Annotated in this window: 38 protein-coding genes and 1 pseudogene (1 of these 39 cut by a window edge); 25 read left to right on the top strand and 14 right to left on the bottom strand. The window is 69.1% G+C overall.

The window, feature by feature from the left end; translation table 11 throughout:
- Positions 1-536 (top strand): PH domain-containing protein (locus tag E3O23_RS04530; RefSeq protein WP_241983320.1); only part of this gene is annotated, 536 nt, incomplete at its 5' end.
- Here the strand turns inward: E3O23_RS04530 and E3O23_RS04525 are convergent.
- Positions 498-1,010 carry a GtrA family protein gene (locus E3O23_RS04525; RefSeq protein ID WP_241983319.1) on the bottom strand — a complete coding sequence of 171 codons (513 nt, stop codon included), beginning with the start codon at positions 1,008-1,010 and terminating at the stop codon, positions 498-500. The two genes, E3O23_RS04530 and E3O23_RS04525, sit on opposite strands and share 39 nt — an antisense overlap.
- Positions 1,011-1,169: 159 nt before the next feature.
- On the opposite strand from E3O23_RS04525, the gene E3O23_RS04520 reads away from it, so the two are divergent.
- On the top strand, positions 1,170-2,306 hold the full coding sequence (locus E3O23_RS04520) for a 5-(carboxyamino)imidazole ribonucleotide synthase (RefSeq protein WP_134488579.1): 1,137 nt from the start codon (positions 1,170-1,172) through the stop codon (positions 2,304-2,306).
- Positions 2,307-2,319: 13 nt separating this feature from the next.
- On the opposite strand, the gene E3O23_RS04515 is transcribed toward E3O23_RS04520, so the two are convergent.
- The 3 genes from E3O23_RS04515 to E3O23_RS04505 are packed head-to-tail and all read right to left on the bottom strand — an operon-like array spanning position 2,320 to position 5,554.
- The gene (locus tag E3O23_RS04515; RefSeq protein WP_134488577.1) at positions 2,320-3,486 is read right to left on the bottom strand and encodes a glycosyltransferase; all 1,167 of its coding nucleotides are present in this window, start codon (positions 3,484-3,486) and stop codon (positions 2,320-2,322) included.
- Positions 3,483-4,592 (bottom strand): DegT/DnrJ/EryC1/StrS family aminotransferase, encoded by a 1,110-nt coding sequence (locus E3O23_RS04510; RefSeq protein ID WP_166790402.1) that lies wholly within the window; start codon positions 4,590-4,592, stop codon positions 3,483-3,485. The genes E3O23_RS04515 and E3O23_RS04510 overlap by 4 nt, the downstream gene beginning before the upstream one ends.
- Positions 4,589-5,554 carry a dTDP-glucose 4,6-dehydratase gene (locus tag E3O23_RS04505; RefSeq protein WP_134488573.1) on the bottom strand — a complete coding sequence of 322 codons (966 nt, stop codon included), beginning with the start codon at positions 5,552-5,554 and terminating at the stop codon, positions 4,589-4,591. The genes E3O23_RS04510 and E3O23_RS04505 overlap by 4 nt, the downstream gene beginning before the upstream one ends.
- A 97-nt stretch (positions 5,555-5,651) precedes the next feature.
- Between E3O23_RS04505 and E3O23_RS04500 the strand changes: the two genes are divergently transcribed.
- Genes E3O23_RS04500 through E3O23_RS04490 form a run of 3 tightly spaced genes read left to right on the top strand, consistent with a single transcriptional unit; the run spans position 5,652 to position 8,058 of the window.
- On the top strand, positions 5,652-6,119 hold the full coding sequence (locus tag E3O23_RS04500; RefSeq protein WP_241983318.1) for an acyltransferase: 468 nt from the start codon (positions 5,652-5,654) through the stop codon (positions 6,117-6,119).
- A 38-nt stretch (positions 6,120-6,157) separates the two neighbouring features.
- On the top strand, positions 6,158-6,703 hold the full coding sequence (gene purE / locus E3O23_RS04495) for a 5-(carboxyamino)imidazole ribonucleotide mutase (RefSeq protein ID WP_420897636.1): 546 nt from the start codon (positions 6,158-6,160) through the stop codon (positions 6,701-6,703).
- Complete coding sequence (locus tag E3O23_RS04490; protein WP_241983317.1) at positions 6,700-8,058, top strand: LCP family protein; 1,359 nt, start codon at positions 6,700-6,702, stop codon at positions 8,056-8,058. Before purE ends, E3O23_RS04490 begins: the two co-directional genes overlap by 4 nt.
- A 71-nt stretch (positions 8,059-8,129) precedes the next feature.
- On the opposite strand, the gene E3O23_RS04485 is transcribed toward E3O23_RS04490, so the two are convergent.
- From E3O23_RS04485 to rfbB, 4 genes are read right to left on the bottom strand one after another with little or no spacing between them, the layout of a single operon-like run.
- Positions 8,130-9,320: an acyltransferase family protein gene (locus tag E3O23_RS04485; RefSeq protein WP_134488571.1), complete on the bottom strand. Its 1,191-nt coding sequence runs from the start codon at positions 9,318-9,320 to the stop codon at positions 8,130-8,132.
- 32 nt (positions 9,321-9,352) lie between these two features.
- Positions 9,353-10,513: a glycosyltransferase family 4 protein gene (locus tag E3O23_RS04480; protein WP_134488569.1), complete on the bottom strand. Its 1,161-nt coding sequence runs from the start codon at positions 10,511-10,513 to the stop codon at positions 9,353-9,355.
- On the bottom strand, positions 10,510-11,364 hold the full coding sequence (gene rfbD / locus E3O23_RS04475; RefSeq protein WP_134488567.1) for a dTDP-4-dehydrorhamnose reductase: 855 nt from the start codon (positions 11,362-11,364) through the stop codon (positions 10,510-10,512). Before rfbD ends, E3O23_RS04480 begins: the two co-directional genes overlap by 4 nt.
- Before the next feature lie 13 nt (positions 11,365-11,377).
- The gene (rfbB, locus tag E3O23_RS04470; protein ID WP_134488565.1) at positions 11,378-12,364 is read right to left on the bottom strand and encodes a dTDP-glucose 4,6-dehydratase; all 987 of its coding nucleotides are present in this window, start codon (positions 12,362-12,364) and stop codon (positions 11,378-11,380) included.
- A 123-nt stretch (positions 12,365-12,487) separates the two neighbouring features.
- On the opposite strand from rfbB, the gene E3O23_RS04465 reads away from it, so the two are divergent.
- From E3O23_RS04465 to E3O23_RS18910, 8 genes and pseudogenes are all read left to right on the top strand, one after another.
- Positions 12,488-13,096, top strand: a complete 609-nt coding sequence (locus E3O23_RS04465; RefSeq protein WP_134488563.1) for a dTDP-4-dehydrorhamnose 3,5-epimerase family protein — start codon at positions 12,488-12,490, stop codon at positions 13,094-13,096.
- A gap of 4 nt (positions 13,097-13,100) precedes the next feature.
- Positions 13,101-13,964: a glucose-1-phosphate thymidylyltransferase RfbA gene (gene rfbA, locus E3O23_RS04460; RefSeq protein ID WP_134488561.1), complete on the top strand. Its 864-nt coding sequence runs from the start codon at positions 13,101-13,103 to the stop codon at positions 13,962-13,964.
- 169 nt (positions 13,965-14,133) lie between these two features.
- Positions 14,134-15,090 carry a glycosyltransferase gene (locus E3O23_RS04455; protein ID WP_134488559.1) on the top strand — a complete coding sequence of 319 codons (957 nt, stop codon included), beginning with the start codon at positions 14,134-14,136 and terminating at the stop codon, positions 15,088-15,090.
- Positions 15,083-15,952, top strand: a complete 870-nt coding sequence (locus E3O23_RS04450; protein WP_134488557.1) for a glycosyltransferase — start codon at positions 15,083-15,085, stop codon at positions 15,950-15,952. Before E3O23_RS04455 ends, E3O23_RS04450 begins: the two co-directional genes overlap by 8 nt.
- A gap of 148 nt (positions 15,953-16,100) precedes the next feature.
- Positions 16,101-19,280: a fibronectin type III domain-containing protein gene (locus E3O23_RS04445; protein WP_134488555.1), complete on the top strand. Its 3,180-nt coding sequence runs from the start codon at positions 16,101-16,103 to the stop codon at positions 19,278-19,280.
- A 39-nt stretch (positions 19,281-19,319) separates the two neighbouring features.
- Complete coding sequence (gene galE / locus E3O23_RS04440) at positions 19,320-20,324, top strand: UDP-glucose 4-epimerase GalE (protein WP_134488553.1); 1,005 nt, start codon at positions 19,320-19,322, stop codon at positions 20,322-20,324.
- Between the two features lie 12 nt (positions 20,325-20,336).
- Positions 20,337-22,313 carry a DUF6541 family protein gene (locus tag E3O23_RS04435; protein ID WP_134488551.1) on the top strand — a complete coding sequence of 659 codons (1,977 nt, stop codon included), beginning with the start codon at positions 20,337-20,339 and terminating at the stop codon, positions 22,311-22,313.
- A 220-nt stretch (positions 22,314-22,533) separates the two neighbouring features.
- Positions 22,534-22,938: pseudogene (locus E3O23_RS18910) on the top strand (transposase family protein); the annotation flags it as partial.
- 504 nt (positions 22,939-23,442) lie between these two features.
- On the opposite strand, the gene E3O23_RS04425 reads toward E3O23_RS18910, so the two are convergent.
- Both E3O23_RS04425 and E3O23_RS04420 read right to left on the bottom strand, forming a co-directional pair.
- Entirely contained in the window at positions 23,443-23,832 is a 390-nt protein-coding gene (locus E3O23_RS04425; protein ID WP_134488549.1) for a DUF2304 domain-containing protein, read from the bottom strand.
- Complete coding sequence (locus E3O23_RS04420) at positions 23,832-24,542, bottom strand: glycosyltransferase family 2 protein (RefSeq protein WP_134488547.1); 711 nt, start codon at positions 24,540-24,542, stop codon at positions 23,832-23,834. The genes E3O23_RS04425 and E3O23_RS04420 overlap by 1 nt, the downstream gene beginning before the upstream one ends.
- Before the next feature lie 72 nt (positions 24,543-24,614).
- Between E3O23_RS04420 and E3O23_RS04415 the strand changes: the two genes are divergently transcribed.
- The 11 genes from E3O23_RS04415 to glf all read left to right on the top strand — a co-directional run bounded on the left by E3O23_RS04415 (position 24,615) and on the right by glf (position 37,535).
- Positions 24,615-25,223 carry an acyltransferase gene (locus E3O23_RS04415; protein ID WP_241983316.1) on the top strand — a complete coding sequence of 203 codons (609 nt, stop codon included), beginning with the start codon at positions 24,615-24,617 and terminating at the stop codon, positions 25,221-25,223.
- On the top strand, positions 25,216-26,316 hold the full coding sequence (locus tag E3O23_RS04410) for a DegT/DnrJ/EryC1/StrS family aminotransferase (protein WP_134488545.1): 1,101 nt from the start codon (positions 25,216-25,218) through the stop codon (positions 26,314-26,316). Before E3O23_RS04415 ends, E3O23_RS04410 begins: the two co-directional genes overlap by 8 nt.
- On the top strand, positions 26,316-27,302 hold the full coding sequence (locus E3O23_RS04405) for a Gfo/Idh/MocA family protein (RefSeq protein ID WP_134488544.1): 987 nt from the start codon (positions 26,316-26,318) through the stop codon (positions 27,300-27,302). Before E3O23_RS04410 ends, E3O23_RS04405 begins: the two co-directional genes overlap by 1 nt.
- A 4-nt stretch (positions 27,303-27,306) precedes the next feature.
- The gene (locus E3O23_RS04400) at positions 27,307-28,482 is read left to right on the top strand and encodes a glycosyltransferase family 4 protein (protein ID WP_134488542.1); all 1,176 of its coding nucleotides are present in this window, start codon (positions 27,307-27,309) and stop codon (positions 28,480-28,482) included.
- 84 nt (positions 28,483-28,566) lie between these two features.
- The gene (locus E3O23_RS04395; RefSeq protein ID WP_134488540.1) at positions 28,567-30,348 is read left to right on the top strand and encodes an ABC transporter ATP-binding protein; all 1,782 of its coding nucleotides are present in this window, start codon (positions 28,567-28,569) and stop codon (positions 30,346-30,348) included.
- A 4-nt stretch (positions 30,349-30,352) separates the two neighbouring features.
- On the top strand, positions 30,353-31,531 hold the full coding sequence (locus E3O23_RS04390; protein ID WP_134488538.1) for a glycosyltransferase family 2 protein: 1,179 nt from the start codon (positions 30,353-30,355) through the stop codon (positions 31,529-31,531).
- Between the two features lie 5 nt (positions 31,532-31,536).
- Positions 31,537-32,712, top strand: a complete 1,176-nt coding sequence (locus tag E3O23_RS04385) for a glycosyltransferase (protein ID WP_134488536.1) — start codon at positions 31,537-31,539, stop codon at positions 32,710-32,712.
- On the top strand, positions 32,709-33,857 hold the full coding sequence (locus E3O23_RS18485) for a glycosyltransferase family protein (protein ID WP_241983315.1): 1,149 nt from the start codon (positions 32,709-32,711) through the stop codon (positions 33,855-33,857). The genes E3O23_RS04385 and E3O23_RS18485 overlap by 4 nt, the downstream gene beginning before the upstream one ends.
- A gap of 26 nt (positions 33,858-33,883) precedes the next feature.
- On the top strand, positions 33,884-34,963 hold the full coding sequence (locus tag E3O23_RS04380; protein ID WP_241983314.1) for a glycosyltransferase family A protein: 1,080 nt from the start codon (positions 33,884-33,886) through the stop codon (positions 34,961-34,963).
- Positions 34,964-35,076: 113 nt separating this feature from the next.
- Positions 35,077-36,378 (top strand): nucleotide sugar dehydrogenase, encoded by a 1,302-nt coding sequence (locus E3O23_RS04375; RefSeq protein WP_134488532.1) that lies wholly within the window; start codon positions 35,077-35,079, stop codon positions 36,376-36,378.
- On the top strand, positions 36,378-37,535 hold the full coding sequence (gene glf, locus E3O23_RS04370) for a UDP-galactopyranose mutase (RefSeq protein WP_134488530.1): 1,158 nt from the start codon (positions 36,378-36,380) through the stop codon (positions 37,533-37,535). The genes E3O23_RS04375 and glf overlap by 1 nt, the downstream gene beginning before the upstream one ends.
- Positions 37,536-37,560: 25 nt before the next feature.
- Here glf and E3O23_RS04365 read toward each other — a convergent pair whose 3' ends face one another.
- The 4 genes from E3O23_RS04365 to E3O23_RS04350 are packed head-to-tail and all read right to left on the bottom strand — an operon-like array spanning position 37,561 to position 43,413.
- A complete protein-coding gene (locus E3O23_RS04365) occupies positions 37,561-39,474 on the bottom strand; it encodes a glycosyltransferase (RefSeq protein WP_134488528.1) in 1,914 nt (637 codons plus the stop codon).
- A gap of 49 nt (positions 39,475-39,523) precedes the next feature.
- Complete coding sequence (locus E3O23_RS04360) at positions 39,524-40,786, bottom strand: lipopolysaccharide biosynthesis protein (protein ID WP_134488526.1); 1,263 nt, start codon at positions 40,784-40,786, stop codon at positions 39,524-39,526.
- A 1-nt stretch (position 40,787) separates the two neighbouring features.
- A complete protein-coding gene (locus tag E3O23_RS04355) occupies positions 40,788-42,089 on the bottom strand; it encodes an O-antigen ligase family protein (RefSeq protein ID WP_134488524.1) in 1,302 nt (433 codons plus the stop codon).
- 19 nt (positions 42,090-42,108) lie between these two features.
- On the bottom strand, positions 42,109-43,413 hold the full coding sequence (locus E3O23_RS04350; protein WP_134488522.1) for an O-antigen ligase family protein: 1,305 nt from the start codon (positions 43,411-43,413) through the stop codon (positions 42,109-42,111).
- 94 nt (positions 43,414-43,507) lie between these two features.
- Between E3O23_RS04350 and manA the strand changes: the two genes are divergently transcribed.
- Positions 43,508-44,431 carry the 5' portion of a mannose-6-phosphate isomerase, class I gene (gene manA, locus E3O23_RS04345; RefSeq protein ID WP_134488520.1) on the top strand. Its footprint extends 357 nt past the window's final position, so 924 of the gene's 1,281 nt are visible here — the first part of the coding sequence; the start codon lies at positions 43,508-43,510; its stop codon lies off the right edge, out of view.

The following is a 44,431-nucleotide window of genomic DNA, read 5'->3' as shown; positions in this document are numbered from 1 at the left end:
CCGCGCCCGCCGCGGCGGCGCCCCCGGCCGAACGCGTCGTCGCCCGCCTCCGCCCGCACGCCCGGCGCCTCGTCTGGCCGACCCTGGCGCTCTTCCTCGTCTGCGGCGCCACCGGTTACTTCTTCGGGAACCTGCGGGAAGACTGGCAGAACACCGCCTTGGTCGTTGCCGCCCTGGCCGCCATCGTGCTGGTCTGGCTCCTGCCGCTGGCCTCCTGGCTGAACCGGCGGTACACGATCACGACCCGGCGGATCATCTTTCGGCACGGGTTCTTCGTGCGCAGCCGCCAGGAGCTGCTGCACGGTCGCGGCTACGACGTGACCGTGCGCCAGACGTGGCTGCAATCCGCCTTCCGCTCCGGCGACGTGCTCGTCAACTCGGGGCTGGAGCATCCGCTGGTGCTCAAGGACGTGCCGAGCGCCGACCTGGTCCAGCAGGTGTTGCACGACCTGATGCAGGAGTCGCAGACCGTGATCGGGTCACGGCGCCAGGAGCAGTCAGCGCTCGCCGACCAGCCCCCGGGGGCGGGCCGCTAGCCGATCCGGGACCGGGGCCGCCGGCGTTGTGTCGGCGCGCCCGGGGGCGAAGACCCAGAAGCGGTAGAGCGTGAACCGGAAGACGGCGCCGAGGCCGAGGCCGATCACGTTCGACGAGATGTTGTCGGCGAGCACGCTCGTGTAGCCGAGCACGTAGTGGCTGAGCCACAGGCAGAGCAGGCCGATGCCCATGCCGACCAGGCTGACGGCGAAGAACTCCAGGCCCTCGCGGAGCGCTCGCGGCCGGCGGGACGTGCCGAAGGTCCAGTAGCGGTTGCCGATCCAGTTGGTGAGGATGGCCAGCACCGTGGACACGATCTTCGCGTACAGCGGTCCGGCATGCACGAGGTCCGGTGCGAAGACCGTGCCGCGGAGCAGATTGAAGACCGTGACGTCCACCACGAATCCGACGAGCCCGACGGCGCCGAACTTGCCGACCTGGCCGGCGAAGGCCAGGAGGCGACTTCTGCTCACCGCGTTTGTCGACATGTGTCCGTCCGGGCTGGGTATAGGAAGATGGAACCGTGAGCGAGGATAGAACTCCGAGACCCGAAGTCTATGTCGAGGTCGGGATCACAGGCTGAGAGTTGACTCAAGGCCGCATATGGGTTCGCACAGGAATTGGTGGAGATTATGGCTAGGATTGTTGGCGTCATTGGTGGTGGCCAGCTGGCCCGGATGATGATCCCCGCCGCGGTGAACCTCGGCATCGACATTCGCGTGCTCGCCGAGAACGAGGGCATGGCGGCCGGGCTCGCCGCGGTCCAGATCGGCGACTACCGGGACCGGGACGTGGTGATCGCCTTCGCCGACACCGTCGATGTCGTCACCTTCGACCACGAGCACGTGCCCCAGGAGATCCTGCGGGAGCTCGTGGCGCGCGGCGTGGCCGTGCACCCCGGGCCGGACGCCCTCCTCTACGCGCAGGACAAGCTGCTGATGCGTGAGCGGCTGACCGAGCTCGGGCTGCCGGTGCCCGACTGGGCGCGGGTGGAGAACAGCGAACAGCTCGCCGCGTTCCTGGCCGAGCACGGCGGCCGTGCGGTGCTCAAGACCGCCCGCGGCGGCTACGACGGCAAGGGCGTGCGGATGATCACCCACGAACACGAGGCCGACGACTGGTTCACGGCGCTCGCCGAAGACGCCAACGACGGCGCGCTGCTCGTCGAGGAACTCGTCGACTTCCGCCGCGAGCTCGCCCAGCTGGTGGCCCGGCGGCCGTCGGGCGAGACCAGGGCCTGGCCGGTGGTCGAGACCGTGCAGCGGGACGGCGTCTGCGCCGAGGTCATCTCCCCGGCCCCGCAGGCGCCCGGGCGGCTCATCGAGGTGGCGGCCGAGATCGGCATGGCCGTCGCGAACGGCCTCGGCGTCACGGGCGTGCTCGCCGTCGAACTGTTCGAGACGACGGATGGACGGGTGCTGATCAACGAACTGGCCATGCGCCCGCACAACAGCGGTCACTGGTCGATGGAGGGCTCGACGACGAGCCAGTTCGAGCAGCACCTCCGGGCCGTGCTCGACCTCCCGCTCGGCTCCACGGAGTCCCGCGAACCCTGGTCGGTCATGGTGAACATCCTCGGCGGCCCGGCGACGGGCTCGCTCGACGACCGCTACGAGAACGCGTTCGCGGCGCATCCGGGAGTCAAGATGCACAACTACGGCAAGGATCCGCGGCCCGGCCGCAAGGTCGGCCACGTCACCGCGAGCGGTCACGATTTGGACGAAGTCGCCTACCAGGCGCGTGCCACTGCGGCGCTCTTTCAGGACTGACGGGCCAGGCCTGTCAGAGCCGGTCGAGGATGGCCCTCATCCGCCGACCGTCCGCCGACGCTGACGCGTTCCGGAGCGCCCACTCGTAGCCGCGTAGGGCCTGCTCGCGGATCAGCTCGGGGTGCTCGAGCAGGTGACGGAGGTTGTCGTAGACCTCGTCGGCCCGAGTGACCACCCAGGCCTCGTTCGCGCCGGCATCGAGGTCTGTCTCGATGAGTTCGTCCGCGCTGGTCAGCAGCGCGCAGCACCGGGCCATGGATTCGATTCCGAGTACACCCGGCACGAAGGCGTAGAACTGGTTCAGCACGATGTGGGCCTCCGAGAGAGCCGCAACGACCTCGGTGTTGGATACGCCGGTGAGCTCGCGGTAGTCGAACTCGAATCCCGCGGCCCGCAGCCGCTCGATGGCGCTCCGCACATGCGGGGTTCCCTTGAGCAGCGGCTTCGACGGTGCATGCACGATGATCGGGCGGTCCATGTTCTCGAACTTGTCCGTCAGGCGTTTGAAGCCCTCATCGGGGTAGAAGTACAGGAACGGTTCGGTGGGACGCTCGAGGTAGGAGAGCTGGTCCATCCGGACGGAGAAGATCGCGTCGGCGAAGCGGTCGGCGACGCGGGCACGCTCCAGCCTGGCCGTCTCGTACTCCTCCTGGCCGAAGACCGGGTTCATCTCCACGAGGTGCGTGGCGATGTTGGGCGTGCCCATCTCGCGCTCGAGTTCCTTCATCAGCCGGGGGGAACGGATGTCGTTGCCGGTGAAGTAACAGACGATTTTGCCGCCGTGCTTCTTCACGAACTCGAACTCGAACTCGCGCTGGTCGACCTGGTCCTGCAGGAACCCAGCGGACCCCACGTAGATGAAGCCCCGCGCGCGGTTCAGCAGCCAGGCCAGCACCAGCGGACCGCCGAACAGCCGCCGGTATTTCGCGATGCGGCTGGATTCGCGCTGGATGGTGAGGTCGTAATCGACGCTGTAGAACGCGTGTTCCTTGTGCACCACCGAGTACGACCCTGGGATCGCTCCGGAGACATGCGACACCATGAGGGCGATCTCCTCTGTGCCGACCACCCAGGAAATGGGCCGCCGCAGCAGCGACACTGGTCTCAGCAGCCAGTAAGCCGCCGTGAGGAGACGCTTCTGGCGTTCGAAAACGAGGTTCGACGGGTTCGTCACCGTCACGACCGGACCGCGACGATGCTTTCGGCGAGCTTCTCCGCGATGAGGTCCAGGTCGGAGTCGGTCAGTTGCGGGTAGAGGGGAAGGGTCAGGGCCTGGTTGTGGGCCCTGGTCGACACGGGGAGCGCGGCATCCTCGATGCCGAAGCGGTCACGGAAGTAGGGCTGCAAGTGCATCCCGTAGGTGCCGAGCGTGGTCTCGATGTCGCGCGACTTCATTGCGCGGATGACGGCGTCGCGGTCGATGTCGTCATCGAGGAGCACGACGTAGGACTGGTACGCGTGGCGGGTTCCCTCGGGGACGACGGGGGTCCGCACGCCGTCCAGGCCCGCCAGACGCTCCGTGAGGCTGTCTGCGCGCTCGTGGCGCCCCTCGGTGATGCCGGCGAGCTTGGCCATCTGGGCGACCCCGATCGCCGCGTGCACGTCGCTCAGGCGGTAGTTGTACCCGGCGTCGATGAAGCTCATGAACAGTTCACCGCGGACGGCGCCGTGGGTGCGCAGAACCTGGATCTTGTTCCCGAGTTCCTCGTCATCGGTCATGATCATCCCGCCCTCGCCGGTGGTGATGATCTTGCGCGGGTGGAAGGAGAACACCCCGGCGGTGGCCAGCGAGCCGGCCTGGCGGCCCTTGTAGGTGCCGGCGAGCGCACAGGCGGCGTCCTCGATCACGGGCAGGCTGTGGCGGGCGGCGATCTCGTTGATCGGATCCATGTCGGCGCAGAGGCCGAAGGCGTGCACCGGCATGATCGCGGTGGTGCGTGAGGTGATCGCGGCCTCAAGCCTGCTCGGGTCGAGGTTGAAGGTGTCGATGTCGATGTCGACGAACACCGGGATCGCGCCCTGCTGGATGACGGCGTTCGCCGTCGCCGGGAAGCTGAAGTCCGGGATGATGACCTCGTCGCCCGGCTTGACGCCGACGGCGTGGAGGGCCAGGTGCAGGCCCGTCGTCGCCGAGCTCACGGCGTAGGCCCTGCTCGTGCCCACCCAGGAGCCGACCAGGTTCTCGAACTCGGCGGCCCGCGGCCCCTGGGTCAGGAAGCCTGACTCCAAGACGGCAGTGACCGCAGCGATTTCGGCGGCATCCGTGATCGGGACATTGAGCCTCACGAGAGGACCTCGACGTACCAGTCGACGGTCTTCTTCAGCGACTCGTCGCTGAGCGCGGACGGCTGGTGGCCGATGAGCGCGGTGAGCCGGGTGACATCCGCGCAGTGACGGCGCACGTCGCCGGGGCGAGCGTCGGTGTGGACCACCGGGTGGTCTTCGCGGCCGAGCAGGCCCAGGATGCGCCGCACCAGCTCGTTGACGGAGGTTTCGACGCCGGTGGCGACGTTGAGCACCTTGCCGCGGCATTCGGCCGATTCCTGGATCTGCGCCATCAGCTCGACGGTGTCGCCCACGTAGCTGAGGTCGCGCGTCTGTTCGCCGTCGCCGTAGATCTCGACCGGCTGCCCGGCGAGCACGCGGCGCACGATGATCGGCACGATTCCGGCGTAGGTGCCGGGGTTCTGACGCGGCCCGATGTTGTTGAACGGGCGGATCACGGTCGCGTCGATGTTGAACGTCTGCACGTACGACTCGATGATGTGGTCGGCGGCCGACTTGCTGGCCGCGTACGGGGTGATCGCATCGTGCGGGTGGTTCTCGTCCATCGGAACATAGCGAGCCGAACCGTAGGCCTCGGAGCTCGACACGTGGATGAGCCGATCGACCAGGCCCCGCCTGGCGATCTCGCAGAAGGTCGTGGCAATGCCGACGTTGGTCCGGATGGTCCAGTCCGGGTAGGTGAGCGATGTCGGCAGCGGAACCATGGCGAGGTCGAAGACCGTGTCGACCTTGTTCGCGGTGACGACGTCCTGCATGGCGGCCAGGTCGGATGCGTCGACCCGGATGATCTCCAGGTCCGGGCGCACAGTGAGGGCATCCGCCAGGTTGTCCAGGTTGCCGAGGAAGAAGTTGTCAACGACGGTGATCCGGCTCGGCTCGTCCCGGATGAGCCGGTCGACGAGGTGGCTGCCGATGAAACCGGCGCCGCCCGTGACCAGGATGGACTTGGACCTAACTGACATACCGAATTCCCAACGCGTAGAGTTTCACAGGATTGCACGCGGAAATCCACGTTAGCCGCACCATTCTAACAAGGTGATTTTCGGCGGCCCAGGAGATTTGGAGACCACAACTGTGACGCAGGACGGCTTTGATCACGGCATCCCCGGCAATCGCTACAACCCGCACGCGTGGGTGATCGGGGAGCCCGCCATCGACGAGGACGTGTGGATCGGGGCGTTCACTGTCATCGACGGCAGCGGCGGACTCACGATCGGCTTCGGCTGCGACGTGTCGACCGGTGTGCAGATCTATACGCACTCAACGGTCGCCCGCTGCGTCACCGATCGGGCGAGCCCCATCGAGCGCGCCGCGACGACAATCGGCCGCAACGTGCACATCGGCGCAAACGCGATCGTGCTGATGGGAACGACGATCGGCGACCATTCCATTGTGGCCGCCGGCGCCGTCGTCCGCGAGTACACGGACGCGCCGCCGTACAGTCTCATCGTGGGTGTCCCCGCCCGCGTCATCGTGGATGGCGCCCGGAAGTTCCAGGAAACCGCCGCGGGGGCCGGACCGGAGTAGGCGTGCCACTTCGGCCTTTCACAGGACGGAGACATAAGATCGTCTCCGTGCCAGAGAACCCCGTAGATGAGGCCTCCCCGTCGGAAAACGCCGCGAAGCCCTTGGTTGGGGTCGTCATGGGCTCCGACTCGGATTGGCCGGTGATGAGCGACGCGGCCCAGCTGCTGCGTGACTTCGGCGTGCCGCATGAGGTGCAGGTCGTCTCCGCGCACCGCACCCCGGAGAAGATGCTCGCCTACGGCAAGAGCGCCCACGAGCGTGGCCTGAAGGTCATCATCGCCGGCGCCGGCGGCGCCGCGCACCTGCCCGGCATGCTCGCCTCGGTCACCACCCTGCCCGTCGTGGGCGTGCCCGTGCCGCTGTCCCGGCTCGACGGCCTCGATTCGCTGCTCTCCATCGTGCAGATGCCCGCCGGTGTTCCCGTCGCGACGGTGTCGATCGGCGGCGCGCGCAACGCCGGGCTGATCGCCGTCAAGATCCTTGCCACCGCCGATGACTCCCTGCGCCTCAAGCTGGCCGGCTACGCGGAGGCGCTCGCCGAGCAGGTCGAGCAGAAGAACCGGGACCTGCAAGCCCGGCTATGAGCAGCGCCAGCAGCCCCATCCGCTACCCGGATGCCCGATCCGCACCGGTGATGACCAAACGGGCCTGGTGGCTCGTCGTGCTCAACACGCTGCTGCCCGGTTCGCCCCAGGTCCTGGCCGGCAACCGCCGGCTCGGCCGCTTCGGCCTCCGCCTGACGCTGGCCGTGCTCACGCTCGGTATCGTCGCCGGAGTCGCCTACCTGGCCTGGCCGCAGGTCGTGCTCACGGTCTTCACCAGCACCATCGGACTGTGGGTCGCAGCCCTCGCCCTCGCGCTCTGCGCGGTTGCCTGGGCGATCCTCAGCATCGACACCATCCGCCTCGCGCGCCTCGTGCGTGCCTCGCCGAAGGCCCGGCCGGTCATCGCCGGCCTCGCCGTGGTGCTGATGTTCCTCACCAGCGGCACGGCCGCGTACGGCGCCTACCTGGCCACCACAGCGAGCGGCTTCCTCTCGTCCGTGTTCTCCGCCGGGCCGTCCGAGCCGCCCGTCGACGGCCGGTACAACATCCTCCTCCTCGGCGGCGACGCCGGGCCGGGGCGCGACGGCCTCCGCCCCGACAGCATCTCCGTGGTCAGTATCGACGCCAAGACCGGCCAGGCCACGATGATCGGCCTGCCCCGCGACCTGGCGGACGTGCCCTTCCCGGCGGATTCCCCGCTCGCGGACATCTACCCGGAGGGCTACGGCGCCATCGACGGCTGCGACGTCTCCGCCTGCATGCTCAACTCGATCTACACCGAAATGGAGCTCAAGCGCCCCGAGCTCTACCCAGACGCGGCGGCCCAGGCCAGCTCGCCCGGGATCGAGGCGATGCGGGATGCCGCCCAGGGCGTCACCGGGCTGAGCATCCAGTACTACGTCCTCATCGACATGCAGGGCTTCACCGACCTCATCGACGCGCTCGGCGGCGTGGACATCAACGTCAAGGAACGCCTGCCGATCGGCGGTGACGAGCAGTTCAACGGCGTCGACGGCTGGGTCGAGCCCGGGCAGCAGCACATGAACGGGTACACCGCGCTCTGGTACGGGCGGGCCCGCCACGGCACGAGCGACTACGACCGGATGGCCCGCCAGCGGGTGCTGCAGGAGGCGATCCTCAAGCAGTTCAACCCGGCCAACGTGCTGACCAAGTTCCAGGCCGTCGCCCAGGCCGGCGCGCAGGTTGTCAAGACGGATGTCCCGCAGGGCATGCTGGGCTACTTCGTCGACCTGGCCTCGAAAACGAAGAAGCTGCCGATCAAGTCGGTCGAACTCGTGCCGGAGAACGACGTCAACCCGGAAGACCCCGACTACGACTACATCCGCTCGCTGATCGACACCGCCCTGGCGCCCCCCGCGACTCCCGCGCCCTGATTCCTCCCCGCGAAACCGCAGTTGTGCGCGCTAAAACCCCCGAATAACGTGCACAACTGCGGTTTCGCGGGTCAGGATCTGACGGGATCGGGCTCGGGGGCGAGGAGGGCGGTCCTGGCCGCCTCCTTGCGCGCGAGGCGGGCGTCCCAGCGGCTGCGCAGGAACCGTTCGCAGGGCTTCTCGACGAAGTAGTGCAGGGCCGCCGACATCACGAGGGCCAGGGTGAGCAGGCCGACGTACCAGAGGATGCTCCACCGGCTGTAGGGCTGCGGGCCGACGATCGCCAGCACGATGTAGATCCCGGTGGCGTGCACGAGGTAGAACGTGTACGACCACTCGCCGAGCTTCACGAGGGGCTTGCTGCGGAGGATCGATCGTCCGCCGCGGACGTCGCGGGAGGCGACCGTCACCACGAGCAGGGCGCAGAGCAGCAGCATCCACTCGTTGGTGCTGCTGCGCACCAGCTGGCCGACGGCCCCGCCGCCGACGACCTCCGCGGCGGCCGGGCTGAGCAGGATGGGGGGAAGCACGTACCAGGCGATGAAGAGCCCGCCGGCGAGGTACATGACCACGGGGGAGAGCCGGGTGGTCCAGCCGAGCCGCATGGCGTGCGCGGCGGTCATGCCGAGCGCGAATTCGCTCAGCCGGACGACCGGCCACGGGACGTCGGCCACGAACGATTCCGGCCAGGCCAGGCTCGCCGCCCGGTAGCCGAAGCAGAGCACCACGATGGCCAGCGCGGCGATCAGCGTCCCGCGCAGCCGGAGCATGCGCAGGAACGTGTTCAGGGCCGGGTGCAGGGCGTAGAAGAACGCCTCGAAGGTCAGCGTCCAGCCGGCCGGGTTGCCCGAGAACAGCACCACGGGATCCTTCGACCAGCCCTGGAGGAGAACGACGGACAGCAGCAGGATGCCCACGTCGACCGGCTTGACCCACCAGTCCGCCGGGTCCGGGTTGAAGCTGTAGAAGACGGGGATCGCGACGATCAACGCCACGAGGTAGGCAGGGTAGATCCGGGCGAAGCGGCGCCACCAGAACGTCGCGGGCGAGACCTTCGCGCTGGCCGACCAGGTCAGGACGAACCCGGACAGCAGGAAGAAGAACATGACCCCGTAGTTGCCGAACCGGAGGATCGGGAAGATGGGCAGCGGCGCCAGGTTGTTCATGTGGAACAGGAAGACGCCGAAAGCGGCCCACCAGCGCAGTCCGGTCAGGGAGTCCAGGCGCCGTGTGCGCGGGGCCTCGGTCGGGGGCGAATGCATAGGTTACAGGTTACCGTGAGCGCGGCGGCGGCCTACAGGTCGGCGTGCAGCTGCCAGACGCGCTCGGCCGAGTCGCGCCAGCTGAACGCCCGGGCGCGGTCGCTGCCGGCGATGCTCAGCCGGCGGGCGAGCTCGGCGTCGCCGAGCACCCGGGACACCGCGGCGGCGAGTCGTTCGGGGTAGCCGGACGCGTCCTCCCGCTCGACGACGAACCCGGCGTCTCCGGCCGCTTCGACGTTGGCGGGGGCATCCGAGTGCACGACCGGGGTGCCGAAGTGGAACGCCTGGATGATCGGCGTGGAGAAGCCCTCCTCGAGACTCGGGAAGACGAAGACCGAGGCGCGGGAGATCACGACGGCCAGCTCCTCGTCGCTCAGCCCGGTCATCGCCCGCACCCGGCCCGGCGCGAGGCCGGCCTCGTCCGCCACCGAGGCGATGTCGAGCTCACCCCAGGAATCGGGCCCGAGCACGATGAGGGGCAGATCGGGGGCGCCGGGCAGCCCGAGCGCGGTGATCAGCGCGGTGATCGCCTTGCGCGGTTCGAGCGTGCCGGCGGCGAGGATGTACTCCGCCGGGAGGCCGAGGGCCTCGGTGGCCGACACCCCGGACGACAGTGTGCCGGAGACGAGGTAGTCGGTGGGCAGCCGCAGTCCGCTCGCCACGGCGCCGCCGATGACCCGCACCCGGTCGCCGAAGTCGGCGATCTCCGACAGCTGGTCGGCGACCGCGTGGCTGGGCACGACGACCGCGTCGGCGTGCTTGCGGGCGCGCTTCAGCATCGCCTTGGTCCAGGCGACGGTCGTCGGCGTGAGCGCCTCCGGATGCGTCCAGGCGAGCACGTCGTGGATGGTCACGGCCACCTGGGTGCCGCCCGCCAGGTCGTGCCGGCGCAGCGGCGCCAGGAGGCCGGTCGCGTGGATCAGGCCGGGGCCGGGCGAGGTTGTCACGCCGAGCTGCCACGCGGCCGCCAGCTCGCGCCGGGCGAGGGTGGTCTTGTACAGGCCGGACAGTCCGGGCAGCGTCCGCTCGAGGTACTCGTACTGGTCGGGAGGCGAGGAGGACACGACGCCCTCGACGAAGCAGTCCGCCGGCGCGGTCGCGATCAGCTGCCGGGTGAGCTCCTCGGTGTAGCGGCCGATGCCGCCGGGGACCGGCGCGACCATCTGGTCGACGATTACGCGGAGGGTGATCATTTTTCTCCAAAGGTGTCTTGGCGGGCCGCGTCGGCGAGGGCGTCGGCCCAGGCGCGCATCGGGGGGAGCCCGGCGTCGGCCCAGGCGTCGTGTCCGAGCACGGAGTAGGACGGCCGGGGTGCCGGTCGAACGAAGTGTGAGCTGTCGGTGGGGGTGGCCCGGGCCGGGTCCAGGCCCGCGGCCGCGAAGACGGCCCTGGCGAAGTCGTACCAGGTCGCCTCGCCCGAGTTCGTGCCGTGGTAGATGCCCGGCGGCGCCTCGGCGTCGAGCAGGGCGACGATCTGCCGGGCCAGGTCGGCGGTCCAGGTGGGCTGGCCGCGCTGGTCGTCGACGACGCTGACGGTGTCGTGGGCGCCGGCCAGGCGCAGCATCGTCTTGGCGAAGTTCGGCCCGTGCGCGCCGTAGAGCCAGGCGGTGCGGACGATGAAGCTGCCCGCCGCGTGTTCCTCGAGCACGAACCGCTCGCCGGCGGCCTTCGTGCGTCCGTACGCCGAGATCGGGTCGAGCGGGGTGTCTTCCCGGTACGGCGCCCGGGCGCCGCCGTTGAAGACATAGTCCGTCGACACCTGCACCAGCCGCGCCGAACCGGCGGATGCCGCGGCCGCGAGGTTCCTGGCGCCGACCGCGTTCACGGCGTACGCGGCGGCTTCGTGGGCCTCGGCGTCGTCGACCTTCGTGTAGGCGGCGGCGTTGATGACCACGTCGTGCCCGGCCGCGGCGTCCCGGACGGCGGCGAGGTCGGTGACGTCGAGGTCGGCACGATTCAGCGCGGTGACCGCGCGGCCGGCGAGGGCGGCCTGCAGGTCGCGGCCGAGCATCCCGGATGCCCCGGTGATGAGGTACGAAGTCATCTGATGGCGCCGCTCAGTCCAGCGCCGCGCGGGCCTTGAGCGGTTCCCACCAGGCGCGGTTCTGCCGGTACCACTCGATGACGTCCGCGAGGCCCTGCTCGAACGGGACCTCGGGCCGGTAGCCGAGCTCGGCCTGGATCTTATTGATGTCGACGGAGTAGCGCAGGTCGTGGCCCTTGCGGTCTGGCGCCCGGTCGACGGAGGACCAGTCTTTTCCGGCGGCGTCGAGCAGCAGCTGGGTGAGTTCGCGGTTGGTCAGTTCGGTGCCGCCGCCGATGTTGTAGATCTCGCCGGCGCGGCCGCCGGCGAGCACCAGTGCGATGGCGCGGGTGTGGTCGTCGACGTGCAGCCAGTCGCGGATGTTGAGGCCCTCGCCGTAGAGGGGAACGTGGAGGTCGTCGAGCAGGTTGGTGACGAAGAGCGGGATGACTTTTTCCGGGAAGTGGTAGGGGCCGTAGTTGTTCGAGCAGCGGGTGATCGACACGTTCAGCCCGTGGGTGCGGTGGTAGCTGCGGGCGAGCAGGTCGCTGGCGGCCTTCGACGCGGAGTACGGGGAGTTGGGCTCGAGGGCGCGTTCCTCGTCCCAGGAGCCCTCCGCGATCGAGCCGTAGACCTCGTCGGTGGAGACGTGCACGAACCGCCCCACTCCATGGCGGAGGGCGGTGTCGAGCAGCCGCTGGGTGCCGAGCACGTTGGTCTCGACGAAAATCGAGGAGTCGAGCACGGACCGGTCGACGTGGGATTCGGCGGCGAAGTGCACGACGGCGTCGAGGCCGGGGAAGAGGCGCTCGAGCAGGGCGGCGTCGCGGATGTCGCCGTGCACGAAGGAATACCGGGAAGATCCGGCGACCGGGGCGAGGTTGGCCAGGTTGCCCGAGTAGGTCAGGGCGTCGAGCACGACCACATCGGCTCCCTCGAGGCCGGGGTAGGCGTCCTCGAGGGTCCGCCGGACGAAGTTGGAGCCGATGAACCCGGCTCCGCCGGTGACGAGAATCTTCACGGGGAAGGCTGCTCTCTTTCGGGAGGACGTTTTCGCCGATTCTAGCTGGCCGGTTCCGGGGCAAGCTGATGACACCAGAACGGGCCACTCCCGCCAAAGAGGCCGCAGTCATAGACTGCCCTCGTGCAGGTCCGAGAGCTGTCGATCCCCGATTCGTACGAGATCACGCCCAAACAGCACGGTGACGACCGCGGAGTATTCCTGGAGTGGTATCGCTTCGACCGGCTCGAGCAGGCGATCGGACACCGGCTCGACCTGCGCCAGGCCAACACCTCAGTCTCGAAAAAGGGCGTCGTGCGCGGCATCCACTTCGCGGATGTCCCGCGTGGGCAGGCGAAGTATGTGACGGCCATGCACGGGGCCGTGCTCGACTTCGTCATCGACATCCGCGTGGGGTCGCCCACCTTCGGCCGGTGGGACTCCGTTCTCCTCGACGACGTGGACCGCAGGGCCGTCTACCTGGCCGAGGGCCTCGGCCACTGCTTCGTGGCGCTGACCGACAACGCCACCGTGAGCTACCTCGTCAGCGATGTCTTCAACCAGTCCGCCGAGCACGGCATCAACCCGCTGGACCCGGAGATCGCTCTCGTCTTCCCGGCCGAGGCCGGTCGGCCGCTGCTCTCGCCCAAGGACACGGCCGCGCCGAGCCTGGCCGAGGCGGCCGCGAGCGGCCTGCTGCCCGGCTGGGGAGCCTCCCGTGCCCTCTACGACTCCCTCACCGAGAGGAACTAACCCCATGCGCGGCATCATTCTCGCCGGCGGTTCAGGCACGCGGCTGTGGCCGATCACCCGGGGCATTTCCAAACAGCTGATGCCGATCTACGACAAGCCGATGATCTACTACCCGCTGTCGACGCTGATGATGGCCGGCATCAACGAGATCCTGATCATCACGACGCCGGAGTACCAAGCCCAGTTCCGGGCGCTGTTCGGCGGCGGCTCCCAGCTCGGCATCCGGATCGAGTACGCGGCGCAGCCCGCGCCTGAGGGGCTCGCCCAGGCGTTCATCATCGGCGAGAAGTTCATCGGCGGCGAGACCGTCGCCCTCGTGCTGGGTGACAACATCTTCCACGGCGCGGGGCTGGGCTCGTCGCTCAGCGGCAACCGGAACCTCACTGGTGCGAAGATCTTCGCCTACCACGTCAGTAACCCCAGCGCCTATGGTGTCGTCGAATTCGACGACACCATGACCGCCCTGTCGATCGAGGAGAAGCCCGAGAACCCGAAGAGCAACTACGCGGTGCCCGGCCTGTACTTCTACGACAACTCCGTGGTCGACATCGCCAAGTCGATCACGCCGAGTGCGCGCGGCGAACTCGAGATTACCGCGGTCAATGAGCGCTACCTGGAGCAGGGGAAGCTGCACGTGCAGGTGCTCGACCGAGGGACGGCGTGGCTCGATACCGGGACCGTCGAGTCGATGATGCAGGCGTCCGAGTACGTTCGCGTCATCGAAGACCGACAGGGTTTCAAGATCGGTTGCGTCGAGGAGATCGCCTGGCGAGCCGGCTGGATCGACGACGCGCATCTACGGATGCTCGCCGAACCGCTGGTCAAGAGTGGCTACGGGCGGTACCTCACCGGCCTGCTGGACACCTGACCGTCGCCAGAGGATGGCTCGAAAACGGGCCTGGGGCTGCGTGGCTGCAGCCGCAGGCCGGGCCCCTGCCACGGCGCGGGAGCGGGCACCCAGCATTGCACGGCAAGATAGAGGGGTCCCCCGCCCCGAGTTCACCGCGAGTTCACCCCGAGTTCCTCTCCGAGAGCACATGCCTCCAGCACCCACCCACCCGCGCGTCGTCGCGGTCGTCGTCGCCTACAACCGGCGCGACCTGCTCCTCGAAGTGCTGGACGCCCTCGCCCGGCAGGACACGGCGCCGGCCAGGATCGTCGTCATCGACAACGCATCAACGGATGACTCCGCCGCCGTCGCCCTGGCCGCCGGCCCCCTCGTCGACCTCGTCGTGCTCGATCGGAACACCGGCGGCGCCGGCGGGTTCGCGGCGGGCCTCGCCCTCGCCCTCGAACGCCACAGCCCGGACTGGGTCTGGATGATGGACGACGACACGATTCCGACCACGTCGGCGCTGACCGAACTGCTCGCGGCCGTGTCGGGCACGGAGGCGGTCGTCGCCGGGTCCCGCGTGATCTGGACCGACGGCACCGACCACCCGATGAACACGCCCCGCGAAAAACCGTTCGTCTCGCGCGCGGAGCGCCGGGCCGCGGCCGACCGGGGACTCCTCGCCGTTCGCAGCACCTCCTTCGTGTCGATGCTGGTGCGCGCCGACATCGTGCGCGCGGAAGGCCTGCCCCTGGCCGACTACTTCATCTGGAACGACGACTTCGAATACTCGACCCGGCTGCTGCGTGGGCGCCGGGGGGTCTTCGTGCCCGGCAGCGTCGTCGTGCACAAGACCAAGGCGCTCGCCGCCACCGACATCGACCCCGGCCCGCGCTTCTACTACGAGGTGCGCAACAAGCTCTGGATGCAGCGCGCGTCGCGGAGCCTCAACCCGGGGGAGAAGCTCGTCTACGGGGCGTCGACGCTGCGCCGATGGCTCCGCACCTTCATCCGCTCGGCCGACCGCGCCGTGCTCAGGGACGGGCTCGCGCGCGGACTGGCCGACGGCCTGCGCACCCGGCCGCGCCCGAACGCGGTCTCCCTTGCCGGGCTGGGCGTCGTGACGGATGCCGTGCGCGCGGTCGAGGGGCCCCATGACTGACGCCCCTCTGGCCGGCGCCCCGGCGCCCGGAATCCCCTTCTCGCTCCTGCTGCCCGTCTACCGCGGCGACACGGCCGCGCATTTCGCGAAGGCGTTCACCACGAGCGTCCAGGGCCAGACGCTGCCGCCGAGCGAGGTCGTCATCGTCCAGGACGGCCCGATCGACGCGTCCCTGGCCGAGGAGATCGGCCGCGTCGTCGCCGCGAGCCCGGTGCCGGTCGTGCACCACGTCCTTGAGCGCAACGTTGGCCTCGCGAAGGCGCTGACCGAGGGCCTCGCGCTCTGCGCGCACGACATCGTCGCCCGGATGGACGCCGACGACATCTCCCTGCCCGGCAGGTTCGCGGCGCAGGTTCCGCTCATCGACGGGGGTCTCGACCTCGTCGGCACCGGAATGCTCGAGTTCCTCGACGAGGCCGGCCGGATCGTCGGCCGGAGGGTGCCGAGGACCGGACAGGCCGAGATCGAGCGGTACGCGCGCTTCCACGATCCGTTCAGCCACCCGACCGTCGTCTACCGGCGGTCGGCGGTCGCCGCGGCGGGCGGCTACCGGCCGCTGGGCATGATGGAGGACTACTGGCTGTTCGCCCGGATGATCGCCGCCGGCGCCCGGGTCGACAATATTCCCGACCCGCTGGTGATGTACCGCGTCGGCGCCGGGGCCTACGCGCGGCGCGGCGGGCGCGCCCAGTGGGACAGCGAGCTCCTGCTGCAGAAGGCGCTGCGCCGCATCCGTTTCACCAGCCGCGGCCAGTACCTGCGCAACGTCGCCGTGCGAGGCCTGTACCGCTATGTGCCGGAGCCGGTGCGTCGCATCGCCTACCGCAGATTCATCGCCCGCGGCGGCGCTCTCAGCGAATAATCAGCGTTCTCCCCGAACTGGGGGTAGACCCTAACCGCGTCTTTTTGGCCCTCGGGTGGGGCGATCCCGCCGATCTCTGTGATGCTTCATAGGATCAGTCATTGCGCGCAACCCTGCGACAATCGACCTTCGGGGGGAACCGACCATCATGCGAACCACATTGCGACGCGTCGCGGCCAAGTCGATCGGCCTCGTTGTCGCGGTGTCACTGATGGTCACCATCGGCCTCGTCGCCACGCCCGCGCAGCCCGCCGAGGCGGCCAACGGCGCCGACTTCAACCCCGGCATGATCATCAGCGACGCGATCTTCTACAACGGCCGGACCATGACCGCGGCCCAGGTGCAGACCTTCCTGAACGGGAAGGTTCCCAGCTGCTGGAGCGGCTACACCTGCCTGAAGAGCTACCGCGAGTCCACGAAGAGCCAGTCGGCCAAGAGCGAGGGCTGCGCGGCCTACACCGGGCAGGCGAGCGAAACCGCGGCCGCGATCATCTACAAGGTCGGCATGGCCTGCGGCATCAACCCCAAGGCCCTCCTCGTTCTCCTCGAGAAGGAGCAGGGCCTGGTCACCGGGACGCACCCGACCGCCAGCATCTATCGCAAGGCCACCGGCTTCGGCTGCCCCGACACCTCCGTCTGCGACTCGTTGTACTACGGGTTCTTCAACCAGGTGTACCAGGCGGCCTACATGTTCAAGAAGTACCAGGCCCGTCCCGCGTCCCGCGGCTACGTCGCCGGCCGGTACAACACCATCCTCTGGAACCCGAACTCCGCCTGCGGCAGCTCCTCGGTGTACATCCAGAACCAGGCCACCGCCGGCCTCTACATCTACACGCCGTATCGTCCGAACGCCGCGGCGCTGGCGAACATGTACGGCACCGGCAACTCCTGCTCTGCCTACGGCAACCGCAACTTCTGGCGCCTGTTCACCGACTGGTTCGGATCGACCTCCTCCTCGGCGGCAACCGTCGCATCCTACCTTGTCACGATCGGTACGCCGACCGGCGGGAATGAGTCTGCGACGGTCCGCTGGTCACCTCCTGCCTCCACGCTCTCGACGATCACCGGGTACACGGTGCGAGCATTGACCTCGTCCGGATCCGTGCTGGCCCGCACGCAGGCTGTCGCCGGCAATGTCACGTCGGCAGTCATGACCGGGCTCACCAACGAAACGCCATACAGCTTTGACGTCGCAGTGGTCACCGCGACCGACCCCGGAAGCACCGTGACCCGCTCATCCCGCTCGATAACGGTGACTCCCTCAGCGAAGACCGTGGCGGCAGCACCCGAGATCGGCACGGCAGGGGCCGCAGCAGCCTCGGCGGCGCTCGCCTGGACCGCCCCCGCCATCGCGACCGACGGCGCGCCCATCACCGGCTACCGAGTTCGGGCGCTCATCGAAGGCGGAGCTGTCGTGGCGCGGACCCAGGCTGTGACCGGCAACGTCGAGACCGTGGTCGTCACCGGGCTCGCCAACGGAACGCCGTACAGCTTCGACGTCGCCGCGGTCAACGAGATAGGCACCGGGGCCGTCTCGAAGCGCTCGGCTACGGTGACTCCCCTCGCGGTTCCGGATGCGCCCGCGATCGGCACGGCGACGGCCGGCGACGCCTTTGCAACCGTTCGCTGGGCACCTCCGGCCTCCAACGGTGGTTCGGCGATCACCGGATACCGCGTGCGTGCCCTGACCGCGCCGGGACAGGTCGCGCTGACGCAGAACGTGGCCGGCGACGCCACGTCGGTCGTGCTCGGTCTCACCAATGGAACGGCATACAGCTTCGATGTCGCAGCAGTCAACGCGCTCGGCACCGGGCCAGGGTCGGCACTCTCGGCCACGGTGACCCCGGTCGCCCCCACTCCTCCAGGAGAGCCCGGCATAGGAAAGATGACGGCGGGAGACGCGTCGGCGACGGTTCGCTGGACCGCCCCCGCCTTCGACGGCAACTCGGACATCACCGGATACCGCGTGCGTGCCTTCACCTCGACCGGAGTGGTCGCGCTGACGCGGGACGTGGCCGGCGCCGTCGGATCCGCCGTGGTGACCGGACTCGCGAACGGGAAGGCCTACAGCTTCGACGTCGCCGCGGTGAACGCGATCGGTACAGGAGCGCGCTCCGCTCGTTCGGCCGTCGTCACCCCGGTCGCCCCGACGGCTCCCGGCGCGGCAACCATCGGCAAGCCGACGGCAGGTAACGCCTCGGCGACCGTCCGCTGGTCCATCCCCACCTCCAACGGCGGCTCGGCGATCACCGGCTACCGGGTGCGCGCGCTGACCGGCGGCGGTGCGGCCGTGGCGCTGACCCAGACCGTCACCGGCAATGTCGCATCCGTTGTCGTCACCGGGCTGGCCAACGGCACGGCGTACAGCTTCGACGTCGCCGCGGTGAACGCCGTCGGCGTGGGGACGCGCTCGGCTCGCTCCGCCAGTGTGACCCCCGTCCTGCCTCCGAAACCCGGTGCGCCCACCATCGGAAAGCCGACGGGCGGCAACGCCTCGGCAACCGTCCGCTGGACCGCGCCGGCCCCGAACGGCGGCCCCGCGATCACCGGCTACAAGGTGCGCGCGCTCACCGGCGGCGGAGCGGTCGTGGCGCTGACGCAGACGGTCACCGGCAACGTCGCATCCGTCGTCGTCACCGGACTCACCAACGAGACGGCGTACAGCTTCGACGTCGTCGCGGTGAACTCCAGCGGCGCCGGGGCCCGCTCCGCCCGCTCCGCCAGCGTGACGCCCTCAGCCGCAACGGCCCCGGGGGCGCCAACAATCGGTCAACCGACGGCCGGCAAGGCCTCGGTGACCGTACGCTGGATGGCTCCTGTTTCCGACGGCGGCAAGGCCATCACGGGATACCGCGTGCGGGCGCTGACCGGCGGCGGCGCCGTCGTCGCACTGACCCAGGCGGTCACGGGCAACGTCTCATCGGTCGTCGTGACCGGACTGAAGAATGGGACGGCGTATAGCTTCGATGTCGTAGCGGTAAACGCAATGGGTGTCGGAATGCGCTCCACCCGCTCGGCCACCGTCACTCCGGCTACAATTCCGTCAGCGCCTATCATCGGCACGCCGACGGCGGCCAGCACGTCGGCGACAGTTCGCTGGGCCATCCCCGCCTCCAACGGCGGGTCGGTCATCACCGGGTACAGGGTGCGCGCGCTCACCGGCGGCGGAGCGGTCGTGGCGCTGACCCAGGCGGTCACCGGCAACGTCTCATCGGTCGTGGTGACCGGGCTCACGAACGGCACCCCGTACAGCTTCGACGTCGTCGCGGTGAACTCCGCCGGCGCCGGGGCTCGCTCCGCCCGCTCGGCGACGGTCACCCCCCGCTGAGCCGCCCGGTCCCTCGGCGGGGCCCGGTAGGCTGTTCCTGTGTCAATTCTCGTCACCGGCGGCGCCGGATACATCGGTTCGCACGTTCTCCGACTCCTCAGGGACAGGGGCGACGATGTGGTCGTCATCGACGATCTCTCCACCGGCAGGCTGGAGCGGATCGGCGACGTACCCTGCGTCACGATCAACCTGGCAGCCGACGATTCTCCCGACCTCATCGCGCAGGTCATCGCCGCGTACGGCGTCACCGCCGTCATCCACCTCGCCGCCAAGAAGCAGGTGGGGGAGTCAGTCGAACGTCCCGGCTTCTACTACCGGGAGAACGTCGGCGGCCTGGCCAACCTGTTCCTCGGCATCGAAGGCACACCCGTTGACCGCTTCGTGTTCTCGTCGTCCGCCGCCGTCTACGGCAGCCCGGCGTCGTCCACCGTGCGGGAAATGGATGCGACGCAGCCGGTGAACCCGTATGGGGAAACCAAGCTCGCCGGCGAGTGGCTGGTGCGCGCCGCGGCGCACTCCCTCGGCATCAAAACCGTCAGCCTGCGCTACTTCAATGTGGCGGGCGCCGGCTGGCCCGACCTCGGCGATTCCAAGCCGCTGAACCTGCTTACCCTGGCCATCGCTGCCATTGAACGCGGCGACCAACCGGTGATCTTCGGCGACGATTTCCCCACCCAGGACGGCACGGGAGTGCGCGACTATGTGCACGTGTCTGATCTCGCCGCCGCGCACCTGGTCGCCCTCGACGGACTCGCAGGCGGCCTGGAGCACGACGTGTTCAACGTCGGCACGGGAACAGGCGCGAGCGTGCGCGAAATCCTGGCGGAGCTCCAGCGGGTCTCCGGAGAAGATCGTGAACCTCGAATAACCGCCCGTCGAGCCGGTGACCCCGCAACTGTCGTCGCCGACATCACGCGCATCACCCAGGAGCTGAGCTGGCGGGCCGAGCGCGGAGTGGCCGACATGGTCGAATCGGCCTGGTCGGCCCACCTGCACGAGCGCGCCGGTCTGGCCGGCGTCCCCGTGGCGCCAGAACGCGCCTAGGCACCCTCCCCGATGTCCTGGTCCACCGTGTTGCCGGCCTTTGCGCTGATCACAGCCCTGCTCTACATGCCCGGCCTTGCGCTGGCCGCGGCCGTCGGCGCCCGGCGGTTCCTGCTCGTCGCCGTCGCGCCGGCGGTCACCGTCGCGTTTCTGGCCGTGGCCGCGATCCTATTCCCGTTCCCGGGGATTCCCTGGCAGGTCCTGCCCGTCGCGGTGGCCGCCCTGGTGACGGCGGTCGTGCTTGGGCTTCTACGCTGGGCGCTCATCCGCCGCTCGCCCGCTCGCGAACCCCGGGTGCCGAGCGGTGACGGCTGGTGGGTCGCCGGCGCCATCGCCATCGGCGCGATCATCATCGCGGTGCAATTCTGCGGGGCGCTCGGAGCGCCGGAGCGCATCTCCCAGACCTTCGACGCGGCCTTCCATCTCAACGCCGTGCGCTACATCCTCGACCACGGCGACGCATCGTCGATGCACATCAGCGACCTGATCCTGCCGCCCGGCCGGACCAGCTTCTACCCCGCGGCCTGGCACGACTACATCGCGCTCGGCGCCACTCTCACCGGCGTGAGCGTTCCGGTCGCCGTCAATCTGGGGAACCTCGCCGTTGCCGCGATCGCGTGGCCCGCCGCGACCGTGCTGCTCATCCGCGTGCTCGTGCCAGGCAGCCGGGTCGCCCTGGTCGGTGTCGGAGTGCTCAGCGCGGCGCTCCCCGGCTTCCCGCTTCGCATGCTCAGCTACGGCGTGCTCTACCCCTATTTCCTGGCGCTCGTATTCCTCCCGATCGCCTTCGCCCTCGGGTTCATGCTGCTCGGATCGAAACGAGGAACCGCCGCGCAGGTGGTCGAACGGATCATCCTGCTCGCGACCGTGCTCACCGCCATCGGTCTCGCGCAGCCCGCCGTCGTCTTCGCCTGGTTCGCCTGCACCATTCCCCTCGTGATCACCCGCTACCTCGAGTACATGCGGGCGCGTCCGGGGAGGACCAGGGCGGTCATCGTCTCGGTCGTGATCGGTGGCGGCCTGCTCGTCTTCGCCGCGGCCTGGGTCTGGTTCGGACGCATCGGCGCCAACTCGCCGTGGCCGGACTACACGAACGTCTTCGGCGCGCTTTACGAGACCCTCACCTACGCGGTGGACGGCAAGCCGATCGCGGTCGCGCTGGGCGCCCTCACGATCATCGGCCTGATTCACCTGTCCAGGCACCGCGAAAAGTGGTGGATCGCCGGGATGTGGGCCGTTGCCGCGCTCCTGTTCATGTCGTCTGCTTCGCTCCCGTCCTGGAGCCTCCGCGCGCTCACCGTCGGGTTGTTCTACCGGGACCCGCCGCGGCTGGCCTCCCTGCTCGCCGTCGTCGCCCTCCCCATCGCCGTGATCGGACTTGTCTCCCTGTGGTCGTTCCTGCTCCTGCGCGTGTGGCCCCCGGTGGCCGCGAAGTTCCAGGGCAGGTCACGTGCGGTAGCGGCGCGCGTCGGCGTGGCGGCCTCGCTCGCCATTCTCATTGTCGCCACGCAGGGGGCCGCGATGCGCGAGGCTGTGCATTCCATTTCCCGCACCCATGCGCTCGAAGCGAGTTCCCCCCTCGTGTCCATCGACGAACTCGCGCTCCTGGAGCGCCTCCGCGAGGATGTCCCGGAGGGGTCCGTGATCGCCGGCAACCCGTGGACAGGTACATCCTTCGCCTACGCGATTTCGGGCCGGGAGGTGCTCAACCCCAACTTCAATTCGCACACCGATCCGGGCGCAGACCTCATCAACAAGCGGCTGAGGAATGCCCTCTCCGAGCCAGAGGTCTGCGATGTCGTTCGCTCGCTGAACGTCGATTACGTCCTCGACTTCGGCACCTACTCGCGCGACGCCGGGAAGACCGACGTGAGGTTCGACGGGGTGAGCGGGTATGTCGGGCTGCTCGACCTCGCCGACACCGGCATCGTCACGCCCGTCGACTCGGAGGGCACGGCTGTGCTCTACAAGATCACTGCCTGTGGGTAGAGCTGGACACAGTCAGGCGAGGCTAGGCGCGACCTGGCGCGCCGGGCTTGCTCGCCCTGTTTTTTCCCGCACGTACGCCCCGGAGTTATCTGTCGGTTGTCGATCCGCTCTTTCGCCGTTGATGGGTTGAGCACCGTTCATGGGTTTCACCCGCGGATGCGTAATGGGTTGAGCCCGCAGGTGCGCCTGCGGGACTACCCGTTCTTCCCACGGCCGCGACGGCCGCGACGGCCTCGAAGACCGCTCGTCGCGCCCGCACGCATCACCGTGTCGGACGGATTGCCGCACCGAGCGGCGGGTCGTCGCGCTCCGCTCCACCAGGCGGTGGGGACCACACCGGATCGGCTACCACCTGGGTCTGCCGCAGGCGACGATCTCGAAGGTACTCAACCGATATCACATGCCTCGCCTGGGCCATATCGATCTGAACACCGGCCTGCCGGTCTGAAAACCAAAAGGCGGTCCGCTACGAACGGGAGATCCCGGCGATTTCGTGCACGTCGACGTGAAGAAACTCGGCCGCATCCCCGACGGTGGCGGGCACCGCACCCTCGGCCGGCAGGCCGGGAAGAAGAATCGCTCCGGGGTCGGACGTTCCTCCTTGCACTCCGCGATCGACGACCACTATGGGCGGCATCGGCGGCAAATCACCCATCGACCGTGTTCACAACGTCAGTGGGAAGAACATCTAAGCAGCGATCTGACGTGCTCGCCTTAGCCGTGCTGGTCGCCGCCAACATCAGCTAGTCGGACTGCCGACGAGTGGGCCTACGCCCGGCACTTCAACTCAGGCCAAGCCCGCGCTGACACATACCAGGGCTGGATCCATAGTTACAGTCACCACAGACCCCGTACCGGAATCGGCGCCCACACCGCCATCGCCCGGTCGTGCGCGGCGGGCCAGGATTGGGGGCAGAACCGGGGCCAGAATCTGGATAAGCACCCGGACCCAAGTCCGGGCTCGCGCCCGCCGGGAGGGCCTGACCGGATGGCTCCTGAGTGGTGTCCATACTCCAATGTTACGGCGAACCGGCGACATTCCTGTGACCGGAAAATGACGCTGACCAGCACTTGTGCATAACACCGGCTAGGCACCGGTCAGGCGACCAGACGGGGCGCGGCCCCGCGGCTAGGAGTTGGTGCGGTGCTCGTCGGCGATATCGCCGGCAAGGTCCTCTGTGCGGGCCTCGGCTAGCGTGATCTCGCGGGCAAGCCTCGTTAGTTTGCGGTCGAGCTGCACATTGCGCCGATACGCGGTCGACACGTAGATCAGGAACGCGAGCACCAGGCCGTACAACAGAAGGTCGGTGCCGCGGCCGACGCCAAGGAACCGTGCCACCAGCGACAGCCACTGGGGAAAGAGGATCGAGAGGATCGCGACGAGAACGAAGGCGGCCAGGAACAAACGGCGCAGGGCCAGGTGGCTGTCTCGGCCGGACGGCCGGGTGAGGAACAAACCGATCAGGATGACCGCGGTGACCAGGATGACTTGGATCCAGAGAACGTTCGAGACGCCCATCAGCGCACCAGCAGGTCGACGAGGATGTTGACCGCGTTCAGGATCGACTGGCCCTTCGACTTCGAATAGTCGGTATAGAGAAGTTCGACCGGGTACTCCGTCCAGGGAAGTTTGGTACGACCGAGCTGAAGCACGATCTCGGTGGCGTGTGCCATGCCGTCCTGCTTGAGGTCGAGCCGGCGCGCCGCATCGACACGGATGACGCGCAGCCCGTTGTGCGCATCGGTGAGGCGCAGGCCGGTGGTGCGGTTGGTCACGGCGACCGCCGTTTTCAGCACGACCTTCTTCATCCAGCCCGGCTGCGTGCGGTCGTCCAGGAAACGGGAGCCGAAGACGATCGCCAGGTCGCGTTCACGAGCCGTTTTCAGCATCCCGAGGGCATCCTCGATGCGGTGCTGGCCGTCGGCATCGAACGTCACGATGTACCGCGCACCGGGCTGCTCGGTGACGTACGCGAAGCCCGTCTGCAGCGCTGCGCCCTGGCCGAGGTTCACCGGGTGACGCAGCACCCTGGCCCCGGCGGCCCTGGCGATGTCCACCGAGCCGTCGTTGCTGCCGTCGTCGATGCAGACGATGTGGTCGAAATGCACGGCCAGATCCTGGATGACCTTCCCGACAACCGTCGCCTCGTTGTAGAGCGGCATCACGATCCAGGTGTCCGGCTCGCGCGCCACGTCGTCCTGCGACTCAAGCCAGCCGGTCTCGTCCATATGGCCATTCTGACAGAAGGCGATAGTGTTGGTGAGCACCCGACGGCGTCCCACGCGGTGCAAGGAGCCTAATTGAGTATTCATGTCACCGTGCGTGTCGCACCCTCCGCGGACGTTTCGGACCACGTCGATATCGGTGGAGGCAGCTCGATCTGGCACCTCGCCCAGGTCCGCGAAAACGCGCGGCTCGGCAGCAACTGCATCATCGGACGGGGCGCCTACATCGGCACCGGCGTTGTCCTGGGTGACAACTGCAAGGTGCAGAACTACGCCCTCGTCTACGAGCCGGCCGTTCTTGGCCACGGGGTCTTCATCGGCCCGGCAGTGGTGCTTACCAACGACACCTACCCCAGGGCGATCAACCCGGACGGGTCGCTCAAGAGCGCCCACGACTGGGAACCGGTCGGCGTGACCATCCTCGAGGGTGCCGCGATCGGCGCGCGAGCGGTGTGCGTCGCACCGGTCACCATCGGCGCCTGGGCCACGGTCGCGGCGGGAGCCGTCGTCACCAGGGACGTCCCGGACTTCGCCCTGGTCGCCGGCGTGCCCGCCAAGCGAATCGGCTGGGTCGGCAAAGCCGGCGTGCGCCTGGTCGAGGCGGACGGCGGTTGGCTCTGCCCACAGACATCCACACGATACATAGAAACAGACGGCGCATTGAGAGAGGCCACCAATGACTAAAGCTTTCATTCCCCCCGCGAAGCCCATCATCGGCGACGACGAGCGAGCCGCCGTCGACCGGGTACTCCGGTCGGGAATGATCGCCCAGGGTCCGGAGGTCGCCGCTTTCGAAAGCGAATTCGCCGACGTGATGGTGGCCGGCCGCAGCTGCGTCGCCGTCAACTCGGGCACGTCAGGGTTGCACCTCGGTCTCCTGGCAGCCGGTGTGCGCCAGGGCGACGAGGTCATCGTGCCATCCTTCACCTTCGCCGCCACCGCCAACTCCGTCGCCCTGGCCGGCGCTACTCCCGTCTTCGCCGACATCGAGCCAGACTACTTCGGCCTCGACCCGGCAGCCGTCGAGGCCGCCATCACTCCGCGCACCAAGGCGATTATGCCGGTCCACCTGTACGGCCATCCCGCGATGATGCGGGAACTCGCCGAGATCGCCACACGCCACGGCATCGCGCTCTACGAGGACGCGGCCCAGGCCCACGGCGCCGAACTGGGCGGCCGGAAAGTCGGAACCTTCGGCGAATTCGCGATGTTCAGCCTGTACCCGACCAAGAACATGACCAGCGGCGAGGGCGGCATGGTCAGCTGTGCCACCCCCGAGATCGTGCGCAACATGAAGCTTCTGCGCAACCAGGGCATGGAGGCGCAGTACAAGAACGAAATCGTCGGCTTCAACGCCCGGATGACGGACATCCACGCGGCCATCGGCCGGGTGCAGCTGACCAAGGTCGGAGCCTGGACCGAGCAGCGCCGCTCGAACGCGGCGTTCCTGAACGCGAACCTGACCGGTGTGGTCATTCCCCCCGTCGCCGCGGACGCCGTGCACGTCTACCACCAGTACACGATCCGAGTCCGGGAGGACCGCGATCGCTTCGTCGCCGCGCTGAAGGAGGAGTATGGCGTCGGCAGCGGCGTGTACTACCCGGTGCCGAACCACCGACTCGACTCGCTCAAGCACTTCGCGCCAGGGCTCGACCTGCCGGAGACGGAGAAGGCCGCCGCCGAGGTGGTTTCGCTGCCCGTGCACCCCTCGCTCAGTCAGGACGACCTCGACCGCATCGTCGAAGCCGTGAACGCCCTCGCCGGAGCGGGCGCATAATGGCTGAGCTGCGCATCGGCCTCATCGGCATCGGAGCGATGGGCCGTCACCACGCCCGCGTCCTCCGCGAACTCTCCGGGGTCGACCTTGTGGCCATCGCCGACCCGGGCGGCGACCCGCACGGCGTCGCCGGCGCCCTCGAGGTGCTGCCCGACGTTGAGTCGCTCATCGCCGTCGGCCTCGACATGGCCGTCGTTGCGATCCCGACCCGGTTCCACGAGGACGCAGCGCTCAAGCTCGCCGCGGCCGGCGTGCACACCCTGGTCGAGAAGCCCATCGCACAGTCCGTCACCGAGGGGCGGCGCATGGTGGATGCCTTCGCCGAACGAGGCCTCGTCGGCGCGGTCGGGCACATCGAGCGGTACAACCCCGCCCTGCAGGAGCTCCGCCGCCGCATCGAGAACGGCGACCTCGGCGACGTGTACCAGATCATCACCCGGCGCCAGGGCCCGTTCCCGTCCCGCATCGCCGACGTCGGCGTCGGCAAGGACCTGGGCTCGCACGACATCGACCTCACGGCCTGGGTCGCCCAGAGCACCTACAAGACGATCTTCGCCCAGACCGTGCACAAGAGCGGCCGCGAGTACGAAGACATGATGCTGGCCACCGGCCGGCTGCACAACGGCGTCATCGTCAACCACGTCGTGAACTGGCTGAGCCCGATGAAGGAGCGTCTTACGGTCGTCACGGGGGAGCGCGGAGCATTCGTCGCCGACACGTCGAGCGGGGACCTCACGTTCTACGCGAACGGCACCTTCCCGCTCGAATGGGAGTCGGTCTCCAACTTCCGCGGGGTCAGCGAGGGCGACGTGACTCGCTTCTCGTTCCCCAAGCGCGAGCCGCTGCGAGCCGAACACGAAGCCTTCCGCGACGCCGTCCTGGGTAAGAGCAGCGACGTGGTCACGATGGAGGAAGGCCTGCGCACGCTCGCCGTCGTCGAGGGTGTCATCGAGTCCGCGCGAACGGGACAGGTAGTCGAGTTCTAGCCCGATGCGCGTCATCCTGACGAGCCGGATCTTCTCACCGGAACCCGCCGCCGCCTCCTTCCGGCTCGCGGCCCTGGCCGACGCGCTGGCCGATGCCGGCCACGAGGTGACGGTGCTCACGTCGACCGTGCCCGGAGGAGGCGCCCCGTCGACCCGGCCCGCGGTCACGGTGAAGCGCTTCCCGGTGCTCCGGGATGCCGCGGGGTACGTGCGCGGGTACGCGCAATACATGAGCTTCGACACGCCCCTGCTCTTCCGGCTGCTCGCCTCCCGGCGGGCCGACGTCGTGGTCACCGAGCCGCCGCCAACGACCGGGGCGGTCGTGCGGCTCGTCTGCCGGCTGCGCCGGACGCCGTACGTGTACTACGCGGCCGATATCTGGTCTGACGCGTCCGAGTCGACCGGCGCCCCCCGCTGGGTGGTCCGTGCGGTCCGGATGCTGGAACTCTTCGCCCTGCGCGGGGCCTCCGCAGTGCTCTCCGTGTCGGAAGGCGTGTCCCTGCGGCTGGCCGAACTCGGAATCCGGGACAGGGTCACCCTGATTGGCAACGGCGTCGACACCGACCTCTTCGGGCTGGGGTCCGGCCGCGCAGAGGGCGACGCGCCCTACCTCGTCTACGCCGGAACCGCGTCGGAGGTGCACGGCGCCGGGATCTTCCTCGATGCCTTCGCCCTGGCCGTTTCCGAGAGGCCCGGAACGCGCCTGGTCTACATCGGCCAGGGCGCCGAACGCGAAGCGATTGAACGGGCCGCCGCCGCGCTCCCGCCCGGTTCGGTGCACTTCGAGCCGCGACTGGCACCGGAGGCCGTCGCCGACTGGCTGGGCGGGGCATCCGCCTCGCTCGCCAGCGTACGACCGGGCCAGGGGTATGACTTCTCCTTCCCCACCAAGATGTACGCGGCCGTCGCCTGTGGCACCCCGGTCATCTACGCCGGCGTCGGGCCGGGGACGGCCTTCACGCGGCTCGGCGGCGTCGGGGAATCCGTCGACTACGACGTCGAAGCGGTCGCGGCCGCGATGGTGCGCGCCCTCGACGCGGGGCCAACGCCCGCGCGTCGCGCTGGGATCAGGGAATGGGCCGCGGCGAACGTCGGTTCGGCCGCCGTTGCCCAGCGGGCCGTCGCCGCCATCGCCGCAGCCGCGCGCACGACGCCGCTGACCGCCGCTGACCGCCGCTGACCGCAGCGCTGTGGCGCCCAGCAAGCGCCCAGAACGTTGTGTGGGAACATAGGTGTTGGCACTTCGACGAAGGACGGCACTGATTTGAAGCTCATCTGGCGCACGCTGAAGCAGCTCATGCCCCTTCTCCCGAGCCGCGCAGTCGTTTTCCTCTGGACCTACGTCCTCATTTCGGGCGCCCTCGCTCTCCTGGATATCGCCGCACTGGGCCTCTTGGCCGTATCGCTGACCCAGATGGTGCAGAACAGCCCGGTCTCGCTCCCGGTGGTCGGCACGATCTCCGTCGACGGCTACGTCTGGATCCTTGTGGCCGTGTCCGGTCTCATCATCCTGAAGTCCGCCCTCAGCGTCGGGCTGCAGTGGTTCGCGACGAGGCGGTTCGCCGTGTACGAACTGCAGATCGGCGACCAGCTCTTCGACGCGTACATCAAGGCACCGTGGACGGAACGCCTGAAGCGCAACACATCCCAGCTGGTGCGGCTGGCCGATGTCGGAATCGCGAACGCGACCGCCGGGTTCCTGCTGCCCGTCCTGGCCCTGCCGACGCTGCTCACCACCTGCGTGTCCGTGATCGTCGTCATCGTCATCGCCCAGCCGATCACGGCACTGGTCACAATCGGCTACCTCGGCCTGATTGCCGGGATGCTCTACTACTGGGTGGCGCGGAAGTCGATTGAGGCCGGCCGCGTCAACCGCGACTACTCCTTCCGCGTGGCATCGCTGATGACGGATATGGTGGCCGCGCTCAAGGAAATCACCCTGCGCAACAAGGCCGGCGAGGTCGCCGCCGTGGTGCACGCCAACCGCATCCACACGACCAGGGCTCGCGCCAACCTCAGCTTCCTCGGCGGTGTCCCCAAGTTCGTCCTCGAATCGGCGCTCGTTGGCGGCTTCCTCCTCGTCGGCGGGGTCGCATACGTGGGCGGCGGGATGACCGCGGCCTTCGCGGCCGTCGCGCTCTTCGGGGTGGCCGGTTTCCGGCTTGTGCCCTCCCTCACCGGGTTCCAGTCGATCATCACCCAGACCCACGCCAACATCCCGCAGGTCCAGGCCGTCATCAAGGACATCCACGCGGCCCGCGGCTACATCGAGCACGCCGAGCGCATCGGGCACGATCCCCTCGCGGAGGAACCGAAGCTTATCGTGCTGCGCGGTGTCGAGTTCACCTACCCTGGGACCAAGGAATCCTCGCTCTCCGGCGTCGACCTCACGATCCCGATGGGCAGCACCGTCGGCCTGGTCGGATCGTCGGGCGCCGGCAAGTCCACGCTCGTCGACCTCATCCTGGGCCTGCTCATTCCCTCCAGCGGCGAAATCTCCATCGATGGCGTACCGCTCGACACCGTCCTGGCGGCGTGGCGCTCGCGCGTCGGCTACGTCCCCCAGGACGTCTCGCTCTTCGACGGGACCGTCGCGCAGAACGTCGCGCTCACCTGGAACAATGACTTCGACCGCGACAAGGTCAAGCAGGCGCTCGAGCGCGCACAGCTCTGGCCGACGATCGAAGCGCGCGCCGGGGGAATCGACTCACGGGTCGGCGACCGGGGGATGTCCCTCTCCGGCGGGCAGCGCCAGAGGCTCGGGATCGCCAGGGCGCTGTACAGCGACCCGCTCATCCTCGTCATGGACGAGGCCACGAGCGCGCTCGACACCAAGACCGAGTCCGATGTCGCCACCGCGATCAGGGAACTTCGCGGACAGGTGACCGTTGTCGCCGTCGCGCACCGGTTGTCGACCGTCATGGACAGCGACCAGGTCTGCTTCATGCGCGACGGCAAGATCGTGGCCAACGGCACCTTCAGCGAGGTCGTCGCGGCCGTGCCCGACTTCGCCGTGCAGGCCGCGCTTGCCGGTCTGACCCGGTAACGGCGTGACCAGCGGCCCAGGAGCGGGTCCCAGCGAGCCGCTGGTCGACCTCGTCATCCCGGTTCACGACCCGGGCCGTCCCGTCGGCCGGGCGGTGCGCTCCGTGCTCGCCGGCAACCCGGACGGCGTTCGGGTCACCGTCGTCTGCCACGGCATCAGCCGGGACGCCGTGATGGGGCAGTTCGAGGGGCTGGCCGGCCGCGGGCTGCGGGTCGTCGAATTCGCCGACGGCATCGCCGCTCCCACCGGCCCGTTCAATCACGGCCTCGACCTGGCGACCGGCGAATACGTCGGGGTCATGGGATCCGACGATTTCCTGGAACCCGGCGCGATGGATGCCTGGACCAGCGAGGTGCGCCGCAACAACCCCGACGTGCTCCTGGCCGCCCTCCGTCACCAGGGGGCCAGTGTTCTTCGCAACCCGCTCGTGCGGGCGTGGCGCCGCCACCGGCTCGAACCGGTCAAGGACCGCCTCTTCTATCGTTCGTCCCCGCTCGGGCTGCTGCGCCGCAGCCTGGTGAACGAGCTCGGGCTGCGGTTCACCGAGGGCGTGCGCTCCGGAGGCGACCTGGCCATCAGTTCGCGCCTCTGGGCGAGCGGAGCCAGGATCGACCTCGCCTCGGATACCGCCTGCTACGTGATCGGGGCCGACGCGGACACCCGCGTGACGACGGCGCCGATGTCGGCGGCCGTGGCCCTCACTGCGGTGAACGACCTCGCCCGACGCGACTGGCTCGCCGCATCGCCTGCTCCGGTGCGCCGAGCGCTGTCGATCAAGCTGATCCGGGTGCACCTGCTGGGCGCCGTGCTCGCGCGACCGACGGCCGACCAGTGGGACGCGGCCTCGGTTGACGCCGTCCGCGGCTGCCTGGCCGCCCTGCTCCGCCTGGCCCCCGATGCCCTCGAACCGTTCCCGCGAGTGGATCGCGACCTGCTCGACGTCCTTCTCGATCGCCGAACCGGTCCGAGCGACATCGCGGCCGCCGTAACCCGGCACGCGGCCGGGGGCCGTGCTGCCCGGCTCCTTCCCCGCACGGCCACCCGGTTGTTCGACCGTGAGGGAGTGCTCGTGCGCTACCTCCTCTACGCGGTCGACCCCGGCAAACGGGCCGCGCCCCGAGGCCGGCCCGCGTCCGCGTCAACCGGACGAAAAGGGAGAATCCCATTCTTCCCCAGGGCCTGACCAAGGTGGCCGGGCGCCTGCTGCGCCTGGTCCCGGACGGGGTCCTCAACCGGATCCTTCCGCATCGCTACCGGTACGACCCCGCCGAGCTCCACGTCGCCGTGCCGCCCAGCACCCCCATTCGCCTCTTCATCGCCCCGGTGAACTGGGCGGGTCAGGCCTGGCGCTGGGCCAGGGCCGCCGAGCAGAACATCGACGGGGTCGGCGCGGTGACGATGGCCTACCGGGTGGGCGGCGAGTTCGGCCACCCCGCCGACCTCGTCATCCCCGCCACGGGCTATGTGCTCTCGAGCGGCTGGCAGCGGCGACAGCGCGACGCGGTGCTGACCGGGTTCACCCACGTCATCATCGAAGCCGAACGGCACATCTTCGGCCGCGTGTACGACCAGACCGTCGAGCAGCAGGTGCGCGAACTGCTGGGAGCCGGCGTTCGTGCCGCCTTCCTCTGCCACGGCAGCGACATCCGCCTGCCCAGCCGCCACGCCGCCGGAAACGAGTACTCGCCCTTCCTCGGCGCGCTCGGGGACCTCACCGCCCGGCTCGAGAAGCAGGCGCTGGAGAACAAGGCGCTGCTCGACACCCTGCGCCTCCCGGTCTTCGTTTCGACGCTCGGACTGCTGAGCGACGTTCCGGAGGCGAGCTGGCTTCCCGTCGTGGTCGACCCGTCGCTGTGGGCGACCGAGTCCGTTCCGTTCACCCGCGAACGACCCGTGGTCGCGCACGCGCCGAGCCGGGCCTCGATGAAGGGCTCGGAGCTGATCGACCCGGTCATGCGCCGCCTGCACGACGACGGCCTGATCGAGTACGTGCGGATCGAGGGCGTTCCGGCGGGGGAGATGCCGGCGGTCTACCGACATGCCGACGTCGTGCTCGACCAATTCCGGCTCGGAGACTACGGGGTCGCCGCCTGCGAGGCACTCGCCGCCGGCCGCGTCGTCGTCGGCCATGTGACGACGGATGTCCGCGCCCGGGTGAAGGCGGAGACCGGCCGCGACCTGCCCATCGTCGAGGCCACGGCGGCCACCCTCGAGAGAATCATCAGCGACATGTGTGAGAATCGTGAGCGCTACCGAACGATCGCGAGGTCAGGGGTCGAGTTCGTGCAGGGCGTCCACGACGGCCGCCGTTCCGCCGATGTTCTTCGACCATTCCTGACCAACCCGGAGGAGGACTCCCCATGACCGAGCGCCCGCGATTGCTCATCCTGTCGTTTTCGCCCATCGAGGGCGACGCGAGAGTGCTCAAGCAGGTCACCCTGTTCTCCGAGCAGTACGACGTCACCACCTGCGGCTACGGCGCAGCCCCGGAGGGGGTCGCCAGGCACATCCGGATCCCGGACGACCAGCCGCAAAACGACCTGTACCCCCGGTACCTGGCCCTGCGCCTGTACGAGCGCGTGTACTGGAGAACCAGCGCCGTCGCATGGTGCCGCAAGGAACTGCAGCCGGGCTCCTGGGACGTCGTGCTGGCCAACGACTTCGAAACCGTTCCGCTGGCCCTGTCCCTGGACGCGCCATCCGGAGTGCACGCCGACCTCCACGAATACACGCCGAAGCTCCGGTCGGAGAACAAGGGCTGGATGCGCTGGCTGTCGCCCTACTACCGCTGGATGGCCCGCAAGTACGTGCGCCACGTAAACTCGTCGACCACCGTCGGCGCGGGACTGGCCCGCCAGTACGCAGCGGACTTCGGTTTCGCGCCCGGCGTCGTCAAAAACGCGACGCCCGAGTGGCCGCTGACCCCGAGCGAGCCGGCAGAGCGCCTGCGTCTCGTGCACAGCGGAGCCGGGCTGCGCAACCGCCATCTGGACATCATGCTCGAGGCTGTCGCCCTCTGCACCACCAACCCCACCCTCGACCTCTATCTCACGCCCAACCACCCCGACTTCATCGTGCAGCTCCGCAAGCGCGCGGCCGAACTCGACGGGGTCACCGTCCACGACCCGGTTAGCTACTCGGAACTGATCCCGACGCTCAACGCGTTCGATGTCGGCGTGTTCGTCCTGCCGCCCGTCAACTTCAGCTACGAATGGGCGCTTCCGAACAAGATCTTCGACTACGTCCAGGCTCGCCTCGGCATCATCGTCGGCCCGTCGCCGGAGATGGCGAGCATCGTTCGGGACTACGAGCTCGGCGTGGTCACCGGCGACTTCACCGCCCAGTCCCTGGCCGACGTCATCGACGCCCTGACGCCGGAGGCAACCGCCCGGTTCAAGGCGGCATCCGACACGGCGGCGTCGACGCTCAACGCCGCGGCGGAGGTCAAGGTGTGGGACACGGCCATCGCCGACCTCCTCACCGCCCGGGTCCCCAGCCCGGGCCGCTAGCCCGGCCCGGCTGGAAGCGCCCTGCCGTGCCTGAACCACGTGTCGACCACATCATCGCCGTGCACAACCCCCGAAGGCCGATCTACCGCGCCGTCGAGTCGGTGCTGAAGCACACCGCGGCACCCATCCGGGTGAGCGTTGTCTGTCACAACACCGACCCCGGCGAGATCCGCCGCGTCCTCGGCGAGCTGGCCGACGATCCGCGGCTGCGCCTCCTCGAACTGCAGGACGGCGTGCGCAGCCCCAGCGGTCCCTTCAACGCCGGCATGGATGCCGCGACGGCTCCGTTCACGTCGATCATGGGCTCCGACGACGAACTCGAGCCCGGTGCCATCGACTCCTGGCTCGCCGTGCAGCGGCGCGACGGGGCCGATGTCGTCATCCCGCGCCTCGCGCACGCCGGGGCGGCCAACGTGCCGACGCCGCCGAGCCGACCCTTCCGGGCGGCCGCCCTGGACGGGGTCCGCGACCGGCTCTCCTACCGGAGCGCCCCGCTCGGGCTCGTCTCCCGCGAACGGTTCGGTGCGCTGCGGCTAATGTCCGTTCCCGGCACCGGGGGAGATGTGGAGTACTCGACGGCGCTCTGGTTCTCCGGGGCCCGGATCAGCCGCGACCGCAGGGGGCCGGCCTATCGCATCCACAACGACGCATCCGACCGCGTCACCCTCGCGCCCAAGCCAGTCGCCGACGACTTCATCTTCCTGAACCGACTGCTCGCCAGCGAGCTGCTCAGGGCCCTCACGCCCCAGCAGTGCGAGGCCCTCGTCGTGAAGCTCATCCGGGTGCACATCTTCGGCACCGTGCACAACCGCCAGGACCCCGCACTCTGGACCCCGGCCGAACGGGCCACGCTGGCCGCCGGCCTCGAAGGATGCGTGGGCGCCGCCCCGCATGCCGTGGAGGTGCTGTCGCGGTCCGACCGCGCCCTCATAGACGTCATCCGCGATGTCGGGGCCCCTGCCGACGACCTGCTCGCGGCCGCCGCCGGCCGGCGCCGCTACCTCTCGCCGCCGTCACTGGTGCCGAGGAATCCCCTCCTGCTCCTCGCGCGGGAGGCGCCGCTGCGCTTCGCCGTCGCTTCTGCGCTCGTGCGCGCCGGGCTTTAGGGCTGGCTCCGCGCCCTCCCCCGTGACCCGCGGGAGGGGGTCGGCGCCACTCGGGCGGGGTCGCAGCCCGCCCCCGGCGGCCGCCGCTGCTCCGCCCGGGTAGACTGGACCCCATGCGTATTGCCGTTGTCGCGCTGGGCAAGATCGGTTTGCCCCTCGCCGTCCAGTTTGCTGATCAGGGTCATGATGTCGTTGGAGTCGACGTCAACCCCGCACTCGTTGACCTGGTCAACGCGGGCGTCGAGCCGTTCCCGGGCGAGGCCGAGCTGCAGGACAAGCTCAGCGTCCTCGTGCCCGCGGGCCGACTGCGCGCGACCACCGACTATGCGGAGGCCATCCCCGGCGCCGATGCGGTCGTCATCGTCGTGCCGCTCTTCGTCAACGACGAGACCTGGGCGCCGGACTTCGGCTGGATGGATGCGGCGACCCGCTCCTTCTCCGAACACCTCACACCGGGAACCCTGGTCTCCTACGAGACGACCCTCCCGGTCGGCACCACCCGTACCCGCTGGAAGCCGATGATCGAAGAGGGCTCCGGACTCGTCGAGGGCACCGACTTCGACCTGGTGTTCTCTCCGGAACGCGTGCTCACCGGCCGGGTCTTCGCCGACCTGCGCAAGTACCCGAAACTCGTCGGCGGACTGTCGGAGGCCGGCGCGCGCCGCGCCATCGACTTCTACGAGCAGGTGCTGACCTTCGACGAACGCCCCGACCTCGCACGCCCGAACGGCGTCTGGGACATGGGCACCGCGGAGGCCGCCGAGATGTCGAAGCTGGCCGAGACCACCTATCGCGACGTCAACATCGGGCTCGCGAACCAGTTCGCCCTGTTCGCGGACAAGGCCGGGGTCGACGTGTACGCCGTCATCGAAGCCTGCAACTCCCAGCCATTCAGCCACATCCACCGGCCCGGGATCGCCGTCGGCGGGCACTGCATCCCGGTTTATCCGCGACTGTACCTCTCGACCGATCCAGACGCTGAGATCGTCCGCACCGCGCGCACGCTCAACGCGTCGATGCCCGGCCGGGTCGTCGAGCAGGCCGCAGGCCTGCTGGGCAACCTGACCGGACTCACCGCGCTCGTCCTCGGCGCTGCCTACCGCGGCGGCGTCAAGGAGACGGCGTTCTCCGGCGTCTTCCCGACCGTCGAGGCCCTCACTGCGCGCGGCGCACACGTCGTCGTGCAGGACCCGCTCTACACCGACGAGGAACTGGGCCGGTTCGGCTTCACCCCCTACGTCCAGGGCCAGGGCGTCGACCTGGCGATCCTGCAGGCCGACCACGCCGAATACCGTGACCTCACCCCGGCCGACTTCCCGGGCATCCGGCTACTCGTCGACGGGCGCAACGCGACGTCCCCGGAGAAGTGGGCAGGCGTTCCGCGCCTGGTCATCGGCGCCGGAGGTGCGAGCTAATGGATCTCGTCGTCGTCGGGTCAGGCTTTTACGGGCTGACCATCGCGGAGCGAGCCGCGACCGAGCTCGGCCGCAAGGTCGTCGTCATCGACCGTCGTCCACACATCGGCGGGAACGCCTACAGCGCGAACGACCCGGAGACCGGGATCGAGGTGCACCAGTACGGGTCGCACCTCTTCCACACCTCCAACGTGCCCGTGTGGGAGTACGTCAACCGGTTCACCGCGTTCACGAACTACCAGCACAAGGTCTACACGAACCACAACGGGGTCGTGTTCCCGCTGCCGGTCAACCTCGGCACGATCAACCAGTTCTTCGGGGCGGCCTATTCGCCCACCGAGGCTCGGGAACTGATCGCGGGCCAGGCGGCCGAGTTCGACACGAAGACCGCCGCGAACCTCGAGGAGAAGGCGATCAGCCTGATCGGGCGTCCGCTGTACGAGGCCTTCATCCGCGACTACACGGCGAAGCAGTGGCAGACCGACCCGACGGAGCTCCAGGCGGAGATCATCAGCCGGCTTCCCGTTCGCTACAACTACGACAACCGCTACTTCAACGACACGTTCGAGGGGCTGCCCGTCGACGGGTACACGGCCTGGCTCGAGCGCATGGCCGACCACCCGAACATCGAGGTTCGCCTCGACACCGACTTCTTCGATGAGAGCCAGGCGATCAACAAGGCAGCCACGGTCGGCCAGGTCCCCGTGATCTACACCGGTGCCATCGACCGCTACTTCGACTATGCGGAAGGGGAGTTGTCCTGGCGCACGCTGGATTTCGAGCAGGAGGTGGTCCCGGTCGGCGATTACCAGGGAACATCCGTGATGAACTACGCGGATGCCTCCGCGCCGTTCACCCGCATCCACGAGTTCCGTCACTTCCACCCGGAGCGGGGCCACTACCCCACCGACAAGACCGTCATCATGCGCGAGTTCTCGCGCTTCGCGACCCGCGACGACGAACCGTACTACCCGGTCAACACGCCCCAGGACCGCGCCAGGCTGCTCGCCTACCGCGAGCTGCAGGCGGGGGAGCCGGACGTGTACTTCGGCGGACGCCTCGGTACCTACCAGTACCTCGACATGCACATGGCGATCGGCTCCGCGCTGAGCATGTTCAGCAACAAGCTCGAACCCGCCTTCCGCGCCCGCGCGTAGCGGCCGCCCTCGCCGACGCAGCGGCTCAGCGACCGAGCGTCTTGTTCCACTCCTCGACCGAGGTGATCTCGGGCAGCGCGTCCCGGTACTGGCGGGCCAGCTCGGGCCAGCGGCGACCGATTTCCCGGTGCAGGCGCCAGCTCTCGCGCAGCATCCGTCGGAACTGGCGCCGGTCCCGGGTGTACCAGGTCTTGCCGGCGCCGTCGGCGGTGGAGACCAGGGCGCTGTCGAAGTAGGGCAGCCGGAACCACACGCCGTCGCGCTTGGAGAGCTCCACCTGCGGCCGCTCGACATTGGCCGGGGCCGGCTTGACCAGCCAGTGTCTGGCCACCATCTGGGCGGTGAAGAGGACCAGCGCCAGGCCGCGGGGTCCCTTGGCCTGCTGGGTGCCGGCCGGGATCGGGTAGACGCGCTTGCCTTCGTTGGTCACGGGGGTCTCGGCATCCGATTTCAGCACGCGCTTCTCACGGAAGTCGGCGGCCTGCGCGCGGAGCTCCGCGAGCTTGGTCGGCAACGTCGCGTGCATGTGCGCGGGGCCGCTCAGCACGTCGCGCATGGCCTGCTGGCGCAGGGCGACCGGGTAGTACTGCATCGAGAGGAGGTGCTTGATGTCCCAGATGCGGCTGTCGCGCAGGAGGTCCCCGCCGCCGGCGAACGGCGAGTGCAGCAGCGCGGCCACGAACCGGTTGCGGGCGTGGAAGTAGGCCTGCCAGTCGATGGAGTCGTCCTTGTCCAGCCAGGACACGTGCCAGAGTGCGGCGCCCGGCAGGCTGACGGTCGCGAAGCCGGCCGCGCCTGCCCGGAGGCAGTACTCCGCGTCGTCCCACTTGATGAAGGCGGGCAGGGACAGCCCGACGGTCCGGAGCACCTCGGTCGGGATGAGGCAGAACCACCAGCCGTTGTAGTCGGCGTCCATCCGGGCGTGCATCCAGCGGGTCTGGCGCAGATTGCTGAAGCGGAAGTCGTGGGGGACCTTGTCGTGCGGCTGCGAGTGCCAGACGAACGGCTTGAGGTCGACGGTCTCGGCGAAGGCGTGCAGCACCGGACGGTCGAGCAGGTCGAACATGTGGCCGCCGACGAGCACGGGACGCCGGCTGAACCGGCCGAACTGCAGGGCGCGGAAGATGCTCTCGGGCTCGACCTTGACGTCGTCGTCGAGCAGCAGCACGAAGTCGCTCTCCGGCCGGTCGAGCGTTTCGGCCATCGACCGGGCGAAACCGCCCGAGCCGCCGAGGTTGGGCTGCTCGATGACCTCGAGCTGGGCGCCGAGCCTGGCCGCGACATCCGGGTAGGCGCCCTGGGCGCTGACCTTGTCGTTGCCCTGGTCGACGAGGAACACCCGGTCGATCTCGCCCAGCAGCGCACCGCTGCCGGCGAGGGCGTCGAGCGTTGCGACGCAGTAGTCGGGCTTGTTGAAGGTGGTGATCCCGAGGGACACCTTGCCGGTCCGGACGGGCCGGTCCGGGGTGGCCCAGCTGCCTCCGCGGAGCACGAGGGGCTCGGTGCCGGCGACGATGTCGAACCAGTACCAGCCGCCGTCGCCGAAGGTGACGACGGGGAGGTCGACGCTGGTGCTCAGTGTGCCGGCCAGGGTGTGCGACTCGACGCGCTGGGCGATGCCGTGCGCGGTCGACCGGTAGATCATCAGCGTCCCGGCGCCCTCGGTTGTAAGGCTCAGGCGAACCGAGCGCACCGTCGTCCAGTGCTGCCAGTAGGACGCGGGGAACGCGTTGAAGTAGCTGGCGAAGGAGACGCGCTGGCCGGCTTCGATCCGGATGCTCTCCCGCGAGATCAGGTCATCGATGTGCGCGTTGTCGCTCACCCGGGTCTCGGTGTCGCCGAATCGCGCCCAGATGTCCGCGTCGAGGTACAGCGAGAGCACATCGGGGTCGTTCTCCAGCGGGAAAACCACGTTCTGAATCGTTGTCCAGTCAGTCAATCGTTCGTACTCCGTTCAGCTGCGCCGGACGTCGCGTCCGACTACGAGCCTACCGTCCGGCGTCGGGCAGCCCTCCGGGCACCGCTTCGGTGCGCGGCAGCCGCGGGACCCGCAGGAACGGGCGCAGCACGATGAGTTGCACCGCCAGGACGCTCACCTCCGCGGCGGCGAGCCCGAACGCGAGCCCGGAGACCCCGAACAAAAGCGTCAGCGGGATCATCAGGGCGCTTCCCACGACCGCGCCGACGATCGTGCTGACGGCGAGCGCCTTGGTCAGCCCGAACGCGTTCATGCAGGCGAAGCCGGTCAGCTGGGAGGCCAGCAGGGCGCCCAGGTTGATCCCCATCGCCACCGCGAGCGGCAACGGGATGCTCAGGGTCCCGCCCGACAGGATCGAGCCGGCCCAGGGGCCGAGCAGCGCGTAGCCGAGCGCGCCGACCCCGCCGAGCAGCAGCGAGACCCAGGCGACCCGCCGGGCCCGGAAGACCTGGATGTCCATGTCCCTGGACGGCACGTAGCCCTGGGCCACCTGCACGATGGGCCGGGTCGAGTACAGCGCGAGGCGCACGATCCGCTCGGCGAGGGCGTAGCTCGCCGTCGCCTGCGGGATGAAGATCCCGACGAGGATGACCGGGACGTTCACGTAGAGCGACGAGGTGACCGACATCGTCACGGATGCCGAGTGGCCGCGGAGGTTGCCGAACGCGGGCCGGGGCGACAGGGACAGCGTCCAGCCGGGGTAGCGGCGCAGGATGTCCCAGGTCGTGAGCACGGTCGCGGCCACGACACCGACACCCTGTAGCAGGGCGAACCACAGCGCGTCCCCGGTCGCCATCAGGGCCAGGGCGCCGATGACGGTGCCCACGTTGCGGGGGAGGGAGTCGAGGAGCAGGAAGCGAATCGGGCTGGACTCCCCGACGTAGAACCAGCCGCCGCCCAGGGCCGCGAGCACGCCGGTCAGGACGGTCACGGCCGCCAGCGCCGGGTCGCCGCGGGAGACCGGGATGGCGATGATGACGGCCACCGGCAGGATCGGCACGCAGAGCCACAGCCGGCTGAGCAGGGAGTCGAGGTAGAAGCGCCCCCGTTCCCGGTCGTCCATCACGGCGACCGTCGTCGGGCCGGTGACGCCCCAGCCGAACACGGCGACGACGAAGGCGAAACCGGCGACGGCCTGCGCGACGGCGATCGTCGCCCAGGCTTCCGTCCCGGCGAAGATGATCACGGCCGGGATGACGGCGATGCTGATCACCCCGCTGATCACGACGGACAGGCCGTAGCCGCCGGTGAACCTCAGCAGCCGACGATTCACGCTAACCCTCATACCGGTGCGGCTGCCGCGCCAGGGCGCTCCGCCAGCTCATGCCCTGGGCCGCCTTCACCGAGCAGACCAGCAGGAGCAGCCAGCCGAACTCGACCAGGATCGTGCTTTCCGCGGCGGAGATGACCAGCAGCACCGCGAGGATCAGCGCCGGCCAGACATGAACGAAGGTGCGCTTGTTCGAGGCGAGCAGCCAGGACCGCACGAAGGCCAGCCCGACGAGGGCGACGAAGGCGAGGAAGCCGACCAGGCCGGCCTGGAAATACACGTCGAGGAATGCGTTCAGCCCGGATGACTGGTCGCGGCCGGTGACGAAGTCGAGCCAGCCGTAGGGGGTGACGTTGTTCGGCCAGTACCCGGCCCAGCCCCAGCCCTCGAGCGGGTGCAGGCTGATCAGGCGCCACATTTCGCGCCACAGGGTGTAGCGCACCTCGAATTCACTGCCCGCGTTGAGCAGCTCGATGATCCGGCCGCGCGCGATCCAGGCGCCGATCAGGCCGATGATGGTCGCGCCCAGGAGGCCGAGCTGGAGCATCCAGCGTCCTTCGGCCGGCGTGCGGCGCAGCCAGTACAGGGCGAGGGCCGAGACGCCGACGAACAGTGCGACGAGCACGATCACGGGGGAGCCGGCGAGCAGGATGCAGAGCCCGGCCAGCACGAGCGAACCGATTGCCGGTCCCCGGCGCAGCGACCGGGACCGAAGCTCCACGGCGAAGGTGATGAACGCGAGGAGCGCGACCAGGCCGAGCACGTTCCGCGAGCCGAAGATGCCCTGGATCGGACCGAACCGGGCCAGGTTGCCCTGGATGCCGAGGAAGGTGATCGGAAGGTCGAGCAGCAAACCGGAGAGCACCTCGAGGGCGAGGGAGAGCCCGAGCAGCACCCGGAGCACATCGCCGGTGGCGCGCACGATCTGGATGGTGTCCCTGGCCAGGGCGATATACACGGCCAGGAACGCGAAAGCCAGCTGGTAGCCGACCCCGGCGAGGGTGACCAGGGTGTACCCGCTCCACACCGTCGTCAGGGCGCACCAGGCCAGGAAGACGAGGATCGAAATCGGCAGCAGACCGTGCCACTCGATGCTCGCGCGCCGGGCGTAGAGCGAGAACGCGGCCAGGGCCACGAGGCCGACGAGCACGGCGACGAGCCCGGGCCAGCCCATCACGCTGCGCAGCAGCGTGATCGAGAACGCGACGCCCAGGGCCACGTGGGTGAGCGAGGTCGCGAACCGGGGCGAGGCCAGGATGCGCGCGAGAGCCGTCGGAACGTCGGAATTGTTCGCGCGGGGGATCATGGCTATTCCACGCTATCGCCTACGGCATCGGCGTGATGGACGCCCGCTGACGTTTCGTCATCAAGGCCAGCACGCAGAGCAGGACCCAGCCGAATTCGACGAGCATCCGGCTTTCGGCCACGCTCTGCGCCACCAGCGCGGCCATCAGCAGCAGCGGCAGCAGCGCGGACGCGGTGTACGGGGCGTTGTCGGCCAGGCCGAGGCGCGGGCGGTCGACCGCCAGGAACCAGGACCGCCAGAGCGTGGACAGCACGAGTGCGGAGAACACGAGGAGGCCGAGGATGCCCAATTGCAGCCAGACGTCCAGCCACGCGTTGTGCGCCTGCAGGTAGGTGACTCCCTTGCGCACGGCGAGCCCGTCGAAGGGCTCCACCCAGGGTGCCCAGTAGCTCACCCAGCCCCAGCCCTGCACCGGGCGCTGGGCCGCCAGGTCGGTCACGCTCGCCCAGATGTCGAACCGGCCGGTCAGGTCGGAGCTCTTGCCGAACAGGCCGAGAAGCTGCGGCATGAAGGCGATCAGCGCCCCCACGACGGCGACGACGGATGCCCCGGCCGTCAGGTACACCGGCCGGCGTCCGTCGGCGCCCACCCGGCGCGCCCACAGGGCCAACAGCAGGGTCAGGCCCACCACGGCGGCGGCCAGCGTGACGGTCGCCGAACGGGTGAGCACGAGCATCAGCACGGCGAGGGCCAGCCAGGCGATCCCCCAGCCGCGCCGCACGGTTCCGGCGGCCAGCTGCACGGCGCAGACGATGACGGCGAGCAGGGCGATGAAGCCGAGCAGGTTTCGGCTGGCCACGATGCCTTCGATCGGCCCGCCCTGCAGCAGCAGGCCGCGGGACCAGTAGAACGCCTGCGGCACCTTGTCCGTGCCGTAGTCGACCCAGAAGGGGAGCACCGCGTGGCGCACGAATAGCCCGACCCAGAGCTCGAAGAGCAGGGAGAGCCCCAGCACCCAGCGCAGGGCGACCGAGAACGTGCGCAGCAGTTCGGCCCAGGTCAAGGTCAGCGCCAGGAAGAGCGCGGTCAGCGTCGTCGCCCACTGGAGCGTGAGGCCGATCGCGCTCGCCCCCGGGTAGAACGACCAGGCGAGCGACAGGGTCGCGAGGCCGAGGACGGCGACGAGCGATTTCGGGAAACTGCGCCACATCCAGTCGGGCTTCAGGCTGGCCAGGCCGACGACGCAGCCGACGACGAGCACCAACGCGATCGCGCCCCACCCCCACCAGTCGCCGAGGTTGCGCCAGAACTGGCCGGCGAGCAGCGTGAACAGCAGGAGCGTCGCGAAGGCGCGGACGACGAGACGGCTGCGGACGGCGGGCATATGACCAAGGGTAGTGGCGCGGCGCCCGGGCGAATGCGGCCGCACCGAGGCGCCATTGGTAGTTTGGTCCCACGGAGCGAGGCAGGAGCCAGCCATGTTTGTGGGCATAAGCAACACACCGCGGGATTACGCATGGGGTTCCCCGACCGCCATTGCGACCCTGCTCGGGAACGAGCCATCGGGAAAGCCCGAGGCCGAGCTGTGGCTGGGCGCGCACGCCGGATCGCCGTCGAAGATCGTCGATCCGAGCCTCACCGGCGGAGCCGCGGACCTTGCCGAGTGGATCGCCGCGGCACCGGAGACCGCGCTCGGCGCCGAGATCGCGGGGAGCTCCACGCCTCCCCGGCTGCCGTTCCTGCTGAAGATCCTGGCGGCCGGCGGCCCGCTGTCGCTGCAGGCGCACCCCTCGCCGGAGCGAGCCCGTGCCGGGTTCGCGCTGGAGAACGAGGCCGGCATCCCGGTCGATGCGGCCGACCGGAACTACCGCGACCCGTTCCACAAGCCCGAACTCATCTACGCGCTCAGTGAGACCTTCGAGGCGCTCTGCGGCTTCCGCGAGCTCGGCGAGATCCGACGGATCCTGGCCGAGCTGCGCGCCCTGGACGCCGCGAGCGACGAGCCGCAGGCCGGGGCCCTGGACGCGCTCGAGACCCGGCTGCTCGGGCCCGACGCGCTCCACGACGTCGTCGACTGGCTGCTGCGCGACGGACACGGCGGCGACACCGGGGAGGTCGCCTGGCTCGTCGAGCGCGTGGTCGAGCTCGCCCGGCATGCCGCCTACCTGGCCGAGGGCGGCGCCGACGTCGGCTTCGCGGCGGAGCTGGCCTGCGTCCGGGACCTGGCCGAAACCTACCCGGGCGACCCGGGCATCGTGCTCTCCCTGCTGCTCAACCACGTGTCCCTCCGGCGCGGCGAGGTGCTCTACCTGCCGTCGGGCAACATCCACGCCTACCTCTCCGGGCTCGGGGTCGAGGTGATGGCCGCCTCGGACAACGTGCTGCGCGGCGGGCTCACGCCC

It is taken from the genome of Cryobacterium tagatosivorans (assembly GCF_004402215.1).
Taxonomy (GTDB): Bacteria; Actinomycetota; Actinomycetes; order Actinomycetales; family Microbacteriaceae; genus Cryobacterium; species Cryobacterium tagatosivorans.
The sequence above is the reverse complement of the archived record's forward strand: the minus strand, read 5'-3'. Positions and strand labels throughout refer to the sequence as shown.

Excerpts from the sequence above, each read along its gene's own strand:
- E3O23_RS04520 (WP_134488579.1), top strand. The coding sequence starts at position 1,170 with ATGGCTAGGATTGTTGGCGTCATTGGTGGTGGCCAGCTGGCCCGGATG.
- E3O23_RS04505 (WP_134488573.1), bottom strand. The coding sequence starts at position 5,554 with ATGTCAGTTAGGTCCAAGTCCATCCTGGTCACGGGCGGCGCCGGTTTC.
- E3O23_RS04490 (WP_241983317.1), top strand. The coding sequence starts at position 6,700 with ATGAGCAGCGCCAGCAGCCCCATCCGCTACCCGGATGCCCGATCCGCA.
- E3O23_RS04485 (WP_134488571.1), bottom strand. The coding sequence starts at position 9,320 with ATGCATTCGCCCCCGACCGAGGCCCCGCGCACACGGCGCCTGGACTCC.
- E3O23_RS04480 (WP_134488569.1), bottom strand. The coding sequence starts at position 10,513 with ATGATCACCCTCCGCGTAATCGTCGACCAGATGGTCGCGCCGGTCCCC.
- rfbD (WP_134488567.1), bottom strand. The coding sequence starts at position 11,364 with ATGACTTCGTACCTCATCACCGGGGCATCCGGGATGCTCGGCCGCGAC.
- rfbA (WP_134488561.1), top strand. The coding sequence starts at position 13,101 with ATGCGCGGCATCATTCTCGCCGGCGGTTCAGGCACGCGGCTGTGGCCG.
- E3O23_RS04455 (WP_134488559.1), top strand. The coding sequence starts at position 14,134 with ATGCCTCCAGCACCCACCCACCCGCGCGTCGTCGCGGTCGTCGTCGCC.
- E3O23_RS04450 (WP_134488557.1), top strand. The coding sequence starts at position 15,083 with ATGACTGACGCCCCTCTGGCCGGCGCCCCGGCGCCCGGAATCCCCTTC.
- E3O23_RS04445 (WP_134488555.1), top strand. The coding sequence starts at position 16,101 with ATGCGAACCACATTGCGACGCGTCGCGGCCAAGTCGATCGGCCTCGTT.
- E3O23_RS04435 (WP_134488551.1), top strand. The coding sequence starts at position 20,337 with ATGTCCTGGTCCACCGTGTTGCCGGCCTTTGCGCTGATCACAGCCCTG.
- E3O23_RS04425 (WP_134488549.1), bottom strand. The coding sequence starts at position 23,832 with ATGGGCGTCTCGAACGTTCTCTGGATCCAAGTCATCCTGGTCACCGCG.
- E3O23_RS04420 (WP_134488547.1), bottom strand. The coding sequence starts at position 24,542 with ATGGACGAGACCGGCTGGCTTGAGTCGCAGGACGACGTGGCGCGCGAG.
- E3O23_RS04410 (WP_134488545.1), top strand. The coding sequence starts at position 25,216 with ATGACTAAAGCTTTCATTCCCCCCGCGAAGCCCATCATCGGCGACGAC.
- E3O23_RS04405 (WP_134488544.1), top strand. The coding sequence starts at position 26,316 with ATGGCTGAGCTGCGCATCGGCCTCATCGGCATCGGAGCGATGGGCCGT.
- E3O23_RS04400 (WP_134488542.1), top strand. The coding sequence starts at position 27,307 with ATGCGCGTCATCCTGACGAGCCGGATCTTCTCACCGGAACCCGCCGCC.
- E3O23_RS18485 (WP_241983315.1), top strand. The coding sequence starts at position 32,709 with ATGACCGAGCGCCCGCGATTGCTCATCCTGTCGTTTTCGCCCATCGAG.
- E3O23_RS04375 (WP_134488532.1), top strand. The coding sequence starts at position 35,077 with ATGCGTATTGCCGTTGTCGCGCTGGGCAAGATCGGTTTGCCCCTCGCC.
- glf (WP_134488530.1), top strand. The coding sequence starts at position 36,378 with ATGGATCTCGTCGTCGTCGGGTCAGGCTTTTACGGGCTGACCATCGCG.
- E3O23_RS04355 (WP_134488524.1), bottom strand. The coding sequence starts at position 42,089 with ATGATCCCCCGCGCGAACAATTCCGACGTTCCGACGGCTCTCGCGCGC.
- E3O23_RS04350 (WP_134488522.1), bottom strand. The coding sequence starts at position 43,413 with ATGCCCGCCGTCCGCAGCCGTCTCGTCGTCCGCGCCTTCGCGACGCTC.